The sequence below is a fragment of the Massilia rubra genome (assembly GCF_011682065.1).
In the GTDB taxonomy this organism is placed as follows: domain Bacteria; phylum Pseudomonadota; class Gammaproteobacteria; order Burkholderiales; family Burkholderiaceae_D; genus Telluria_A; species Telluria_A rubra.
Map to the genome: position 1 here is coordinate 339,198 of NZ_VUYU01000006.1, position 57,487 is coordinate 396,684.

At 65.1% G+C, this 57,487-nt stretch carries 53 protein-coding genes (2 of these 53 only partly in view); 33 read left to right on the top strand and 20 right to left on the bottom strand.

What is annotated here, in order from left to right:
* From F0185_RS11950 to F0185_RS11960, 3 genes are all read left to right on the top strand, one after another.
* Positions 1-387: the final stretch of a hypothetical protein gene (locus F0185_RS11950; RefSeq protein WP_167224611.1), read on the top strand. It extends 2,475 nt beyond the left edge of the window; the window shows 387 of its 2,862 coding nt (coding positions 2,476-2,862); its start codon lies off the left edge, out of view; the stop codon is at positions 385-387.
* 480 nt (positions 388-867) lie between these two features.
* Positions 868-1,158, top strand: a complete 291-nt coding sequence (locus F0185_RS11955) for a CopG family ribbon-helix-helix protein (protein WP_187362498.1) — start codon at positions 868-870, stop codon at positions 1,156-1,158.
* On the top strand, positions 1,146-1,436 hold the full coding sequence (locus F0185_RS11960; RefSeq protein ID WP_167224613.1) for a type II toxin-antitoxin system RelE/ParE family toxin: 291 nt from the start codon (positions 1,146-1,148) through the stop codon (positions 1,434-1,436). Before F0185_RS11955 ends, F0185_RS11960 begins: the two co-directional genes overlap by 13 nt.
* A gap of 108 nt (positions 1,437-1,544) precedes the next feature.
* On the opposite strand, the gene F0185_RS11965 is transcribed toward F0185_RS11960, so the two are convergent.
* Entirely contained in the window at positions 1,545-2,471 is a 927-nt protein-coding gene (locus F0185_RS11965; protein WP_166886081.1) for a LysR family transcriptional regulator, read from the bottom strand.
* Between the two features lie 266 nt (positions 2,472-2,737).
* Here F0185_RS11965 and F0185_RS11970 point away from each other — a divergent pair, with 266 nt between their 5' ends.
* From F0185_RS11970 to F0185_RS12015, 10 genes are all read left to right on the top strand, one after another.
* Positions 2,738-5,044: a TonB-dependent receptor gene (locus tag F0185_RS11970; protein ID WP_167224615.1), complete on the top strand. Its 2,307-nt coding sequence runs from the start codon at positions 2,738-2,740 to the stop codon at positions 5,042-5,044.
* Positions 5,045-5,058: 14 nt separating this feature from the next.
* The gene (locus F0185_RS11975) at positions 5,059-5,994 is read left to right on the top strand and encodes an alpha/beta fold hydrolase (RefSeq protein ID WP_368737880.1); all 936 of its coding nucleotides are present in this window, start codon (positions 5,059-5,061) and stop codon (positions 5,992-5,994) included.
* Between the two features lie 54 nt (positions 5,995-6,048).
* Positions 6,049-7,242: a substrate-binding domain-containing protein gene (locus tag F0185_RS11980; protein ID WP_167224619.1), complete on the top strand. Its 1,194-nt coding sequence runs from the start codon at positions 6,049-6,051 to the stop codon at positions 7,240-7,242.
* Positions 7,239-8,030 carry an ABC transporter ATP-binding protein gene (locus F0185_RS11985; RefSeq protein ID WP_167224622.1) on the top strand — a complete coding sequence of 264 codons (792 nt, stop codon included), beginning with the start codon at positions 7,239-7,241 and terminating at the stop codon, positions 8,028-8,030. Before F0185_RS11980 ends, F0185_RS11985 begins: the two co-directional genes overlap by 4 nt.
* Positions 8,023-8,748, top strand: a complete 726-nt coding sequence (locus F0185_RS11990; RefSeq protein ID WP_167224625.1) for an ABC transporter ATP-binding protein — start codon at positions 8,023-8,025, stop codon at positions 8,746-8,748. The genes F0185_RS11985 and F0185_RS11990 overlap by 8 nt, the downstream gene beginning before the upstream one ends.
* Before the next feature lie 41 nt (positions 8,749-8,789).
* Positions 8,790-9,827, top strand: coding sequence for a branched-chain amino acid ABC transporter permease (locus F0185_RS11995; RefSeq protein ID WP_370664007.1), 1,038 nt, complete (start codon positions 8,790-8,792; stop codon positions 9,825-9,827).
* A 9-nt stretch (positions 9,828-9,836) separates the two neighbouring features.
* Positions 9,837-10,919, top strand: a complete 1,083-nt coding sequence (locus tag F0185_RS12000; RefSeq protein WP_167224629.1) for a branched-chain amino acid ABC transporter permease — start codon at positions 9,837-9,839, stop codon at positions 10,917-10,919.
* A gap of 262 nt (positions 10,920-11,181) precedes the next feature.
* Positions 11,182-11,844, top strand: a complete 663-nt coding sequence (locus F0185_RS12005) for a choice-of-anchor J family PEP-CTERM protein (protein ID WP_167224631.1) — start codon at positions 11,182-11,184, stop codon at positions 11,842-11,844.
* A gap of 22 nt (positions 11,845-11,866) precedes the next feature.
* Positions 11,867-12,247 (top strand): post-PEP-CTERM-1 domain-containing protein, encoded by a 381-nt coding sequence (locus F0185_RS12010; protein ID WP_167224633.1) that lies wholly within the window; start codon positions 11,867-11,869, stop codon positions 12,245-12,247.
* Positions 12,237-13,670: a PA domain-containing protein gene (locus F0185_RS12015; protein ID WP_167224634.1), complete on the top strand. Its 1,434-nt coding sequence runs from the start codon at positions 12,237-12,239 to the stop codon at positions 13,668-13,670. The genes F0185_RS12010 and F0185_RS12015 overlap by 11 nt, the downstream gene beginning before the upstream one ends.
* A gap of 91 nt (positions 13,671-13,761) precedes the next feature.
* Here the strand turns inward: F0185_RS12015 and ppa are convergent, their stop codons facing one another.
* The 5 genes from ppa to hemC form a co-directional block, all read right to left on the bottom strand.
* The gene (gene ppa, locus F0185_RS12020; protein ID WP_166886100.1) at positions 13,762-14,307 is read right to left on the bottom strand and encodes an inorganic diphosphatase; all 546 of its coding nucleotides are present in this window, start codon (positions 14,305-14,307) and stop codon (positions 13,762-13,764) included.
* A gap of 240 nt (positions 14,308-14,547) precedes the next feature.
* Positions 14,548-15,744, bottom strand: coding sequence for a heme biosynthesis protein HemY (locus F0185_RS12025; protein WP_166886101.1), 1,197 nt, complete (start codon positions 15,742-15,744; stop codon positions 14,548-14,550).
* A 1-nt stretch (position 15,745) separates the two neighbouring features.
* The gene (locus F0185_RS12030; RefSeq protein ID WP_167224637.1) at positions 15,746-16,927 is read right to left on the bottom strand and encodes a uroporphyrinogen-III C-methyltransferase; all 1,182 of its coding nucleotides are present in this window, start codon (positions 16,925-16,927) and stop codon (positions 15,746-15,748) included.
* Entirely contained in the window at positions 16,924-17,694 is a 771-nt protein-coding gene (locus F0185_RS12035) for a uroporphyrinogen-III synthase (RefSeq protein ID WP_167224638.1), read from the bottom strand. Before F0185_RS12035 ends, F0185_RS12030 begins: the two co-directional genes overlap by 4 nt.
* Entirely contained in the window at positions 17,687-18,736 is a 1,050-nt protein-coding gene (gene hemC, locus F0185_RS12040) for a hydroxymethylbilane synthase (protein ID WP_370664003.1), read from the bottom strand. Before hemC ends, F0185_RS12035 begins: the two co-directional genes overlap by 8 nt.
* Positions 18,737-18,878: 142 nt before the next feature.
* Here hemC and ppc point away from each other — a divergent pair, with 142 nt between their 5' ends.
* Together ppc and F0185_RS12050 are read left to right on the top strand one after the other, a co-directional pair.
* The gene (gene ppc, locus F0185_RS12045) at positions 18,879-21,689 is read left to right on the top strand and encodes a phosphoenolpyruvate carboxylase (protein ID WP_167224640.1); all 2,811 of its coding nucleotides are present in this window, start codon (positions 18,879-18,881) and stop codon (positions 21,687-21,689) included.
* Between the two features lie 249 nt (positions 21,690-21,938).
* On the top strand, positions 21,939-23,306 hold the full coding sequence (locus F0185_RS12050) for a PAS domain-containing sensor histidine kinase (protein WP_167224642.1): 1,368 nt from the start codon (positions 21,939-21,941) through the stop codon (positions 23,304-23,306).
* 186 nt (positions 23,307-23,492) lie between these two features.
* Here F0185_RS12050 and F0185_RS12055 read toward each other — a convergent pair whose 3' ends face one another.
* Positions 23,493-23,939 carry a hypothetical protein gene (locus tag F0185_RS12055; RefSeq protein ID WP_167224644.1) on the bottom strand — a complete coding sequence of 149 codons (447 nt, stop codon included), beginning with the start codon at positions 23,937-23,939 and terminating at the stop codon, positions 23,493-23,495.
* A gap of 201 nt (positions 23,940-24,140) precedes the next feature.
* A complete protein-coding gene (gene rpoD / locus F0185_RS12060; RefSeq protein WP_166886112.1) occupies positions 24,141-26,708 on the bottom strand; it encodes an RNA polymerase sigma factor RpoD in 2,568 nt (855 codons plus the stop codon).
* Between the two features lie 542 nt (positions 26,709-27,250).
* Here rpoD and F0185_RS12065 point away from each other — a divergent pair.
* Entirely contained in the window at positions 27,251-27,739 is a 489-nt protein-coding gene (locus tag F0185_RS12065; protein WP_167224646.1) for a ProQ/FINO family protein, read from the top strand.
* Between the two features lie 11 nt (positions 27,740-27,750).
* Positions 27,751-28,359: a 3'-5' exonuclease gene (locus tag F0185_RS12070; RefSeq protein ID WP_167224648.1), complete on the top strand. Its 609-nt coding sequence runs from the start codon at positions 27,751-27,753 to the stop codon at positions 28,357-28,359.
* 48 nt (positions 28,360-28,407) lie between these two features.
* Here F0185_RS12070 and F0185_RS12075 read toward each other — a convergent pair whose 3' ends face one another.
* Together F0185_RS12075 and F0185_RS12080 are read right to left on the bottom strand one after the other, a co-directional pair.
* Entirely contained in the window at positions 28,408-30,465 is a 2,058-nt protein-coding gene (locus tag F0185_RS12075) for a PQQ-dependent sugar dehydrogenase (protein WP_223164497.1), read from the bottom strand.
* A 260-nt stretch (positions 30,466-30,725) separates the two neighbouring features.
* Positions 30,726-31,007 (bottom strand): RidA family protein, encoded by a 282-nt coding sequence (locus F0185_RS12080; RefSeq protein ID WP_167224731.1) that lies wholly within the window; start codon positions 31,005-31,007, stop codon positions 30,726-30,728.
* A 103-nt stretch (positions 31,008-31,110) separates the two neighbouring features.
* Between F0185_RS12080 and F0185_RS12085 the strand changes: the two genes are divergently transcribed.
* Positions 31,111-31,824, top strand: coding sequence for a c-type cytochrome (locus F0185_RS12085; RefSeq protein ID WP_167224652.1), 714 nt, complete (start codon positions 31,111-31,113; stop codon positions 31,822-31,824).
* 15 nt (positions 31,825-31,839) lie between these two features.
* Entirely contained in the window at positions 31,840-33,114 is a 1,275-nt protein-coding gene (locus F0185_RS12090; protein ID WP_167224654.1) for a c-type cytochrome, read from the top strand.
* A gap of 19 nt (positions 33,115-33,133) precedes the next feature.
* On the opposite strand, the gene F0185_RS12095 is transcribed toward F0185_RS12090, so the two are convergent.
* From F0185_RS12095 to F0185_RS12105, 3 genes are all read right to left on the bottom strand, one after another.
* Positions 33,134-34,276 carry a Kelch repeat-containing protein gene (locus F0185_RS12095; RefSeq protein ID WP_167224656.1) on the bottom strand — a complete coding sequence of 381 codons (1,143 nt, stop codon included), beginning with the start codon at positions 34,274-34,276 and terminating at the stop codon, positions 33,134-33,136.
* Positions 34,277-34,516: 240 nt separating this feature from the next.
* Positions 34,517-34,765, bottom strand: coding sequence for a hypothetical protein (locus F0185_RS12100; RefSeq protein WP_167224658.1), 249 nt, complete (start codon positions 34,763-34,765; stop codon positions 34,517-34,519).
* Positions 34,755-34,958, bottom strand: a complete 204-nt coding sequence (locus F0185_RS12105) for a YhfG family protein (protein WP_167224660.1) — start codon at positions 34,956-34,958, stop codon at positions 34,755-34,757. The genes F0185_RS12100 and F0185_RS12105 overlap by 11 nt, the downstream gene beginning before the upstream one ends.
* 71 nt (positions 34,959-35,029) lie before the next feature.
* Between F0185_RS12105 and F0185_RS12110 the strand changes: the two genes are divergently transcribed.
* Positions 35,030-35,404 (top strand): c-type cytochrome, encoded by a 375-nt coding sequence (locus F0185_RS12110; RefSeq protein WP_308623610.1) that lies wholly within the window; start codon positions 35,030-35,032, stop codon positions 35,402-35,404.
* 73 nt (positions 35,405-35,477) lie between these two features.
* Here the strand turns inward: F0185_RS12110 and F0185_RS12115 are convergent, their stop codons facing one another.
* The 6 genes from F0185_RS12115 to F0185_RS12135 all read right to left on the bottom strand — a co-directional run bounded on the left by F0185_RS12115 (position 35,478) and on the right by F0185_RS12135 (position 40,621).
* Positions 35,478-35,912 carry an Imm70 family immunity protein gene (locus tag F0185_RS12115; RefSeq protein WP_167224664.1) on the bottom strand — a complete coding sequence of 145 codons (435 nt, stop codon included), beginning with the start codon at positions 35,910-35,912 and terminating at the stop codon, positions 35,478-35,480.
* 134 nt (positions 35,913-36,046) lie between these two features.
* Positions 36,047-36,229, bottom strand: a complete 183-nt coding sequence (locus tag F0185_RS35440) for a YhfG family protein (protein ID WP_223164498.1) — start codon at positions 36,227-36,229, stop codon at positions 36,047-36,049.
* Between the two features lie 375 nt (positions 36,230-36,604).
* The gene (locus tag F0185_RS34290; RefSeq protein WP_187362500.1) at positions 36,605-36,895 is read right to left on the bottom strand and encodes a hypothetical protein; all 291 of its coding nucleotides are present in this window, start codon (positions 36,893-36,895) and stop codon (positions 36,605-36,607) included.
* A gap of 203 nt (positions 36,896-37,098) precedes the next feature.
* Complete coding sequence (locus F0185_RS12125) at positions 37,099-38,253, bottom strand: type IV pilus twitching motility protein PilT (RefSeq protein ID WP_167224666.1); 1,155 nt, start codon at positions 38,251-38,253, stop codon at positions 37,099-37,101.
* Positions 38,254-38,364: 111 nt separating this feature from the next.
* Positions 38,365-39,546 (bottom strand): MFS transporter, encoded by a 1,182-nt coding sequence (locus F0185_RS12130; protein WP_167224668.1) that lies wholly within the window; start codon positions 39,544-39,546, stop codon positions 38,365-38,367.
* Positions 39,539-40,621 (bottom strand): 3-deoxy-7-phosphoheptulonate synthase, encoded by a 1,083-nt coding sequence (locus tag F0185_RS12135; RefSeq protein WP_167224670.1) that lies wholly within the window; start codon positions 40,619-40,621, stop codon positions 39,539-39,541. The genes F0185_RS12130 and F0185_RS12135 overlap by 8 nt, the downstream gene beginning before the upstream one ends.
* Positions 40,622-40,914: 293 nt before the next feature.
* Here F0185_RS12135 and F0185_RS12140 point away from each other — a divergent pair, with 293 nt between their 5' ends.
* Genes F0185_RS12140 through F0185_RS12180 form a run of 10 tightly spaced genes read left to right on the top strand, consistent with a single transcriptional unit; the run spans position 40,915 to position 53,868 of the window.
* A complete protein-coding gene (locus F0185_RS12140; RefSeq protein ID WP_167224672.1) occupies positions 40,915-42,123 on the top strand; it encodes an isochorismate synthase in 1,209 nt (402 codons plus the stop codon).
* Positions 42,120-43,775 (top strand): (2,3-dihydroxybenzoyl)adenylate synthase, encoded by a 1,656-nt coding sequence (locus tag F0185_RS12145; protein ID WP_167224674.1) that lies wholly within the window; start codon positions 42,120-42,122, stop codon positions 43,773-43,775. Before F0185_RS12140 ends, F0185_RS12145 begins: the two co-directional genes overlap by 4 nt.
* Positions 43,772-44,647: an isochorismatase gene (locus F0185_RS34430; RefSeq protein ID WP_223164499.1), complete on the top strand. Its 876-nt coding sequence runs from the start codon at positions 43,772-43,774 to the stop codon at positions 44,645-44,647. The genes F0185_RS12145 and F0185_RS34430 overlap by 4 nt, the downstream gene beginning before the upstream one ends.
* The gene (locus tag F0185_RS12150) at positions 44,611-48,501 is read left to right on the top strand and encodes a non-ribosomal peptide synthetase (protein WP_223164500.1); all 3,891 of its coding nucleotides are present in this window, start codon (positions 44,611-44,613) and stop codon (positions 48,499-48,501) included. The genes F0185_RS34430 and F0185_RS12150 overlap by 37 nt, the downstream gene beginning before the upstream one ends.
* On the top strand, positions 48,498-49,331 hold the full coding sequence (locus F0185_RS12155; RefSeq protein WP_167224678.1) for a siderophore-interacting protein: 834 nt from the start codon (positions 48,498-48,500) through the stop codon (positions 49,329-49,331). The genes F0185_RS12150 and F0185_RS12155 overlap by 4 nt, the downstream gene beginning before the upstream one ends.
* Positions 49,328-50,248, top strand: a complete 921-nt coding sequence (locus F0185_RS12160; protein WP_167224680.1) for an ABC transporter substrate-binding protein — start codon at positions 49,328-49,330, stop codon at positions 50,246-50,248. The genes F0185_RS12155 and F0185_RS12160 overlap by 4 nt, the downstream gene beginning before the upstream one ends.
* On the top strand, positions 50,245-51,222 hold the full coding sequence (locus F0185_RS12165; protein ID WP_223164501.1) for a FecCD family ABC transporter permease: 978 nt from the start codon (positions 50,245-50,247) through the stop codon (positions 51,220-51,222). The genes F0185_RS12160 and F0185_RS12165 overlap by 4 nt, the downstream gene beginning before the upstream one ends.
* Positions 51,219-52,265: a FecCD family ABC transporter permease gene (locus tag F0185_RS12170; RefSeq protein ID WP_167224682.1), complete on the top strand. Its 1,047-nt coding sequence runs from the start codon at positions 51,219-51,221 to the stop codon at positions 52,263-52,265. The genes F0185_RS12165 and F0185_RS12170 overlap by 4 nt, the downstream gene beginning before the upstream one ends.
* Positions 52,266-52,276: 11 nt before the next feature.
* Positions 52,277-53,059 (top strand): ABC transporter ATP-binding protein, encoded by a 783-nt coding sequence (locus F0185_RS12175; protein ID WP_370664004.1) that lies wholly within the window; start codon positions 52,277-52,279, stop codon positions 53,057-53,059.
* A 26-nt stretch (positions 53,060-53,085) separates the two neighbouring features.
* Complete coding sequence (locus F0185_RS12180; RefSeq protein ID WP_167224686.1) at positions 53,086-53,868, top strand: 2,3-dihydro-2,3-dihydroxybenzoate dehydrogenase; 783 nt, start codon at positions 53,086-53,088, stop codon at positions 53,866-53,868.
* 39 nt (positions 53,869-53,907) lie between these two features.
* On the opposite strand, the gene F0185_RS12185 is transcribed toward F0185_RS12180, so the two are convergent.
* Positions 53,908-55,137: a chemotaxis protein CheB gene (locus F0185_RS12185; protein ID WP_223164502.1), complete on the bottom strand. Its 1,230-nt coding sequence runs from the start codon at positions 55,135-55,137 to the stop codon at positions 53,908-53,910.
* A gap of 326 nt (positions 55,138-55,463) precedes the next feature.
* Between F0185_RS12185 and F0185_RS12190 the strand changes: the two genes are divergently transcribed.
* From F0185_RS12190 to F0185_RS12200, 3 genes are all read left to right on the top strand, one after another.
* Positions 55,464-55,673, top strand: coding sequence for a hypothetical protein (locus F0185_RS12190; protein WP_167224688.1), 210 nt, complete (start codon positions 55,464-55,466; stop codon positions 55,671-55,673).
* A 712-nt stretch (positions 55,674-56,385) separates the two neighbouring features.
* The gene (locus tag F0185_RS12195; protein ID WP_167224690.1) at positions 56,386-56,748 is read left to right on the top strand and encodes a hypothetical protein; all 363 of its coding nucleotides are present in this window, start codon (positions 56,386-56,388) and stop codon (positions 56,746-56,748) included.
* Positions 56,749-57,398: 650 nt separating this feature from the next.
* On the top strand, positions 57,399-57,487 hold part of the coding region annotated (locus F0185_RS12200) for an IS5 family transposase (RefSeq protein WP_167224692.1) (this coding region is incomplete at its 3' end). The annotated region continues 560 nt past the right edge of the window; 89 of 649 annotated nt are visible.

The window sequence follows — 57,487 nt, forward strand, 5'->3', positions numbered from 1 at the left end:
TGGGCCGCCGCGCGCTTCGAGCAACAGGGCGACAGCGTGTTCACGGCCTTCCTCAACGCCGGCTTTGCGTCGGTGATCCTGCCGGTGCGCAGGGGGTATGAGGACGCGGCCGCGCTGTACCTGCAAACCGGGATCGTGGCCGATATCGCCGTGGTGCCGGCCGACCGCGTGCTGGCTGACCTGAACCGCGAAGTGCAGCTGCTCAACGCCACCACGCCGATGGAAGGGGCAGCGGAAGGCGCGGCGTGGACGTATCGGGTGCCGACCATGCTGACGGTGCTCGATGACGGCACCGACATCGCGTTTCCGAAGTTGTCGCAGCCGGCCGACCAGGCCCCGACCATCCTGGTGCCGCCGCTGCTGATTGACGATAGCCCGGAGGCCTGAGGCCAGCGGTGCGTTTTGGTAAGTGGTAAAAACCCGTCGTTTCTGCCAGTGGCAGGAACGGCGGGGATAAGGCATGTGGGTCTTGCCAAACTCTGGAACCAGGCTGTCGGGGCGGCAATGCCCGCCTTAAAATCAACTCGGAATTTCACTGATATAGTAAGTACCCGCCCATAAATAACTGTGATTTTTGTCTTCCATAGCCGGCGCGCTGCGGCGTTGCCCTCCGCTCGCAGTGCTCGCACTGCGAGCGGAGGGCGCCTTGCATCGCATCCGGCTATGTTCGCCAAAAACTCACACTTATTTCTGCGCGGGTACTTAGCGCAAATGAGCAAACTCCTGAATAAGACACGAGGCAAGGAAATTTCATGAGTATTCAGTCCAACCGAACGCGGCAAAAACCGCCCCGCGTCAATTGCGACCGAAATTTCAGCGTGGAGTATGATAAGGTAATACCTGTTGCTAACGCGAAGGAGCATCATCATGGCTGCCACTATTGCCCGGCCCATGTCGGTCAAACTCGATCCGGACACGCGCGCCCGCCTCGAACGCCTCGCAGAGTCACGGCGCAGAACCCCTCATTGGATGCTGCGCGAAGCCGTAGCCCAGTATGTGGTTCGTGAGGAGAAGCGTGACTCCTTTCGCCAGGACATGGTAACCGCGTGGGAAGAGTATCAGGCCACCGGTCTACATGTCACGGCCGACGAAGCCGACGCGTGGCTGAAGAGTCTTGAGGACGGCAACGAGATTGAGCCGCCTGAATGCCACATCTGATATGGTCGCCGCTCGCCTTACGCGACATGCAGCGGGTGTACAACTTCTTGGCCGCCAAGAATGTTGCCGCGGCAAGGCGCGCAGTCAAAGCGATAAGGCAAGCCGTCAAGGTGCTGGGGCATCAACCTCAGGTGGGCAGGCCTGCCCACGATACTATTGAGACATATCGTGAATGGGAAATCGACTTCGGCGATAGCGGATATGTCGTGCGCTACCGGATTGAGCCAGGATTGGTAATGATCCTCGCGGTACGACATCAAAAGGAAGCTGGGGACTGACAGGACAGACAGCGGATTTGCCCTGCGACTGCTTGCAGCGCGCGATAGACCTCCGCCAATCGACAGTACGCCGCCACGCTCGCACTCGCATGGGCTGATAGAACCGGCCTACCGCGCCGAACGCGCCGGCTCCTCCCGCCCATGCACAAACAAGGATGGCTGCCGGTCCGAATACTCCCGCAATAAATTCCACACCGCCCTGACCCGCTGCAAGCGGTACAAATCGGTCGGCGCGGCCAGCCAGAACGAGCGCTCGGCGAAAAACTGGTCGAGCACAGGCACCAGCCGGCCGTCGTCCGGCACCGCATACGGCGGCGCCATGATCAGCCCCATCCCCAGCGCCGCCGCCTCCACCTGCGCGGTCATCCCGGTGCAGCACAGCCTGCGCCTCGGCGTGAACCCCAATTCGTTGAGATAACTGAGTTCGCGGCTGGCCAGCCGGTCCTGCACGTAGTCGACAAAGTCGTGGCGCGCCAGGTCGGCGTGCTCGCGGATCGGCGGATGGCGCGCCAGATACTCGGGCGATGCGTACAAATAGAAACGGAACGACGCCAGCCGCGTGATCATGTAGCGCCCGGTGCTGGGCGGATCGAGCATCACGCCCAGGTCCGCCTCGCGGTTGGCCAGGTTGGCAAAGCGCGGCAGCACCAGCAGGTCGATGCTCAGGTCGGGGTGGGTCTGCAGCAGCCCGACCAGCAGCGGCGCCACCACCCGCACCCCGAACACTTCCGGCACGCCGAGCCGCACCACGCCGTGCGCCGCCACTTCGGTGCCGCCCAACTGCTCGGTGGCCGCCAGCGCCGCGCTCTCCATCGCTTCGGCATGCGGCAGCAGGGCCTGGCCCATTTCGGTCAGCTCGTAGCCCTCGCGGCTGCGGTCGAACAAGGTGGTGCCGAGCTGGATTTCGAGCCGGTCGATGCGGCGCGCCACGGTCGTGTGTTCAACCGCAAGCCGGCGCGACGCACCCGACAAGGTACCGGCGCGCGCCAGCTCCAGGAAGAATCGCAGGTCTGTCCATTCAGGCAAGGTATTCATGGAATCGATGTCGGATATTCACGACGAATATTGTGCACCAGTGCACACCGCACACGCAATCTTTTGATTTTTGTGTATTGATAAAACGCAAACTCGCGCCGGAACCTGCTCGTGAGAAAACGATAAGTTGCAAATACCACCACTGTGCATTTTTGCACAGTGCTTGGGCGTTTCGTTATCTTTCGCGCAAATTCGAATGGGGGCACACTGCAAGGCTTCGCTTCCGGCTTACCGCATTGTCCAAAAAAATCTCAGGAGACAACACCATGCGTTTGACCACCATTCGACACTTTCCCTTACATCGCATTGCCTGCGCCGTGCTGGCCCTGTGCGGCGGCGCGATCGCCCCGGCGCACGCGCAAACCGAGTCGGGCGCTCCCGCCGCCGAGACCATCCAGAACGCCGGCGTGGTCACCGTCAGCGCGCGGCGCCGCCCCGAAAACCTGCAGGACGTGCCGGTCTCGGTCACCGCGTTCGGCGGCGACCAGCTCTCCAAGCAGGGCACGCCCGACATCACCGCCCTCGCCCTGTCGATTCCGAACACCACCCTCAAGGCCTCGCGCGCCACCAATTCGACCCTGACCGCCTTTATCCGCGGCGTCGGCCAGCAAGACCCGCTGGCCGGCTTCGAAGCCGGCGTCGGCATCTACCTCGACGATATCTACCTGGCCCGCCCGCAAGCGGCCGTGACCGACATCTACGACGTCGAGCGCATCGAAGTACTGCGCGGCCCGCAAGGCACCTTGTATGGTCGCAACACCATCGGCGGCGCGGTCAAGTACGTTACGCGCAAACTCGGCTCCAGAACCGACATTCGCGGGCGCGTCACCCTGGGCGACTACAGCCAGCGCGAAGCGGTGCTCACGGCCAGCACGCCCTTGTCGGAGACGGTGCGCGTGGGCGGCTCGGTGGCTCGCTTCAAGCGCGACGGTTACGGGCGCAACCTGTTCACCGGCGCCCACAACTACGACAAGGACATGACCGCCGGCCGCCTGTCGGCGGAATTTACGCCCACGCCGGAGCTGTTCATCCGCTTGTCGGGCGACGCCACGCAGGACGATTCGAGCCCGCGCAACGGCCACCGCGTCACGGTCGGACGCACCAGCGGCGCGCCCATCCTGGAGAACGTGTACGACACGCGCGCCAACCTGGACCGCGCGCTCGGGCACGAGCAGGAGGTCAGCGCGCACGGCTGGTCGGCGCTGCTGGAGTACACCATCAACCCGCAACTGAGCGTCAAGTCGGTTACCGCCTCGCGCCGCGACAAGTCGTACGCGCCGATCGACTTCGACTCGCTGTCGATGGTCGACTTCGAAGTGCCCGCGCTGTACAAGAACAAGCAGTTCAGCCAGGAATTCCAGTTCACCTACACCGGCGACAAGGTCCAGGGCGTGGCCGGCGTGTACTACATCGACGCCAACGCCTTCAACGTCTTCGACACCGTCTTGGCCGGCGCCTTCCCCAGCTCCACCTACACGCTGGGCGATATCGATACCAAGGCCTGGGCCGTCTTCGCCGACGCCAACTATAAATACACCGATGCGCTCAGCTTCTCGCTGGGCGGGCGCTACACGGTCGACAAGCGCGACGCGAGCATCCTGCGCCAGATCTACCTGGGCCTGAACGGCTCGCCGGGAATGGGCAACGCCAACGCCGTGCTGTTCCGCAGCGACACCGACTTCACCCATGGCGAACTGAAACGCGAAGACAAGAAGTTCACCCCAAAAGTCGGCTTGGCCTACAAGGCTGCAGCCAACCAGAACATTTACGCCAGCTGGGCGCGCGGCTTCAAGGGCGGCGGCTTCGACCCGCGCATGAACGTGGTCGGCACCAAAATCAGCGACGCCACCGCGCGTGCCGGCTACCTGCCGGAAACGATCGACACCCTGGAGCTGGGCCTCAAATCCTCGTACAACAACAACCGCATCCTGACCAATATCGCCCTGTTCGACAGCAAATACAAGGATGTCCAGATTCCCGGCTCGGTGGAGGTCGACACCAACAACGACGGCCGCCCCGACAGCTTCGCCGGGGTGACCACCAACGCCGGCAAGGCCAAGATCCGCGGCGCCGAAATCGAGGCCAGCGCGAAATTGAGCGATTCCCTGAGCGTGACCGGGATGTACAGCCACATCAACGCCGAATACACCCAGTTCCTGACCTCGCAACTGGTCGGCGGCGTGCCGGCCCTGGTCAACGTGGCCGGCGAGCGCTACTTCCAGAACACGCCGAAGAACTCGGCCAACCTGCGCGCCACCTACGACATCGCCGTGCCGATGATGGGGCGCGGCGGCACCGCCAGCATCAGCGCCAGCGCCGCCTACAAGGACGAAACCAGCCAGTTCGAATACGCCTCGGTGCTCGACCAGCCGGCCTATACCCTGTACGACCTGAGCCTGACGTGGACCAGCAGCGACAACAAGATCCGCGCCGGCCTGCACGGCAAGAACCTGGGCGACAAGCGCTATCGCACCGGCGGCTACGTTTTCCCCAACCTCGGCAAGGAGGGCGTGCTGACGGCCTTTTACGGCGCCCCGCGCACCGTCTCGGCCACCCTCGAATACCGGTTCTGAACATGGGAGTCCAGGTGCATGAACACGATGGCGTCCACGCCGCCCACTTCCCCCCGGCCGCCAACGAAGCGCAGGCGGCCCGGCAATTCAACGACGTCAGCTACCTCAGCGACGACGGCCTGACCCTGTACGCGCGCGACTACCCCGGCCACGGCGGCCGCGCGCGCCTGCCCGTGATCTGCATCCACGGGCTCACGCGCAACTCGGGCGACTTCGACGAGCTGGCGCCGTGGATCGCCAGCCTGGGGCGGCGCGTGCTGGCGCTCGACGTGCGCGGGCGCGGCCAGTCCGCGCGCGACCCCGACCCGGCCCACTACAACCCGGTCGTCTACGCCGGCGACGTGATCAAGCTGGCGCACGACCTGGGCATCGAGCGCGCCGTGTTCGTCGGCACCTCGATGGGCGGCATCATCACCATGACCCTGGCGCTGCGGCGCCTGAAACTGATCGCCGCCGCCATCCTCAACGATGTCGGCCCGGTGATCTCGCAAAAAGGCTTGTCGCGCATCGCCACCTACGCCGGCAAGGGCGCCACCATGCTCAATTGGGAACAGGCGGCCGAGTACATGCGCGACATCAACCAGCCGGCCTTTCCATCGAACGACATGGGCGAATGGAACAAGTGGGCGCGCCGCGCCTTTTCCGAAAACGATGCCGGCCACCTGGTGCTGCGCTACGACCCGAACATCGCCCTGCCCCTGCAAAACGGCAAGCTCAAGCCGTCGTCGTGGACCTCGCGCCTGGCGTTCCGGCGCCTGGCGCGCAACCGCCCCACCTTGCTGGTGCGCGGCAGCCTGTCCGACCTGGTCGAGCCGGAACAGGCCAGCTACATGCAGCGCGCCGCGCCACGCATGCAATACGCCGAAGTGCCCGGAGTGGGCCACGCGCCGATGCTGACCGAAGCGCCGGCGCGGCAGGCGATCGAACGCTTCCTGGCGCAGGTCGACTGAACCGATTCAAGCCCACCCTATACCTATAAAACAGCCATCCCAAGAGGAGACACGATGTACAAACTGAACACCCTGGCAGCAGCCGTCCTGGCCACCCTCGCGAGCACCCTGGCAACGTCCGCGCTGGCCGCGGCCGACCTGAAAATCGCCCTCATCGCGGGCAAGACCGGGATCCTCGAATCGTACGCCAAGGAAACCGAAACCGGCTTCATGATGGGCCTCGAATACCTCACCGGCGGCAAGATGGAAATCAACGGCCGCAAGCTGAAGGTGATCGTCAAGGATGACCAGAGCAAACCCGACCTGGGACGCACCCTGCTGGCCGAAGCCTACGGCGACGACAAGGCCGACATTGCGGTCGGCACCACCTCGTCCGGCTCGGCCATCGCCATGCTGCCGGTGGCGCAGGAGTACAAGAAGATCCTGATCATCGAGCCGGCCGTGGCCGACGCCATCACCGGCGACAAATGGAATCGCTACATCTTCCGCACCGCGCGCAGTTCGATGCAGGATGCGCTGGCCGCCGCCAGCACGCTCAAGGCCGGCAGCGTGGCCTTCCTGGCCCAGGATTACGCCTTCGGCAAGGATGCGGTCAAGGCCGGCCGCGAAGCGCTGGCCGCCACCGGCAGCAAGGCCCAGGTGGTGCACGAGGAATACGCGCCGCAAGCCACCAGCGACTTCACGGCGCCGGCCCAGCGCATCTTCGACGCCCTGAAAAACAAGCCCGAGCCGCGCCTGCTGCAAATTGTCTGGGCCGGCCCGAATCCGATGAACAAGCTGGCCGACATGAAGCCCGAGCGCTACGGCATCATCCTCTCGCCGGGCGGGAACATCTTGCCGGTGATGAAAACCTGGAAGAACTTCGCCGGCACCCAGGGCACCATCTACTACTATCACGGCTTCCCCAAGAACAAGATGAACGACTGGTTCGTGGCCGAGCACAGCAAGCGCCACAAGGGCCCGCCCGACATGTTTACCGCCGGCGGCTTTGCGGCGGCCAGCGCGGTGGTCACGGCCTTGACCAAAGCCAACTCGGGCGACACCGAAAAACTGATCGCGGCCATGGAGGGCATGGACTTCGACACGCCCAAGGGCAAAATGACCTTCCGCAAGGAAGACCACCAGGCCTTGCAGTCGATGTACCACTTCAAGATCAAGAAAGACCAGAAGAACGAGTGGGACTTGCTGGAACTGGTGCGCGAAATCCCGGCCAGCGAGCTGCCGCTCCCGGTGAGGAACAAGCGATGACGCCGGCGGCCATGCCGTCGCTGTCGACGCGCGAACTGAGCATCCGCTTCGGCGGGCACGTGGCGGTCGACCGGGTCAGCGCCGATTTTTATCCCGGCACCCTGACCGTGATCGTCGGCCCCAATGGCGCCGGCAAGACCACCTACTTCAACCTGATGTCGGGCCAGTTGCCGGCCACCTCGGGCACGGTCCTGCTCGACGGCGCCGACATCACCCGCTTCGGCGCGGCCAGGCGCACGGCGCTCGGTATCGGGCGCGCCTTCCAGCTGACCAACCTGTTCCCGCACCTCACAGTCGCCGAAAACGTGCGCCTGGCGGTGCAAAGCCGCTCCGGCGCCGGCCTGGGCGTGCGCTCGATGCTGACGCGCTGGTCCAGCCACCAGGACCTGATCGTGCGCGCCGACTATTACCTCGAACGCGTTTCCATGGCCGCCCGGCGCGACACGCGCGTGGCCGCCCTGTCGCACGGCGACAAGCGCAAGCTGGAAGTGGCGATCCTGCTGGCGCTGGAGCCGGGCGTGATGATGTTCGACGAGCCGACCGCCGGCATGAGCGTGGACGAAGTGCCGGTCGTGCTCGACCTGATCCACCAGGTCAAGGCCGAACGCAACAAGACCATTTTGCTGGTCGAACACAAGATGGACGTGGTGCGGTCGCTGGCCGACCGCATCATCGTCCTGCACAATGGCGCCCTGGTGGCCGACGGCAATCCGGCCGAGGTGATGGCCTCGGCCATCGTCCAGGAAGCCTATCTGGGGACGCCCGAGGGGACGCCCGAGCATGCATGATCCGATCCTGCAACTGAGCGCCGTCCACACCCACATCGGCGAGTACCACATCCTGCAAGGGGTCGACCTGACGGTGCCGCGCGGCGGCCTGTCGGTGCTGCTGGGCCGCAACGGGGCCGGCAAGACCACCACCCTGCGCACCATCATGGGGCTATGGAAAGCGTCCGCCGGCACGGTGCGCTTCGAGGGGCGCGACATCGCGGCCCTGGCCACGCCCGACATCGCCCAGCTCGGCATTGCCTACGTGCCTGAATCGATGGCCGTGTTTTCCGACCTGACCGTGCGCGAAAACCTGTACCTGGCCGCGCGCAACGGGCCGCTCCAGGAAGCGCGCGTGGAATGGATCTTCGGCTTCTTTCCCGCCTTGCGCAAATTCTGGCACTACCCGGCCGGCAATTTGTCTGGCGGGCAAAAACAAATGGTGGCGATCGCGCGCGCCATGGTCGAACCGCGCAAGCTGCTGCTGATCGACGAACCGACCAAGGGCTTGGCCCCGGCCATCATCCAGAGCCTGATCGCCGCCTTCGCCGAACTGAAGCAGACCGACACCACCATCTTGCTGGTCGAGCAAAACTTCAGCGTCGTCAAGCACCTCGGCGACACGGTCTCGGTGATGGACGACGGCAAGGTGGTCCACGCCGGCGCCATGCGCGCCCTGGTCGAGGACGACAAGCTGCAGCAACGCCTGCTCGGGCTGTCACTGAGCGCACATCAATAATGAACCCGGAGACCACCCACGTGACCACCCAATCGCCTCCCGTGAGCGCGGCCACGGCGCTGCCGGCCGCGCCGCCCGCACCGAACGACACGCCCTTGCCGGCAGCCCGGCGCGACCTGGCGCCGCTGCTGCTGGTGCCGGCGCTGATCCTGTTCACCCTGCCGCTGGTGGGCAGCTTTCCCACCTGGGTCACCCTGACCATCGCCGGCCTGGCGATGGGCATGATGATCTTCATCATGGCCAGCGGCCTGACGCTCGTGTTCGGGCTGATGGACGTGCTCAACTTCGGCCATGGCGCCTTTGTCTCGGTCGGCGCCTACGCCGCCACCATGGTCCTCATTCCCATGCGCGGCTGGCTCGAGGTCGATTCGCTGGCGCTCAACCTGGGCGTGCTCGGGCTGGCGATCGCGCTCGCCATGCTCGCCACCGCGCTGCTCGGCTGGGCCTTCGAGCGCATCATCATCGCGCCCGTGTATGGCCAGCATCTCAAGCAGATCCTGATCACCATGGGCGGCATGATCGTGGCCGAGCAACTGATCAGCGTGATCTGGGGCGCCGAGCAGATTCCCCTGCCGCTGCCGGCCAGCCTGCGCGGCGCGGTGCTGCTGGGCGACGCGGCGGTCGAAAAATACCGGCTGGTGGCGGTCGTGATCGGCCTGGTGGTGTTCGTCGCCATGTTCCTCGTGCTCAACCGCACCAAGATCGGCCTCTTGATCCGCGCCGGCGTCGAAAACCGCGAGATGGTCGAAGCCATGGGCTACCGCATCCGCCGCCTGTTCGTGGCCGTGTTCGCCGCCGGCTCGGCGCTGGCCGGCCTGGGCGGCGTGCTCTGGGGCCTGTACAAGGAAACCCTGAACGCGGCCATGGGCGGCGAAATGATGGTGATGATCTTTATCGTCGTCATCATCGGCGGGCTCGGCTCGGTCGGCGGCTGCTTCATCGGCGCGCTCCTGATGGCGCTGGTGGCCAACTATGCCGGCTTCCTGCTGCCCAAATTCGCGCTGGTGTCGAACATCGCCCTGATGATCGCCATCCTGCTGTGGCGCCCGGCCGGCCTGTATTCCAACCTGCGCCGCTGAGGACACGCCATGCTCAATCAATTGCTATCGGGCGACTTGCCGCGCAGCCGGGCCTTGTCCGCCACCCTGCTGCTGATCCTGCTGGGACTGGCGCTGGCCCCCTTCATCACCAGCGGCGCGCGGCCCCTCAACACCGCCGCCACCATCTGCGTCTACATCGTGCTGGTGGCCTCCTACGACTTGCTGCTCGGTTACACCGGGATCGTATCCTTCGCCCACACCATGTTCTTCGGCATCGGCGCCTACGGCGTCGGGCTGGGACTGTCGCACGGCGAGCCGGGCTGGGGCGCGCTGCTGGGCGGGGTCGCGCTGGCCCTCTTGCTGACCCTGGCGCTGGCCCTGGTGGTGGGCCTGTTCGCGCTGCGCGTGCGCGCCATTTTCTACGCCATGATCACGCTCGCGGTGGCGGCCTCGTTTGCCGTGCTGGCCTCGCAACTGTCCGACCTGACCGGCGGCGAAGACGGCAAGACCTTCAGCGTGCCGGAATGGCTCACGCCGGGCTTTCGCCTGTTCGAGGCCGAGCTGTTCGGGCGCGCCATCGACGGCAAGCTGATCACGTACTACATCGTGTTCGGCGGCTGCCTGCTGCTGTTCCTGTTCCTGCTGCGCGTGGTCAATTCGCCGTTCGGACGGGTGCTGCAAGCGATCCGCGAGAACGAGTTCCGCGCCGAGGCGCTCGGCTACCGCACGGTGCTGTACCGGATCTGGGCGAATGTGCTGGCGGCCCTGGTGGCGGCCCTGGCCGGCGCGCTGATGGCACTGTGGCTGCGCTACGTCGGCCCGAAAACCATGCTCGGCTTCGAAGTCATGACCGACATCCTGCTGATCGTCGTCATCGGCGGCATGGGCACCATGTACGGCGCGGTGGTGGGCGCCACCCTGTTCATCCTGGCCCAGAACTACCTCAAGTCGCTGATGGCGCAAGGCTCGGCCGCGCTCGAAGGCGTGCCGCTGCTGGCCCAGGCCCTGCATCCGGACCGCTGGATGCTGTGGCTGGGCGTGCTGTTCGTGCTGTCGATCTACTTTTTCCCGATCGGCATCGTCGGTAAACTGCGCTTGCGAAAGATTGCCGCGCGAACCGCCGCCAACTGATCGTCCCGCTCTCTCCTTGGCGTCCCTGGGCTGGCAGGGACGCTTTTTTTCATCCCTCTTTTTCGTCCTTCTAACGCGCGCCATCAAGCTTCGTCGCGTTTGTTCATTGAAGTTCCCCGGATCACCCCGAAAACCCCGTCTGTTCATTAAGCGCACATCAATGCTGGCGCCACCTCCACTCCTATGATGAGTCAACCGTGGCCTCGCGCCTGCCAGCGCGAGTGGAAGTGCCATCCTTCTGGCAACTGCTGAAAGAACGACCATGAAACTCCATCAACACCTGATTGCCACGGCGGCCATCGCCATGGCCGCCGTGCTGCCCGCCGTGTCGCACGCCGCCGATCCGATCGTCGTCCTCAACGAAAACTTCAACGACATCGGCGCCCTCAGCAACTGGCAACTGATCAACAACAGCGTGCCGCCGGGCCTGTCCTGGTCGCAGGGCAACGCGGGCGTCTTCCCCGCCCCGTCCGGCCCGGCGTCGTCGTATGCCGCCGCCAATTTCCTGAGCGCGCAAAACGGCATGGGCAGCATCGACAACTGGCTGATCACGCCGGTCGTGACCCTGCTCGGCCCCAGCGAGCTCTCGTTTTTCACGCGCTCGGCCAGCGCCTCCGGCTTCGGCGACACGCTCGAAGTACGCTTTGCCCCCGGCAGCGGCAGCGGCACCGCCGGTTTCGACACCGTGCTCGGCGTGCTGGGCGGCATCTCGGACTACCCCACTGCCTGGCAGCAAGTCATTTCCAGCGTCGACTACAACGGCCAGGGCCGATTCGCATTTCGTTACATCGGAGACGCCTCGGCGGCGAACTATATTGGCATCGACGCTGTCTTAGTCACTACGGTGCCTGAACCGGGCGCCTACCTGATGCTGCTGGCCGGCTTGGGCAGTCTGGTATTGCTTCGCCGCAGGCAGCTAATGTGACCTCACCCAGGAGAATCCCGATATGTTGAGTAAAACCCTGATCAGCTGCTGCGCGCTGGCCGTCATCTCGACGGCTGCCGTGGCGGCAGAGCAATCCGCCGGCATGGCCGTGGTGCGCGACAAGCAAACCGGACAACTGCGTCCGGCCACCGCCGCCGAGCTGCGCGCCATGCGCGGCAACCTGCCGCAGCCGCAGGTCGCGCTCCCGCAGCCGCAGGTCAGCGTGCGCGCCGACGGCACCCGCAGCGCGCCGCTCGGCCAGCGCGGCGTGGTGTATTCAGTGGCCGCGCGCACGCCGGACGGCAAGCTGGTCCAGCGCTGCGTGGAAGGCGAAAACGACGCCGCGCATGCCGCCCATCACGATGCCGCCACGCCGGCCGGGGAGCGCCAGAATGAGCAATAAGCGCCCCTCCCTGCGGCAGGCCGCCGCCATCCTCGCCCTCGCCTGCTGCACCCTGGGCGGCGCGCATGCCGCAAGCACCATCACCATCGTCAACGGCAACGCGCCCAACGTCGGCTTCAACGATCCCACCCCGCTTGAGCCGGTCGGCGGCAACAGCGGGCGCACGCTCGGCGCGCAACGCCTGATCGCCTTCCAGCACGCGGCCGACATCTGGGGGCGCACGCTCAACAGCCCGGTGCCGATCAGGGTGGCCGCCTCGTTCGAGCCGCTCGAATGCAACGCCGATGGCGCGGTGCTCGGCTCGGCCGGCGCGACCGAAGTGTTTTCCGACTTCCCCAAGGCGCCCATGGCCAACACCTGGTATCCGGGTGCGCTGGCGAGCAAGCTGGCGGGCCACGACCTGGCCTCGCCGGGCCAGGCGCACATTCGCGCGCGCTTCAATTCCCGCCTCGGGCTGTTCCCCGACTGCCTGCCCGGTTCCGGCTTTTACCTCGGGCTGGACCGCAAGGCGGGCGAGCAGATCGACCTGGTCGCGGTCTTGCTGCACGAAATGGGGCATGGACTGGGATTCCAGAACTTCACCGACGAGGGCACCGGCGAGTTTTTCCTCGGCACGCCATCGGTCTGGGATCACTTCCTGGTCGACATCCGCAACAACAAAACCTGGGTCAACATGAAGGATGAAGAACGGCGCCTGTCGGCCATCGGCGGCGCCACCCTGTCCTGGAACGGCGAGCGCGTCTACAAGGCAGCCGCGCGCGTCCTCGCGTCCAAACCCCAACTGCTCATCAGCGGCATGGCGGCGGGCACGGCCAGCGGCGAGCACCCGATGGGCGACGCCTCCTTTGGCCCGCAACTGGGGCAAAACGCCGTGATGGGCGAGCTGATGCCGGTGATCGACCAGGGCAACGGCAGCGGCCTGGCCTGCACCCCGCTCAGCGCCGCCAACGCGATGGCCGTCAGGGGCAATATCGCCTTGGTCGACCGGGGCGCCTGTCCCTTCGTGACCAAGGCGCGCATCTTGCAGAACGCGGGGGCGCGCGGCATGGTGGTGATGGAAAACACCAGCGATCCGGTCAGCCCGCTCGGCGGCAGCGACCCGGCCGTGCGCATTCCGGCTGTACGCATCGACAAGGCCACCGGCGAGCGGCTCAAGTCGGCCATGCACCGGCGTTCGCGCACCTCGTCCGGCGTGATCGCCAGCCTGGGCGTCGATCCCGACAAACTGTCGGGCACCGACTGGGTGCGGCGCGTGCGCATGTACAGTCCCGAAGAATACTCGCCGGGCTCGTCGGTGTCGCACTACTCGGTCGATACCAAGCCGAACCAGCTGATGGAACCGGCCATCAACGCCGACCTGCTGCACGATGTGGTTCCGCCGCATGACCTGACCTATCCCTTGTTACAAGATATCGGTTGGTAACACGGCGCTGTAAACGCACAACGCGCTCCCTGGGGAGCGCGTTGTCTATTGCCTGATACCGCCGCTGTCACTGGCAACGGCGGTGGCGGGCTTACGCCTTGTCGGCTTTGTCTTTATCGTACGCGGCGATGCCGTTCATGATTTCCGCCTTGGCATCGTCAGGACCGCCCCAGCCTTCGATCTTGACCCACTTGCCTGGCTCCAGGTCTTTGTAGTGCTCGAAGAAGTGCTGGATCTGCTGCAGGCGCAGCTCATTCATGTCTTCCGGTTTCTGCCAGTGCTTGTAGATCGGCAGGATCTTATCGACCGGAACGGCCAGCACTTTGGCGTCGCCGCCGGCTTCGTCGGTCATTTTCAGCACGCCGATGGCGCGGCAACGCACCACGACGCCAGGAATGAGCGGGAATGGGGTGATGACCAGCACGTCGCACGGGTCGCCATCATCGGCGATGGTGTTCGGAACGTAGCCGTAGTTGCACGGGTAGTGCATGGCGGTGCCCATGAAGCGGTCGACGAAAATCGCGCCCGATTCCTTGTCCACTTCGTACTTGATCGGATCGGCATTCATCGGGATTTCGATGATCACGTTGAAATCGTTCGGCACGTCGCGGCCGGAGGAGACTTTATTCAAACTCATGGGATATCCTTAGATTGCGGAGGGGGTCAGTGGCCGACATTATAACGAAATTTCACGTGGGCTTGTGCATTGCAGCAAGTGGGGGCACACATCGAACGAAGCATCCAGCAGCTTCAAAACCGTCGCCCCCGTGCAGACGGGGGCCCAAGTTTGCTCCGTAGTCGATCACTGAGCGGCGAACTTAGGCCCCCGCCTGCACGGGGGCGACGGTTTTCAGGTTAGCGGTATTGACTAAACTGCCTACAAAATACTCGCCAGCGCACACTGCCTGAAATGCGCATTCGCCTCTTCGCGCTGCCCCAGCGCTTCGTGCATCTGCGCCAGCTTCAGGTGCGCCTCGCGCACCATGCGCGGCTCGGTCGCGTCCGACAAGGCCTGTTCCAGGTAACGCTGCGCCTTGCCCCACAGTTTCTGTTTCAGGCACAGCGAACCGAGCGTCAGCGCCAGCTCGGCGTCGGTCGGACGCTGTTTCATCCACGTTTCGCAATGCTCGATCTGGGCCAGCAAGGCGGGCGAACCGGCCTGCGCCGCGGACTCGCGGTATGCCCGCACCACGCGGTCGTCCCAGTCGGCGCGCAGCGCTTCTTCGGCGCTGGCGCGCGCTTCGTCGTGCAAGCCGCGCGCATTCAAGGCCGCCGCCGCCCGCGCCGCCACGTAGGGCTTGACCCGGTCGGCCGTCGGCACGCTCGCCCACACGCGCAGGATCGATTCGGCATCGTGCGAACTGTCGGACAGCAAGGCGTCGTACGCCAGTTCGCGCAGCCGCGCCGACAAGGCCGGATGCAGCGCCTTGTGCTTGTCGAGCGAACGCACCAGGCGCAGCACTTCCGGCCAGTTTTTCGCTTGCTGGTGCGCCTTCATCGACCATTGCAGCGCGTGGATGTGGCGCGTGCCGCTGGCGTTGAGTTCGGCCACGGCGTCGAGCGCCGCCTGCGGCTGGTGGTCGTCCACCAGCAGTTCGGTCATGGTCATCAGGCGCGCGGTTTTCAGCGCATTGTCGTGCGCCACCCCGGCCAGCCAGTTGTCGCGCCGCGCGCCCTGGCGCATGCGGTGCGCCGCGCGGGCGCCGATCAGGGCGGCGATGCCGGCGTTTTCGGGCAGTTCGGCGGCGCGCATGGCGGCTTTTTCGGCATGCCCGAAACGCCCTTCGAACAGGGCCTTGAGCGCGTCGCGCAAGCCCTTGTTGCCATCGCGTTCGCGTTTGCTCTTGCGATAGGCGGCCACGCGGGCCGGCATGCCGAAGGTGGCGCGGGCCGCGCGCAGCAGCGCGTACACGACCAAAAACAGCAGCGCCACGACCACCACGAAGAAATTGAGCGACATGTCGATCCGGTGCGGCGGGTAGAAAAACACCACGTTGCCCGGATTAAAGCGTGCCGTCACGGCAATGCCGATGGCCGCTGCCATCAGCGCGACTAACCAGAGAAGAAGGCGCATGTTATGGCTTCGCCTTGTAGTTGCGCACCGCGTTCAGGCTGTCGGACAGGGACGGCATCTCGATCGCCAGATTGCTGGCCTGGACCTGGCGCAGCAGCGCTTGCGCGGTCTGGGTGGTGCCGGCGCGCGTGTCGAAATACTTGGCCAGCGCATCCTGCGCCGCCACCAGGTCGTTGCGGAAAGCCACTTCATTGCGCGCCAGCAGCGCCATGCGCGCATTGAGCAGGCGCAGCTTGACGTTTTCGCGCACAAAGTAGGTTTCCGACGGCGAGAGCATCAGCGCTGCGGGCGTGTCGACGCGGCGCACGCGGATCAGCTGGCGCATTTCATCCCACATTTCGCCAGTCCAGCTCTGCCACACGTCCTGGACCTTGTCGAGCATCGATTCCTTGACCACGACCGGGGCCGCAACGCCGGCCACGCCCGCTTTGACTGCCAGCGGCGCGGCGGCTACCTTGTCGGCCCGCACCGGCTTGGCCGGCAGCGCCGGTTTTTCGTCGGCCAGCATCGGCAGCGTATTGACTTGCGTAATCACGTTGTCGAGGCGCAGCGCCACGCCGGTCAGGTCCAGCGCCGGCAAGGCCTTGAGCTTGTCGATGTCGCCGGCGATCGCGCGCCGGATGGTGATGAATTGCGGCTTGTCCGAGCGCGACAGCGAACGGTCGGCGTTTTGCAGCGCGATCAGCGCGCCCTGCACATTGCCGGCCAGTTGCAACTGCTGGCTGGCGGTCGAGAGCACCTGTTCGATTTCGGCCAGCGCCCATTCGTCGCGGTTCTTCGACAAATCCTGGTACAGCTGTTCCAGCGCCAGTTGCTGGCTCTGGGCTTCGACCTGGCGGTTTTCGAGCAGGCTCACCTTGGCCTGCAAGTCCTTGGTCTGGTCCTGCACGGTACGCGCCAGCACGCTCGTTTCGGTATTGACGACATCGCCCTTTTGCAGGCGGTTGGCCATTTCCATGCGCAGCTTGAGCAGATTGCTGCGGGTCGACCAGGCGTGCGCGGCCAGCAGCAGCGCCAGCAGGATCACCACCACCGTCATCGGACGCTGCAAGATGTCGCTCATGCTCTCGCCACCGGAGGCGCGGGCGCGCGCAGGCGGCGCACTGTACTGGTCCGCGGGAGCTGGCTGGGGTGCAGCGCCGGGCGCTGCGTTGTGTTCAGGTAATGTAGGCAATTCGTTCATGCTCGTGATTGTAACGCGGCAAGCAAACGTTCGTCGCCTGATCCGCACAGCGTCAAGCTGGTCAGGCCCAGCCCGCTTGCCGTCTCGGCAATACGGGCGTGCGGCACGATCAGGTGCTGTTGTTGCATTTTTTCCACAAGGGCCGGGTCGCCCAGCTGCGCCACCAGCGCCACCAGCCCGCGCAAGGCTTCGGAACTGGTGATGATCCAGTCGTTGTCGCCCTGCAAAATCGTGCGCAACTGCTGCGCCAGCGCCTCCGTCAGGGGCGGCACGGTGCGCCGGTAGGCCGGCACGGTGGCGACGATCACGCCGGCCGCGCGCAGCCCGTCGGCCATCAGCTCGCGTCCGCTTTCGCCACGCACGATCAGCACTTTCTGGCCGGCCAGGGCCGCCAGGTCGAGCGTCTCGAGCAGGTTTTCGGAGTCGCTGCGGGTCGGGTCGCGCGGGCTGACGATGGTGGCCGTGTTGTTGTTGATGCCATGCCGCTCCAGCGCCGCGCGGCTGCCCTCGCCCAGCACCGCCAGCGTCACCCAGGTCGGCCACACGGTAATGTGGGCGAACGCCGCATCGATCGCGTTGGGCGACACAAAGGCCACCATGGCGCAGTCGTGCATGCCGGCCAGCGCCGCCTTGAGCGGGCCCTGGTCCTCGAGCGCCGAAATGTCGAGCAGCGGCAGCAGCACCGCCTCGCGCCCGAGCGCCCTCACCTGCTCGGCCAGCGCGCCGGCTTGCGCCAGCGGACGGGTGATGATGACGGGATCAGGCATCGGCCGCAGGCGCGGTGGAGATGGCGGGCGTGGCGGCGGCGCCGGCGGCGGCGTCCGCCATGGCGGCATCGGCCTTGCACTCGGCCAGGATGGCGCGCGCGTCCTGGGTGTCGAGCAAGTCCGACACTTGCTGGCCGAGCAACTCCGGATCGTCGGCCGGGCCGCGCAGTTCGGCGTGCGCGCTGCGCTTGCCGTCCGGCGTGGCCACCATGGCGCGCAGGTGCATCACGTCGCCGTCGATGGTGGCGAAGGCCGCCAGCGGAATCTGGCAACTGCCGCCGAACACCTTCGACACCTTGCGCTCGGCCGCCACCCGCTGCGCCGTCGGCACGTGGTTCAGGGGCGCGAGCACTGCGCGCAGGTCGATGCCATTGGTGCGCCCGGAGACGATTTCAATCGCCATCGCGCCCTGCCCGGCCGCCGGCAGCGAGTGCGCCGGGTCCATCAGCGAGCGGATGCGCTGCGGCAGCCCCAGGCGCTTGAGCCCGGCGGCGGCCAGGATGATGGCGGCATAATCGCCGCGATCGAGCTTGCCCAGGCGCGTATCGAGGTTGCCGCGCAGCGGTTTGATCACCAGGTGCGGGTAGCGCGCCGCGATCAGCGACTGCCGGCGCAGGCTGCTGGTGCCCACCACCGCACCCGGCGGCAGCTCGTCCAGGCTGGCGAAGTCGTTCGACACAAAGGCGTCGCGCGGGTCTTCCCGTTCCAGCACGGCCGCCAGTTCAAACCCTTCCGGCAAGTCCATCGGCACGTCCTTGAGCGAATGCACGGCCAGGTCGGCGCGTCCTTCGGCCATGGCCACCTCGAGTTCCTTGACGAACAGACCCTTGCCGCCGACCTTTGATAAAGTACGGTCAAGGATCTGATCGCCGCGGGTCGTCATTCCGAGAATCTCGATGCTGCACTGCGGATATAATAAAGATAATTGCGCGCGAACATGCTCGGCCTGCCACATGGCGAGCCGGCTTTCGCGCGAAGCGATAATGAGCTTGGAGGGCTGCTGCGGACGCGAAGGCGTACCAGTCAATTCAGTTGCTTTCAAAACGGATTCTTTCACTGTCGTAAAACCTCAAACCGGTTATGGCAGTCATCGGCACATGCATAAGATCACAAATTTTATCATGCGTCCCCTTTGCAGAACCTGGCCAGAAGCCTTTGCACCAACTTTAACTCTGTGGTCCAACATGGTAAATTCATCCGCTGCACAAGAAAACCCTCCCCTCCTCGACAAGGACGCTCCGCTGAAAGAAGATATTCGCCTGCTCGGCCGCCTGCTCGGTGACGTGCTGCGCGACCAGGAAGGCGAAGCGGTCTTCGATGTCGTCGAGACCATCCGCCAGACCGCCGTGCGCTTCCGGCGCGAAGACGACGCCCAGGCCGGCCAGGACCTGACCGCCCTGCTGCACAAGCTCACGCGCGAGCAAACCATTTCGGTGGTGCGCGCGTTTTCGTATTTTTCGCACCTGGCCAACATCGCCGAGGACCAGCACCACATCCGCCGCCGCCGCGCCCACCTGCTGGCCGGCTCGGCGCCGCAACAGGGCAGCGTGAGCTTCGCGCTGTCCAAGCTGAAAGCCGCCGGCGTGGCCAGCGACACGGTGCGCACCTTTTTCAGCGACGCCCTGATTGCCCCGGTCCTGACGGCCCACCCGACCGAAGTGCAGCGCAAGAGCATTCTCGACGCCGAGCATGACATCGCGCGCCTGCTGGCCGAACGCGACCTGCCGCTCACGCCGCGCGAAAGGGTGGCCAACATGGCGCTGCTGCACGCGCGCATCGCCACGCTCTGGCAAACGCGCATGCTGCGCTACTCCAAGCTGACCGTGGCCGATGAAATCGACAACGCCCTGTCCTACTACCGCATCACCTTCCTGCGCGAGCTGCCCGGCCTGTACGACGACATCGAGGAAGAAATCGCCGCCCACTATCCGGACGGCGCCCAGGCGCTGACCGATAACTCCTACGTCCAGATGGGCAGCTGGATCGGCGGCGACCGCGATGGCAACCCGAACGTCAACGCCGGCACCATGCAGCACGCGCTGGTGCGCCAGGCCACCACCATCCTCGACTTCTATCTCGACGAAGTGCACGCGCTCGGCGCCGAGCTGTCGATTTCGACCCTGATGGTCGGCGCCAGCCCCGCCCTGCAAGCGCTGGCCGACGCCTCGCCCGACCAGTCGCCGCACCGCAGCGACGAACCATACCGGCGCGCCCTGATCGGCATCTACGCGCGCCTGGCGGCCACCGCCCGTGCGCTGGGCGCGACCAATATCATGCGCCGCGAAGTCGGGCACGCCGCGCCCTACCTCGACGCCGCCGGCTTCTGCGCCGACCTGGACGTGCTGGCCGATTCGCTGCGCGCCAATCACGGCCAACTGCTGGTCAAGCCGCGCCTGGCCACGGTGCAGCGCGCCGCCGCCATCTTCGGCTTCCACCTGGCCTCGCTCGACATGCGCCAGACCTCGGACGTGCACGAACGCGTGCTGGCCGAACTGTTCGCCGGGGCCGGCGTCGAAGCCGACTACACCAAACTGAGCGAAGAACAAAAGGTGCAGCTGCTGCTGGCCGAACTGGCGCAACCGCGCCTGCTGTATTCGCCGTACGCGGAACTGAGCGAGGAAACCGCGTCCGAACTGGCGATCCTGCGCGCGGCGAAAGATATCCGCCAGCGCTACGGCAAGCGCGCGATCCGCAACTACATCATTTCGCACACCGAGACCGTGTCCGACCTGCTCGAAGTGCTGCTGCTGCAAAAAGAAACGGGCCTGCTGCGCGCGCGCGACAAACAGCTCGACGCCATGGTCATTCCGCTGTTCGAAACCATTCCCGACCTGCAGCGCGCGGCCGGCATCATGAACGAGTGGATGGCGCTGCCGCTGGTCAAGGAACTGATCGCGCACCAAGGCCAGCTCCAGGAAGTCATGCTCGGCTACTCGGACTCGAACAAGGATGGCGGCTTCCTCACGTCCAACTGGGAGCTGTACAAGGCCGAGATCCACCTGGTCAAGGTGTTCCTTGATGCCGGCGTCAAGCTGCGCCTGTTCCATGGCCGGGGCGGCACGGTCGGCCGTGGCGGCGGACCATCGTATGAAGCGATCCTGGCGCAGCCGCCGGGCACCGTCAATGGCCAGATCCGCCTGACCGAACAGGGCGAAATCATCGCCTCCAAGTTCTCGAACGCCGAAATCGGCCGCCGCAACCTGGAACTGCTGGTCGCCGCCACCCTGGAGGCAAGCCTGATGCCGCATGCGGCCGAAGGCGCCAAGGCGCAGCAACTGGGCCGCTTCGAAGCCATCATGGCCGACCTCTCCGGGCGCGCCTACAAGGCTTACCGCAACCTGGTCTACGAAACGCCGGGGTTTACCGACTACTTTTTCTCGGCCACGCCGATCGCCGAAATCGCCGAACTCAATCTCGGTTCGCGTCCGGCCTCGCGCAAGTCGACCAAGCGCATCGAAGACTTGCGCGCCATTCCGTGGGGCTTCTCGTGGGGCCAGTGCCGCCTGCTGCTGCCGGGCTGGTACGGCTTCGGCTCGGCCATCACGCAATGGGTCGAGGAAGGCGAGCGCGACGAAAAAATCGCGACCCTGCAAGCCATGTTCAAGGAATGGCCGTTTTTTGCCACCCTGCTCTCGAACATGGACATGGTGCTGGCCAAGACCGACCTGGCGATCGCCTCGCGCTACGCCGGGCTGGTGGCCGACGTCGAACTGCGCGAGCGCATCTTCAAGCGCATCGCGGCCGAACACGGCACCACCTTGCGCTGCCTGGAGATGATCACCGGCGCGCATGAACGCCTGGCCGGCAATCCGCTGCTGGCGCGCTCGATCCAGAACCGCTTCGCCTACCTCGATCCGCTGAACCACTTGCAGGTCGAGCTGATCCACCGCCACCGCGCGCTGTCGGGCGAACCGGGCAAGGTCGACGAGCGGGTCCATCGCGGCATCCACCTGTCGATCAACGGCGTGGCCGCCGGCCTGCGCAACACGGGTTAAGGCCCCGCGCGGCGGCGGGCGCCGCCCGCGTGTCCCCTCGGCCATCCGCCGCCAGCCTGGCGCCGGATGGCCGTTTTTTGTCCACGCCCACCCTGCGCCGCGCCGCACGGCGTGGATTGAATCAATTCTCCAACACTACATGCACGCGGCATACGGGCGATTCGTTGTCCTGTACAAATTGCACCGGCCTCAACAAGTTGGCATAGAATGAACTGACCAACAACCTGTCTGAAACACGAGGGGGTGCGCATGAAAACGTGGAGCGTGGAGTCGCTTTGCCTGACCGTCGCCGCCATCGTGCTGGTGCTGGCGTCGCTGGTGGGCTTGATCGCCGTGAGCGACGCCCACGCGCTGCCGCGCTGGCTGTTCTCCCTCGTCATTGCGCTGTCCGGCGCCGCGCTGGTGGCCAGCCTGCGCATCCGCGCGCTGGCCATCGCGCGCAACCATGCCCAGAGCCGCTACCGGCACTTCATCGACACCGCCCACGAAGGCGTCTGGACGCTCGACGGCGCGGCCCGCACCACCTTCGCCAACGCCCGCGTGGCCCAGATGTTCGGCGCCACGCCCGGCACCCTGCTGGGGCGTCCGATGCACGAGTTTCTGGGCGAAAATCCACCCCGCGACCTCACCGAGATGACCAGCGCCGACACCGCCCATGTCGGCTGCACCCACGACCTGTCGTACCGCCGGGTGGACGGCAGCATCGGCTGGGCCATCGTGAGCGGGCGGCCGATGCTGGGCGACGATGGCATGGCCGCCGGCACCTTGCTGATGCTGACCGATATCACCGGGCGCAAGGCGGCCGAGCTGGAACTGGCGGCGGTGCAGATCGGCCTGGAAGTGCGCATCCGCATGCGCACGGCCGAGCTCGAGCGCAGCAACGCCCGGCTGCGCATCGAAGTGGCCGAGCGCCAGATGGCCGAGAATGCGCTGGCCGAATCGTTCCGCGAGCTGCGCCAGTTGAGCTCCCATCTGGAAACGATCAAGGAAGACGAGCGCAAGCGCATCGCCAAGGGCATCCATGACGAGCTGGGGCAGAACCTGATGGCGCTCAAGATCGACGTGGAAATGCTGCACGCGCGCGCCAGCCTGCGTCATCCGCTGCTCAAGCGCAAGGTAGGCGACGTGCTCGACACCATCGACCTGACCATCCGCTCGGTGCGCGCGATCATGAACGATCTGCATCCGAGCACCCTGGAACTAGGCTTGCCGGCGGCCGCCGAGTGGCTGGTGCAACAGTTCGGAAAGCGCAGCGGCATCGCCACCTCGCTCACCGTGGTCGAGGGTGACGGACCGCTGCCGGACAGCCACCACACCGACGTCGTTTTCCGCATCATCCAGGAGTGCCTGCTCAACATCTTGCGGCACGCCAAGGCCACCCGGGTCGAGATCGGGCTCGATATCGGCATCGAATACCTGACCATCACCATCGTCGACAACGGCGTGGGCATGGGGCCGGGCGACGCCGCCAAGGTGGCCTCGTTCGGCTTGCGCGGGATCCGCGAACGGGTCGATGTGTTCGGCGGGCAGATGGTGATCGACAGCCGGCCGGGCGGCGGGACCACCCTGGCGATGATGATTCCGCTCGAGAGCGAGGCGGCGGCGCTGGAGGATTAGCGCGGATACAACAATACACAAAATGTAACAGACAAGCGTGTGGACGTATGTACAATGGACCCCGGTAAAGCAGGTGCGACAAGGTCGGCCTGGTTTATTGACTACCCCCTGTTTGCGCGTCCGGGCCTTCCGGATGCGCATTTTTTTCGGGTGATCAGATGGGTGTCTTGTTTTTCTCCGATTCCATTATCTCGGCGTTCTTTTCATACTGTCGCTCAGCCATTTTTCCCTGGTCAGATTGCAATTCTTCAGGATCGCCTCCGATGGCGTATTTGCAATGAAGTAGTCTTCGCGCTCTTTTCCCTTCAGCTTCGCGGGGGCGTAGACAAAGGTATCGGTCGCGTCGCAGGTCGACGCCAGGTTGTTGCTCGCCGCTTTACGGTGGGCGTGCTCCGCGCTCATACACGCCACATCGCTCATGAAGCCGACCGGATCGAATTTCTTCTTGCACTCGGCCAGTTTCGCGTGCCTTGCCGTGGTGTCGCCGAGATAGCGTGCCACCAGCGCCGGATCGGGCGTGGCCATGCTCGCTGCAAAGGCGGCCGCAGGCGCCGCCATCAGGGCGACAGCGAGCAGCAAGGTGCGGCCGGAAAAACGGCGTGGAGATGTGATTTGCATTTTTCCCTCAATCAATCATGAAATAATAGCCTTCAAGCATAGCATTTTTAACAATGCGCTGGGAAACATTTATTGCCATTAAGTCCACACCGGCACGCCGGGCGTCCGTGAAAACCGATGCCGCCGTGGCGCGGACGTAAAAAAACCGTGCGCACCCGAGGGTGGACACGGTTTTTTCGCCATCGCGCCAGCCAGGGCCGGCGCGACCAACGCTACTTAATGGTTGTGCAGGAAGCTCTTGAGCTTGTCCGAACGCGACGGCTGGCGCAGCTTGCTCATCGCTTTCGCTTCGATCTGGCGAATCCGCTCGCGCGTGACGTCGAATTGCTTGCCCACTTCTTCCAGCGTGTGGTCGTTCGACATCTCGACACCGTAGCGCATACGCAACACTTTGGCTTCGCGCGGGGTCAGCGAATCGAGCACTTCCTTGATCACATTGCGCATCGACGCGTGCAATGCGGCGTCCAGCGGCGCCAGGGTGGCGTTGTCTTCGATGAAGTCGCCCAGTTGGGAATCGCCATCCTCGCCCATCGGGGTTTCCATCGAAATCGGCTCTTTGGCGATCTTCATGATCTCGCGAACCTTGTTCTCCGGCATTTCCATCTTCAGGGCCAGGGTCGCCAGGTCCGGCTCGCTGCCGGTTTCCTGCATGATCTGGCGCGAAATACGGTTCATCTTGTTGATCGTTTCGATCATGTGCACCGGCACCCGGATGGTGCGCGCCATGTCCGCGATCGAACGCGTGATCGCCTGGCGGATCCACCACGTCGCATACGTGGAGAACTTGTAGCCGCGACGATACTCAAACTTGTCGACCGCCTTCAACAGGCCGATATTGCCTTCCTGGATCAGATCGAGGAATTGCAGACCACGGTTGATGTATTTCTTCGCAATCGAAATCACCAGGCGCAAGTTGGCAACAGTCATCTCGCGCTTGGCGTGACGCGCGCGCTTTTCGCCGGCCGCCATCTGCTTGTTGATCTTGCGCAGGTCGGCCAGCGGCAAGGCCACGCGGGCTTGCAGGTCGATCATGCGCTGTTGCAGTTCCTTGATCGCAGGCACGTTACGGCTCAATACCACGCTGTACGGATAGGCGCAGTCGACTTCGCGGTCGACCCAGGCCAGGTCGGTCTCGTTGCCCGGGAATACCTTGATGAAGTGGGCGCGCGGCATGCCGCAGCGGTCCACGCAGATCGCCAGCACGGCTTTTTCGATATGGCGCACTTCATCCATCTGGCCGCGCAGGGTGTCGCACAGCTTTTCGACGACCTTGGCGGTGAAACGGATGCCGAGCAGCTCGTTCGAAATGACTTCCTGCGCCTTGACGTAGTTCTTGGTGCCGTAGCCATCCTTCTCGAAGGCCTTGGCCATCTTGTCGAATTCGGTTTCGATGATCTTGAACTTGTCGAGTGCGTTCCTGCGCAGCTGGACCAGCTGTTCGGCCGAGAAACCAGCCGCGCCGCCATTGGCGTCGCCGTCTTCTTCCTCGACTTCTTCTTCCTCTTCTTCGTCATCTTCCGACGGGGCGGCGTGCACCACCGGCGCGGCCGGGGCCGAGCTCTCGTTGTGATCGACAAAACCGTCCACCACTTCGTCGACCTTGAGGTCGTCGTTGGCGATCTTGTGCGACAGCGCGATGATTTCGGCGATCGTGGTCGGGCAGGCCGAAATGGCCTGGACCATGTCTTTCAGGCCGCCCTCGATGCGCTTGGCGATTTCGATCTCGCCTTCGCGCGTGAGCAGCGCGACCGCGCCCATTTCGCGCATGTACATGCGGACCGGATCGGTGGTGCGGCCGAAGTCGGAATCGACCGTCGACAGCGCCGTGGCCGCGGCCGCTTCGACTTCGTCGTCGCTGGTGGCGGTGGCGACCGTATCGGTCAGCAGCATCATTTCAGCGTCCGGCGCGCGCTCGTAGACCGCGATGCCCATGTCGTTGAAGGTGGCGATGATGCCTTCGACCGCTTCCGGATCGATGATGTTTTCCGGCAGTTGATCGTTGATCTCGGCGTAGGTCAGGTAGCCGCGCTCCTTGCCCATGTTGATCAGGTTCTTGATCTGCTGGCGGCGCCGTTCCATATCCGCTTCCGAGGCTTTCGGATCGGCGGCCAGCATGCCGTTCACGCCGCCCTTGGCCTTGCGTTCCTTGGCTTTCGAGACCGCTTTCAGTTCGGCGCGCTCGACCGCATTGAGCGCGGCGACTTCATCGTTTTCGGGCGTGAATTCGCTCGGTTTGCGGCCACGGCGGCCCGGTACCTTGACCGATGGCAGCAGGTAGCCGGAGGTATCGATCGCGGCCAGCGCGGCCGCGTCCGTGGTCTGGCTGACCGCCTGGCCGGCGGTCTGGATCATGGTCGGCTCCGGGTCCATTTTCTTGACCGCGGTACGCGCCTTGGGCGCCACCTTCATGCCCGGCACCAGGTCGGCGTCGACCCCGGCGACCAGGTCGGGACGCACGGCCAGCTTGGAGCGCTTGCGCACCACCACCGGCACGGCGGCGCCGTCGGCGGCCGGCGCGGACGCCAGCATGGTCTCGGCAACGACCGATTCCTGGAGCGCGTGCTCGATGGTCTCGGCAGGCGCACCCACCTCGACCAGTTCGACCGGATCGGCCGCGGCCATCACCGCGGCCAGGCGCGAACCCTTCTTGACCACCGTGACCTTGGCCGCCGCTTCCGTTTCGAGGAAGTAGGAGGTTGCGGTTTTCGGTACGGCCAGTTGGGCACTGCTCTTGCGCGGCGCTTTGGTGGCGGTCAGGGTTAAGGTCTTCGCGGTGTTCTTCATTAAAACTCCAGTCAATAATCCACCCGAGCTCGGCGTACCGCGCTCGATGGAACGTGTATCAGGATGGCCCTAGCTAAGGGCGATGTAGCCGAATTGCAAGCACGACCGGATGCATCGATGGCCCTGGTGGGCGTACCCCGTGCGGGGGTGCTGTGGTGCGTATGCTATGATCAAAATGGCGCTGTGCATGGCGGAACGAAAAAAAGCCCGTGGCAAAACGGGCTTGAATCTATTTTCAGATGAACAATAGAAGAGACAATCACCATTATGCACCATGGCGAGATATCGCGATAATTGATATATCGAATACCAGATATAAGCCAAAGATATAATCTTGACTGATAACCGCCGGTGCCGGGACGCCTTCTACCTGCTGACTGAACCTTCTGCGCTTCGTCAACCCGCGCGCAGGGCAAGAGGAGCATGATACACGATTTCGCGCCCTTCCGCGCATGCGCGCAATGCCCAACAGCGAATAAAATCCACGCACGCGCCTATGGCCGCATGCTATCCTTCCGGTTCCAGCTCTTACAATGAAGTCAATGAATACAACTAGTCTTGCCGCCGAGTCCGCGGACGTTCCCGTCACCGCACCCGCTCCAGCCCCTGCTCCTGCTTCAGCTCCAGCCCCCGCGCAAAGCGCGCGCTCCCTGCTCAAGCAATTGCAACAACAGTTCCCCGCCTTTCGCGACTGCCTGCCGCTGGCGATCGGCATCGACAAGCAACTGCTGGCGCGTGTTCCCGGCCTGGACCGCAAGACCATGCGCGCCGCGCTGGGCATCCATACCGGGTCCCTGCGCTACCTGCGCGCGATGGAAAAAGCCACGGTCCGCTACGACCTCGACGGCGTAGCCGGCGCGGAAGTGACCGACATCCACCGCACCCACGCCAAAGAAACCTTGCAGCAACGCTTCAAGAAAGAAGCCGAGCGCAAGAAGGCCGAACGCGACGCCGCCCAAGCGGACGAAGCGAACCGCCTGCGCCAGGAAAAGCTGCTCCAGCTCGCCTCCAAGTTCTCGCGCAACGGTTGATCCCGGCCTCGATGACGACCGATCCGGACGCGTTGTTGCCGCCTTACGACGGCATCACGATGGCCAGCGTACGCATGGTCCGCTCCGAACAGGATGCGGCCGGCGCGCTGGCGGCGCTCTCCTCGACCGACGTGCTCGGCTTCGACACCGAATCGAAGCCGACCTTCCTCAAGGGAGAACTGTCGACCGGCCCGCACCTGGTGCAGCTAGCAACTGACGAGGTCGCCTACCTGTTCCAGATCGGCGCCGGGCCGGCGGCCGAGGTCGCCGTCAGCGTGCTCAAGGCCGTGCTCGAATCGAAGTCCATCCTGAAGGTGGGTTTCGGTTTGAAGGATGACATTTTGCGCCTGCAAGGCAAACTCGGCATCGACGCCCACAACGTGCTCGACCTGTCGACCGCGCTGCGCAAGGGCGAACGCAATACCCTTGGCGCGAAAACGGCGGTGGCGCGCTTTTTCGGCCAGAAGCTGCAAAAATCCAAGAAGATCACCACCACCAACTGGTCGCTGGCGCGTTTGAGCGACAAGCAGATCCTGTACGCGGCCGACGACGCGCATGTGGCCTTGCGCGTGTACCGTCGCTGGCGGGCGGACCAGGCGGTGGCCAAGGCCGCGCTGTAAGTCTTCATGCCAGCAAGCGGGCTGCCCCTCAGGGCAGCCCGCTTCGGTTTACGGCTTCAAAATCACTTTCCAGATCTTCGTGTTCGTATTGTTCGGCACGCTATCCTTGTCGCCGGCGGCGTCGCTGTTGGCCATCCACACATTGCCGTCAATCGTCGGTTCCACCGTGCGCAGCCGGTCGTAGGTGCCGACAAAAAACTGCCGGGCATTGATCAGCTTGTCTCCGCTGATGTCGCTGCGATACAAACGCTTCCCTGCCAGGCAGGCAACGTACAGCGCATTGCGGACGATGGCGATGCCGCTGCACGATCCTTCCGAATTACGATACGTCGTTTTCGGCGCGACATACCCCGCCGTTGCACAGCCAGTCCCGGCGCGCGAGGTGACGCCTTCGCAATTCGGCCAGCCGTAGTTGCCGCCTTTGACAATCAGGTTGGTTTCGTCCTGCGAATCGCCAAACTCCTGCTCCCACAAACGCCCGCTGGCGTCGAAGGCCAGTCCCTGTGGATTGCGGTGACCGTAACTCCAGACATAGTTTCCGAACGGATTATCGGCCGGCGGCGTGCCGTTGGGATTGAGCCGCAGGACTTTACCGGCCAGATTGCCGGTGTCTTGCGCATACGCGCCGTTTTGCGCGTCGCCCGTGGTGGCATACAGTTTGCCGTCCGGGCCGAAGCGCAAGCGCCCGCCGTTATGGTATTTGTTACGACCGATGCCCTTGAGCAGAACCTCGAGCGACGCGATGTCGAGCGTGCCGTTCAGATAACGCAGGCGCACGATGCGGTTGTCCGTCGCGCTCGTGTGATACACATATAGCCAGGAATCCTGGTCCGGGAAGCCGGGCGGTATTGCCAGGCCGAGCAGCCCGCCTTCGCCATCGGTGCCTTGCACGTTGGGAATCACGCCCACGGTCTTCTTCACGCCGGTAACCGGGTTCAGCAAGATGATGTCGCGCGCGTCGCGGCGGCTGTATAGCACCGTTCCGTCCGGCAGCGCAGCCAGGCCCCATGGAATATCGGTGTCGGTCGCCACTTGTGCCGCCGAACAGATGACGTCGGCGCAGGCACTGCCGGACGTCAGCGACAAGGTCGTGCCGCGTGGCGACACATTGCCCTGTGCATCGCGCGCTGCAAGCGTATATTGGTACGTCGTGCTGGCAGCGAGCCCGGCATCGGTGTAGCCGAGCGAACTGGTGCTGCCGGCAAGGCGGTTGTTGCGGTAGATGTCGTAGGCGGTCACGGCGACGTTGTCGGTGGCGGCAGCCCAGTTCAAGGTGGCGGTGGTGCCGGCAACCGTTCCCCGCAAATCGGTGGGGACGGATGGCGGCTGGGTGTCCACCGTGCATTGCGGCACCTTGACCGGAAGCGAGGTACTGGCCTGCGACACGTTGCCCGCCGCATCACGCGCGTTGACGTACACGCCCCAGCTCGCTCCCGGCGTCAGCACCAGCTGGGCCGTGAGCGTGCTGGCGTTGACCGTGCCGAGCGCTTGCCCGTCGCGATAGATATCGTAATAGGCGACCCCGACGTTATCGGTGGATGCCTTCCAGGTGAGCGTGGCGGAGCGGCACGCCAGGGCGGCGATGGCCAGGCCGTTCGGCGGCGTCGGCGCCTGCGTGTCGGCCGGCGGAGGCGTTGTTGCACCGACTGACCATTGTTGGTGGGAACTGCCTTCGCAGCGCCACATATCGATCCCGGTCCCATTGGCGGTGGCGCCGCCCTTCACGGTCAGGCACAGCCCCGACTGCGCGTTGACGATGGTTTTATCCAGCCTGAGCGTCCATTTCTGATTGGCGCCGCCGTTGCATGTCGTCGATTGCACGATGGCCTGCGGCTGGGTGCTTGCACCGCGCACGTCCAGGCAGCGGGCGCCGTCGAAGGTTTTCAATTCACCGGCGGCGGAAAATTCCCACTTCTGATTGGCGGCGCCGTGACAGTCGAAGATGACGACCGGTGTGCGGGGTTGCTGGCTACCCTGGTCGACGTCGAGGCACCGTTGTGAAGCGCTGCTGATGAGCGTTGCGGGCGTTGCCGACCATGCCGGCAGGGCCGTCAATCCGCCAAGGGCGACAATCGCATACATCACCGCACAACGGCTTGCGGTCACGCGGGGAGCTTGTGGATAGGAATATATCGCGTCGTTCGGGGAAGCTCGCATCAGATTCGTCCTCATGAATGCGGTGGGAAGGGTACGCCCTGGCAAAGTTGGCGCAGCGGGAAACGATCCGTCGACACGCATCTCCAGGACTGCAAGCGAGGGTCGCCGGCGAACGTGCATACATGAACTTTTTATAACTATACAGCCCGAATGGCGGACTGGACAGCTCGATTCACGCAGCCCGGCACATCAACAGGCGCCAGGCTCCCCTATTCCCGATCCCTGCCTCCTATCCATTCATCGCATACCCTTGCCAGCGCTTCAATTTCAATCAAGGTTGCCGGCGACGCCAGCGAGGCAACGCCGATCCCGGTCAGCGCCGGCCGCGATACGCCGAAGTATTTACTCATCATCGGCGCCAGGATTTCCATATGGTCGCCCAGTTCGCCGCGCACGTACACGCGCAGTTGCGGCACATTGGCGGCCGAGGAACCCGCCGCATCGAGCACCGTCAACAGGTTTTGCAAGGCGCTCTCGGCCTGCTCTGCGATATGTCTTCCGGCTGATCCGCTTTTTCGCCGCGCGCTGCACCTGTCGTGCCCTACCCCGACGCGCTATGATGCTGTCACCGGTCACCTTATCAGAGAATCATCCATGCGAAACACCCTCACCCGCGCACTCGTGCTTGGCGCGCTTGCGCTCGGCGCGCTCGCCGCGGCCCCGCTGCATGCGGCCGAGCGTCCCGCCGTGCTGCCGGACACCATGGCCCAGCGCCTGCTGGCCTGCGCCTCCTGCCATGCGAAAAAGGACGTCAACGACGCATACTTTCCGCGTATTTCCGGCAAGCCAGCCGGCTATCTGTACAACCAGCTGCTCAATTTCCGCGAAGGCCGCCGCCAGTATCCGCTGATGACCTACATGGTCGATCACCTGCCCGACGCTTACCTGCACGAGATCGCCGGACATTTCGCCGCCGAACACTTGCCGCCACCGCCGCCGCAAGCGACCCAGGCCACGCCCGCCGTGCTCGCGCGCGGCCGCCAACTGGCCCTGCAAGGCGATGCCGCCATCAAGGTGCCGGCCTGCATCGCCTGCCACGGCGACAAGCTGACCGGCGTGAGCCCGGCGATTCCCGGCCTGGCCGGCTTGCCGCGCGACTATATCAACGCCCAGTTCGGCGCCTGGCGCACCAAGACCCGCCGCGCCCACGAGCCCGACTGCATGGCCGTCATCACCGAACGCCTCAGCCTGGAAGACGTGAACGCCGTCTCGTCCTGGCTCGGCACCCAGCAGGTCGCGCCCGAGGCCCGCCCCGCCGCCGCCATCGCGCGCCCGCTGCCCATCAAGTGCGGCAGCGCCCCGGACTAAGCCAGGAATCGATTCATGAAAAAGAAATTACTCATCAGCCTCGCGGCGCTCACCGCCGTGCTTGGCGTGGCCATCGCCGTGGCCTGGCCGCGCAACGACTTCATCGCGTCCAAATCGCCGGCCGACTTCGCGCCGACCGCCCAGAATATCGCCCGCGGCGCCTACCTGGCCAAGGCTGGCGACTGCATGGCTTGCCACACCGTGCGCGGCGGGGCCGAATACGCCGGCGGGCGCGCGCTCGAGACGCCCTTCGGCAGCCTGGTCGCGCCGAATATCACCTCCGACCGCGAGACCGGCATCGGCGCCTGGAGCGCCGACGACTTCTGGAACGCTCTCCACAACGGCAAGTCGCGTGACGGCCGCCTGCTATATCCGGCCTTCCCGTACACCAACTACACTAAGGTCAGCCGCGCCGATGCGGATGCCCTGTACGCCTTCATGCAGAGTGTTCCCGCGCAAAAAGCGCCGAGCCAGCCGCATCGCCTGTCGTTCCCGTACAACCAGCAGATCATGCTGGCCGGCTGGCGCCTGCTGTACTTCAAGCCGGGCGAATACGTGCCGGTCGGCACCCAGAACGCCGAATGGAACCGCGGCGCCTACCTGGTCGAAGGCCTGGGCCACTGCGCCGCCTGCCACAGCACGCGCAACAGCTTCGGCGCCAGCGAAGAAGGCTTGTCGGGCGGACTGATTCCGATGATCGGCTGGTACGCGCCCTCGCTCACCTCCGATGCCGAGGCCGGCCTGGGCAGTTGGGAAGTGCCGCACATTGTCGACCTGCTCAAGACCGGCATCTCGCCGCGCGCCACCGTGTTCGGACCGATGGCCGAAGTGGTGCAGCGCAGCCTGCAGCACCTGGAGACCGACGACGTGACGGCGATGGCGGTGTACCTGAAGTCGCTGCCGGCCACGCCGGCGCCGGCGCTGGAGGCGTCAAACGATCCGCGCGTGATCACGGTGCTGGCGCAGGGCAAGAAACTATATGAAGCGAACTGCATCGAGTGCCACGGCGCCGACGGCAAAGGCTTGCCGCCGCACTATCCGCCGCTGGACGGCAACCGCGCGCTGACCATGAAGGAAGCGGTCAACCCGATCCGCATCGTGCTCAACGGTGGCTTTGCGCCGGGCACGGCCGGCAATCCACGGCCGTACGGCATGCCGCCGTACAGCCACCTGATGGACGATTATGAAGTCGCCGCCGTGGTGAGCTACCTGCGCAATAGCTGGAGCAACAAGGCGCCGCCGGTGACGGCCTCGGAGGTCAACAAGTACCGGGGCGTACCGCTCGATTGACGCCCATTCAGGCCGACCTCTACGGCCGTCCCGCATCGAAGCGCGCCGACAACACGTCGCGGTAATACACCCCGGCCGCATCGTTGCCGCCGATGACGAACAGGCGCCCGTCCACCTCCACCGCCCCCAGGCCGGCGCGCCCGTTGGGCAACTTGCCGGTGGGCGCGATACGCCAGCGGCCCAGTGCGTCCGGCAAGCTTTCGTTGCGCTGGACATAGTTATAGTTGATCCAGTTGGCGTAGGCCCCGGTGCCCGGCTGGCCGCCCACGGTCAGCAGCATCGGCGCCTGCGGCCCTTGCGGCGACGGCACGAACACCGAGGCGTGGCCGTACAAACCCGAGGTCAGGCGCGCGGGCGACGTTTGCCATGGCGCCAGGGTGCCGTCCGGACGCGGCGCCGTGACCTGCACGTCGTCGTACACATCATGCAAGTCCAGGTCGCCCCAGCCGCCGATCGTCACGATGTGCTTGCGCACCGCCAGCGCCTGCGGCGAACTGCGCCCGCCTTTGATGTGGAAGTTGGCGCTCTGCCAGGGACCGAGCGCGCAGTCGTTGCCAATTTTGGCGACCTCGACATTGTCCAGGTGCACCGTATCCGGTCCGGTCTGGGTCACCCCCGCCACCGCGTACAAAAACGTGCCCTGCTCGCCCGACATGGCCAGCAGGCTGTGGTTCGAACGCGGCGTTTTCAGGCGCGACGGGCTGGTGCTCCACGCCGACAGGCGGCCGTTGGCCTGGATGCGCGCGAACTGGACATCGTCGTAGTAATTGAGCGAGGTCGGCGTCGACGAGCTGCCGCCACCGAGGAACAGGCAGTTGCCGGCCTGCGCCAGCGCCGTCCCCGCGCGCGGCGTGGCAAAGGCGGGTTCGACGCTCCACGCGCCGAGGCGGCCGTTGGCCCCGACCCGCGACAGCAGCACACTGTTGTAGTAGGTCACCACCCCGGTCGACGCGGTGAACTGGTAGCCGCCGGCGACGTAGACATTCTTTCCGGCACTCGTGACCGCGTGATAGGTGCGCGCTTCCGGCAGCGATGGTTCCGGCTCGAACGGGCAAAAGGCGGGCGCGTCGGGCGGCATCCACGACTGGCGGCAGTCGCTGTGCTGGGCAAACGCGGCGGGGAAGATCAAAGCGGCGAGGAGGGGCGCGTACAGCGGTTTCATGGTCAGCTCCGGTTCGATTCCATGCCGGGATGCGCGCGAAGGCCTGGCGGGACGCCTGCTCCGCCGGCATGCATGCAGAAGCGAGCTGCGCATTAATTGGGAAGTCGATCCTTATGCTAGACCGCAGGGCATGCCGAAGTTTGCGCCAGATCAAACAAGGGCTTGAGAACCGTTGTGCGGGCGTTGGCGCGCATTGCTCAGATGGGAGTAAGCGTACGATTGAGCAGATCGATCAGCAAATCAAGCCGGCAATTGTATGCGGCGATCCCTGTTGTACAAATCCTGGAACAGATGGAAGTGAATTGCGCGCAGCGCCGCAAGGGAAAAATCGTCGAAGTCCGGGGTGAATTGTCCGATGCGGGCGTGACTCAGCTTGACTTCAGCGACTTCCAACGCATGCTCATCGGTGATGCCCAGCTTATTGATCAGTACGTTCGAATGTGGATAGCAATAGCAACCATCCCCGCCCGTGCCGTACTTACCGGCCATGTTGCTTCTTGACGGTCGCCGCGCCTGGTTCAACGACCGGGTGGCCGGCGTTTACCGGGGACGACACGAGGCTTTCGAATCGAAGGCTGGCGCCTACCGGGGGCGGCACCAGCCCTTCGAGCCGCAGGCTGGCGCGGTAATTTTCGAAACGTAATTTAAAGAAAATTTGTCGCTTTTTTTCATTCGTCACCATAGCCGAATCCCCCACGCTACAGGTGCACTGCTTACAAAAGAGTGTACCTGAAGGTCTTCTGTGCCACTTTGTTGACGCGCGCTAATAGCTGCTCCGTCACGGCCGGCCAGGTGCTGGCGCAGGGGAAGAAGCTGAACGAGGCGAACTACATCGCGTGCCACAGCGCCGACGGCAAAGGCTGGCCGCCGCACTATCCGCCGCTGGACGGCAACCGTACGCTGACCATGAAAGAAACCGTCAATCCGATCCGCATCGTGCTCAACGGTGGCTTTGCGCCGGGCACGGCCGGCAATCCACGGCCGAAAGGCATGCCGCCGTACAGCCACCTGATGGATGATTATGAAGTCGCCGCCGTGGTGAGCTACCTGCGCAATAGCTGGGGCAACAAGGCGCCACCGGTGACGGCCTCGGAGGTCAACAAGTATCGGGGCGTGCCGCTCGACTGAGGCATGCTGCAGGGTGGGCGCTGGCCCGCCCTGTTACCGTGACTGGCCGGGTTGGCCGCGCTCAAACGGGCACCTAAAATCGCGGAGCATCCTCGCATGAAATGATATCGAGCGTGCCGCCGAACTCCCTGAGTGATTCCAGATTCCCGATGACCTCGTCAACCAGATTCAAACCATTACTCGTGACATAGTAGTTCGCCATTGATGTCACATGGGGGCCGGCCACGCTACCCCACGGGGGTCTTTTGGCAAGGTCTTCTATATCCCACACCACATTGGCAGCGCTCAAGGACGCTAGCCCTGCCTTAATCTTTTGCATTTCCAGATACGCGGCATCTGCATTTTTGGCGGACACGCTGCCTTGGTAAAGGTCATGCATGATGAACGGAAAATTGGAGCCCCAGCGCCCGTTTTCGAGATGCACAGCTACGGTGGACAGCAGCGAGTGTAAGACACCGCCAGGGCCAATCTGCGTAATCACGCTGCCCTGTTTGAATGCAATCGCCATCGTTCCCTTAAAAAATTAACGCAAGCTTGACTTCAGCAACTTCCAACGCATGTTCATCGGTCATATCCAGCTTATTGATCGGTAGTTTGAACGTGGATAGCAATATCTATCGAGCATCCTCGCCCGTGCCGCACTTACCGCGCCGCGCCTGGCGCCACGACCGGCTGGCCGGCGCTTACCGGGGACGACACGAGGCTTTCGAACCGAAGGCTGGCGCCTACCGGGGGCGGCACGAGCCCTTCGAGCCGCAGGCTGGGGCGGTAATTTTCGAAACGTAATCTGAAGAAAATTTGTCGCTTTTTTTCATTCGTCAACATAGCCGACTCCCCCACGCTACACCTGCACTGTTTACAAAAATTGTACCTGACGGTGGTCGTCCTTACCACTTTGTTGAGGCACGCTAATAGCTGCTCCGTCACGGCCGGCCGGCGTCGAAACGTGCCTCCAGCACATCGAGGCAATACGCGCCGGACGCATCGTTGCCTTCGATAACAAACGGCCCTCCGTCCACATCCACCGCGCAATGCCAATCTTCAAGATGCCCTATCGTCGATGTTGACTAAATGGGGCGTTCTCCAGCTCTAAATTTTCATTCGTACTGCGTTCCCTTGCTTTTTATGCCTTCATGCTCCGCCTGATTTTCGCTATCGGTTTGACTTGACGCCACCTCGACGAAGCGAATATTTCCCCTGTCAACAGAGCGTTCTGATTCCGGAATTGTAAACATCCCACAGGGCATCTCTACCTACTTCATTGTCACCCATATCAAACGCTCGAAACGCCTCTTGCAACTTAATATCGATAAATTCCGTTTTCTCCAGGTCTTGTTTCAAATCTGGACGAATTGTCGACCACAGCGCCTTGATTTCAAAAATATTGCCTTCGTAAGTAACATATCCCCACTCCGGATATGAATCGGGCGCATACGTTGCGGCGCCACTAAGCTCTGCGGCGAAATCCAACAATTTTTCAGAAAGTGACATGACATTCCGCTCCTGCATTTAACGGCGTAAGAAAAGTCCGAAGTGATCTTCGAGGAACAGCGTTCATTGTCGTCGGGCGAACAATCACAAAGTCAACGGGTATAAGCGCAATCCATCTCGCGATCGTCAAGTCTGCCCACTTTGCCGGACCAGCGGCAAAATCTCTTGGCCGGCCCGCAAGGTGGCCAGCCCGAAAATCTGGCTTACGCCGCGTCCAGCATCCCGCTATAACACGCGTCCGCAAACCCGATCCGGTCGGTGGTCGCATTGCGCGCATCCTCGACGCTGATCTTCTTCTCGCGCAGCAGGTTCACCAGCGCCGTGTTCATCGAATGGCAGCCCGCGTTGAACTTGCCGGTGCCGCCATCCATCAGCGAGCGCACTTCGCCCACCCGGCCCGATTCGATCAAGCGCACCACTTCCGGATTCGAACTGAGACATTCGGTGGCCAGGTAATAGCGCTCCCCGCCCACCGACGGCAGCAAGGCCTGGCACAGCACGCCGCGCAAGGCGCTCGCCAGGGCCTGCGCCTGCGCGTCCGAATTGCCCAGCAGGCGCAGCATCTTCTGCAAACCCAGCTCGGTCGAACGCGCGTGCAGGGTGGCCAGCACCAGCGGTCCCGATTCGGCCAGCGCCAGCGCTTCCTGGGCGGTCTGGGCGTCGCGGATCTCGCCGATCACAATCACGTCCGGCCGCTCGCGCAACGCGTCCAGCGCGCCGAGGTAGTAGCTCTCCACGTCGCCATCAAAACCCACTTCGCGCTGGGTGATGATGCACTTGCGCTGAGGGATCAGGGTTTCGACCGGGTCTTCGATGGTGATGATGTGGCCCGAGCGCGTCTTGTTGATCTGGTCGATCATCGAGGCGATCGTAGTCGACTTGCCCTGGCAGGTGTCGCCGATGATCAGTACCAGGCCGCTGGTGAGCAGCGCAAAATCCTGCTCGGCGGCGCGCAGGCCCAGTTGATTGAGCGGCAGCGGTTCGCGCGGAAAGCGCCGCACCACGCAGCCGAGCCGCTTCTTGCCCTGGAAAGTAAAACAGTTGGCGCGGATGCGCGCCGTATGCAGGTCGATCGAACGGTCGAACGCGCGCACGGCGATGCGATCGGACCAATCGGGTTCGATCACTTCGAAGAACTCTTCCAGCTCCTCCTTGGTAATCGGCGAATCGGTCACCGCCACCAGCCCTTTCGGCTGGCGCAGCATCAGCGGACTATTCTGGTGAATGATGATGTCGCTGAAAATGAGCTTCGAATTGAGCAGGTGAAGAATCTGTTCGACCAGGGTGCCGAACACCGGATGGTCTTCATTCTCGACATAGGACAAGGTACGAATTTGCGAGGACTGGTGGTTTTCCATCTGGCTCTTGGCGTGATCAATAGTGCCGATAATTATAAGACCAGTCCCCGCAAAAAATTGCAATCCTGAAAGATAATTTTTCAAAATTGTCACATTGCAGCCCTTCCAGTGTCACTCCAGAGCAACAGCGCGGCGCGCACCGGCCAGGCGCGCCAGGCCGGCAGCGACTCCCACCGCGATCACGGCCGCCAACGCCGCCACCGGCGCCATGCCGGTCAGCCTGCCGTCGGCCGCTTCGCCCAGCTGCCAGCTGGTCACCAGCGCGGCCGCGCCGATGGCCACATCCTGCACCAGGCTTTGCAGCGACATGAAGCCGGCCCGCTCGTGCGGCGACGGCACCTGGCTGACGGTGGCCGCCATGGTCACGTTGCGCCCCGCGTTGCCGGCCATGAACAGCACGAAGAACAGGATCGGCAGCGTGGCGCCCGCGCCGAAAAACGGCGCCAGGCCGGCGCAGAAGGCGGTCGACGCCAGTGCTGCGGCCAGCACCGGCCCGGCGCGGTCGGCCAGGCGGCCGAGCAGCTGCACCGTGATCAGCGCCACCACGCCGCCGGCGAAATACAGCATGCCGAGCTGCGCGCGCGGAAAGCCCAGGTTCAGCAAAAAGTAGGCCGAAAAATGCGGGATCACCAAAAAGGCCGAAAACGCGCTGGCCCCTTGCAGCAGCATCGCCAGGCGCACCGTGGGCCGCGCCAGCAGGATGCGCGCCGAGACCTTTTCGCGCGCGTTCAGGTGCCCCTCCAATGCCGGCAGCAGGACCGCCATCGCCGCCAGCACCAGCGCCGCCAGCGCCGCCACCATATAGAACGGCGCCTGCCAGCCACCCATGCGCGCCAGCTCGAGGCCGAGCGGCACGCCGGCAATCGCCGCCAGCGAAAAGCCCAGCATCACCTTGGCCATCGCCTTGCCGCGCTGCTCGGGCGCCGTCATGTCGATCACGATCGCCATGCCGATTGCCACCGCCGGCCCGCCAAAGGCGCCCGTCAGCGCGCGCGCCACCATCAGCGCCGGCAAGCCGTGGCAAAAGGTCGTCGCCAGGGTCGCCAGCGCCAGCAAGCCAAAGGTGAGCAGCAGCGCCGGTTTACGGTCGAAGCGGTCCAGCAGCCGGAAGGTGATCAAGCCGGAGAGCGCCGACGCCAGCGTGTAGGCCGCCGCCAGCCAGCCCAGGCGATCGACCGCAAAGCCATGCTCGCGCGCCAGGTCGGGCCCGAGCGGCAACACCATCATGAAGTCGACCAGGTACACGAACTGCAGCGCCGCGACCAGCAGGATTGCGCGCGACTGCCTAGACATCGGCGCCTCCGCGACGGGCTGCCACGTCCGCGCGCAGGGCCGCGCGCGCGGCGCGCAGCATGGCCACCGTCTCGTCCCAGTCCACGCACGGATCGGTCACCGAGCAGCCATAGCGCAGGGCCGACAGTTCGGCGGGAATGGCCTGGTTGCCGGCCTCGATGAAACTCTCGATCATCACCCCGGCCACGCTGCGGTTGCCCGCCAGGCGCTGGCGCACCACGTCGGCCATCACGCCGGCCTGCAAGGTGTGGTTCTTGTTCGAGTTATCGTGCGCGCAATCGATCACGATGTTGGGCGGCTGGCCGCCCTTGTCCAGCGCCTGTTCGGCCAGCGCCACGCTGGCCGCATCGTAGTTCGGCCGCCCTCCTCCGCCGCGCAGTACCAGGTGACCGTACGGGTTGCCCGGCGTGCGGATCACCGCCGCGCGGCCATCGGCGTCGATGCCCAAAAAAGCATGCGGGTGCGAGCTCGATGCGATCGCGTTGACCGCCGTATCGACCTTGCCGTCGGTGCCGTTCTTGAAGCCCACCGGCATGCCCAGGCCCGACGCCATCTCGCGGTGCGTCTGCGACTCGGTGGTGCGCGCGCCGATCGCGGCCCAGCTGATCAACTCACCGACGTAATGCGGCGAGACCGGGTCGAGCGTCTCGGTCGCCGCCGGCAAACCCAGCTCGGCCACCTCGATCAGGAAGCGCCGCGCCAGCGCCAGGCCTTCATCGATGCGGAACGAGCCATCCATGCGCGGATCGTTGATCAGCCCTTTCCAGCCGACCCGCGTGCGCGGCTTTTCGAAGTACACGCGCATGACCACGAACAGCGTGTCGGCCACTTCCTCGGCCAGCGCCTTGAGCCGGCGCGCGTAATCGCGTCCCGCATGCAGGTCGTGGATCGAACAGGGGCCGACCACCACCATCAGGCGCGGATCGCGGCGGTCGAGAATATCGCGCACGCTCTGGCGCGCGGCGCCGATGAGCAGCGCGCCGGTATCGGACAGCGGCAGTTGCGCGCGCAATTCGGCGGGCGACGGCAACGGGCCGGGCGTGTCGTGCGACAGCGGGGACAGGTCGCGCTTCATGCGCGCTCGCCGCAGGCAGGGGCGTGGGCGGCATGGGCCGCCGCGGCGGGCAAAAGCGCGCCCGGCTGGCGAACGGCGAAGTGAAATGCGGGCATGGTAGGTCTTCTCAAGTGGGATAAATAATTGCCATCGTTGACAGGTGTGAAACTTAAGCATACCATACTCGCTAAATGCGAATCAATCTCATTTGCATTAATATTTAGGTTGTAAATGATTATCATTCCGATCTATAGTTCGGTCCCGCCTATCCGGCGAAACGCTCCGACTGCCCTCCTAACGCAAGGAACTTCAACATGAATGACAGACTGCACGGCCACTACCTGAGCCGCACCAGCGCGGCCGACCTGTGCGCGCACTACGAAGCTGGCGCCACCCTGTTTTCGTCGCCCGGCCACACACTGCTGGCCAGCGGCAAGCGCAGCATCCTGGCGCCGCAGTCCGGGGCCGCGCTGGCCGATGCCGCCGGCGCCCTGCTGCGCGCCGCGCGCCGCGACGGCGAAGCGCTGCCGGTGCTGATCGGCGCCGTGCCGTTCCTGGCCGACGCGCCGGCCCACCTGTTCATTCCCGAACATGTGATGATGGCGACCGGCCCGGCCAACCTGCCGGCGGCCACCCCGCAAGCGCCGGCGGCGCGCGCGCGCTTCCCGCGCACCATCGCCGCCGTGCCCGACCAGGGCCAATACCGCGGCGCCGTGGCCCGCGCGGTCGAACGCATCCGCGCCGGCCAGCTGGAAAAGGTGGTCCTGTCGCGCTCACTGACCCTGGAAACCGAGATCGATGTCGCCGCCCTGCTGGCGCGCCTGGGCGCCCGCAACGCGCACGGCTACACCTTTGCCATCGACCTGACGCCGGACGATGACGGGCGCCGCACGCTGATCGGCGCCAGTCCCGAGCTGCTGCTCTCGCGTACCGGCACCCGCGTGCGCTGCCATCCGCTGGCCGGGTCGATCCCGCGCAGCGCCGACCCGCTTGAAGACCAGCGCCGCGCCCAGGGCCTGCTGGCATCGCAGAAAGACCTGCACGAACATGCGCTGGTGGCCGACATGGTGGCCGACTCGCTGCGTCCTTACTGCCACTCGGTGACCGTGCCGGCCGTGCCCTCGCTGATCGCCACGCCCACCATGTGGCACCTGGGCAGCGAAGTAACAGCGGAACTGAACGAGCCCGGCATGACCTCGCTCGCGCTGGCCATGGCGCTGCATCCCACCCCCGCCGTCTGCGGCCACCCGGCCGCGGACGCGCGCAGCTTCATCAACGAAGCCGAAGGATTCGAGCGCGGCTTCTTCGCCGGCCTGGTGGGCTGGATGGACGCCAACGGCGACGGCGAATGGGCCGTGACGCTGCGCTGCGCCGACGTGCGCGCCCACAGCGCCACCCTGTACGCGGGCGCCGGCATCGTGGCCGGTTCCGACCCCGAACTCGAATATCTCGAAACGTCCGGCAAGCTGCGCACCATGCTGCGCGCGATGGGCCTCGAAGCGGTACTGGAGGAAGCGGTATGAGTAGTGACTATCTGCCCGGTTTCATCCCCGGTGTCACCCCATACCCCGACGACTTTGCAGCGCGCTATCGCGAAGCCGGCTACTGGACTGGTGAAACCTTCGGTTCCCTGCTGCGCGAGCGCGCAGCCCGACATCCCGACAGCACCGCGCTGGTGTGCGGCGCGCGCCGCTGGAGCTACGCCGAACTTGATGCACGCGCCGACCGCTTCGCCGCCGGCTTGACCGGCCTGGGCATCGCCGCGCGCGACCGCGTGGTCGTGCAGCTGCCCAACGTGGCTGAATTTTTCGTCGCCTGTTTCGCCCTGTTCCGCATCGGCGCGCTGCCCGTATTTGCCCTGCCCGCGCACCGCCGCCACGAAATCGGCCACCTGTGCGCCTTTACCGACGCCGCCGCCTACATCGTCGCCGACAGCGACGCCGGCTTCGACTACCGCACCCTGGCGCGCGAAGTGCGCGCCGAAGTACCAAACCTGGCGCGCGTGATCGTGCTGGGCGAACCCGCCGAATTCATCGCCTTCGACTCGCTCTACGCCGACCCCGCGCCGATGGCCGGCCCGCAACCGGGCGACGTGGCCTTTTTGCAGCTCTCCGGCGGCACCACCGGCCTGCCCAAGCTGATCCCGCGCACCCACGACGACTATCTATATAGCGTGCGCGCCAGCGCCGACATCTGCGAACTCGATCGCACCAGCGTGTATTTATGCGCCCTGCCAGTGGCGCACAATTTTCCAATGAGTTCGCCCGGTTCCTTCGGCGTATTCCATGCCGGCGGCTGTGTGGTGCTGGCGCGCCGGCCCTCGCCTGACGAAGCCTTCCCGCTGATCGAAGCCGAAGGCGTGACCATCACCGCGCTGGTGCCGCCGCTGGCCATGATCTGGCTCGACGCCGCCGGCGCCACGCGCTACAAACTCGATAGCCTCGAACTGCTGCAGGTGGGCGGCGCGCGCCTGTCCGCCGAAGCCGCCTGCCGGGTCAAGCCGGTGCTCGGCTGCGCCCTGCAACAGGTATTCGGCATGGCCGAAGGCCTGGTCAACTACACCCGCCCGGACGACACGCCGGAACTGACGGCCAACACCCAGGGCCGCCCGATCTCGCCCGCCGATGAAGTGCGCATCGTCGATGACGAAGACCGCGACCTGCCCGATGGCCAGATCGGCCACCTGCTCACGCGCGGCCCGTACACCATTCGCGGCTACTACCGCGCCGAAGAACACAACCAGCGCGCCTTCACCAGCGACGGTTTTTACCGCACCGGCGACCTGGTGATGCGCCTGCCCTCCGGCCACCTGGTGGTCGAAGGCCGCGCCAAGGACCAGATCAACCGGGGCGGCGACAAGGTCGCGGCCGAAGAAGTCGAGAACCACCTGCTGGCCCACCCCGCCGTGCACGACGCCGCGCTGGTGTCGATGCCCGACGCCTACCTGGGCGAGCGCAGTTGCGCCTTCATCGTCACGCGCGGCGCGCCGGTGCGGGCCATCGAGCTCACGCGCTTCCTGCGCGAGCGCGGCGTGGCGCAGTACAAAATCCCCGACCGCATCGAATTCGTCGAACGCTTCCCTACCACCGGCGTCGGCAAAGTCAATAAACGCCAGCTGCGCGAACAGATCGCCCAGTTGATCGGCACTCAATCACAAGATCGGCAAGCACCATGACCATCCCGAAAATCGCCTCCTACCCCATGCCCACGGCCATGCCGGACAACCGCGTCAGCTGGATGCCCGAACCGAAACGCGCCGTGCTGCTGATCCACGACATGCAGGAGTACTTCCTCGACTTCTACGACAACGCCGCCGCGCCGATTCCCGAACTGATCGCGCACATCAGGCAACTGCGCGACGCTGCCGACGCCGCCGGCGTACCGGTCGTCTACACCGCGCAGCCGGCCGAACAATCGGCCCAGGATCGCGGCCTGCTCACCGACTGGTGGGGGCCGGGCCTGACCGCGCACCCCGAACGCGCACCGGTGGTGGCAAGCCTGGCGCCGCGCGCGCAAGACGTGGTGCTGACCAAATGGCGCTACAGCGCCTTCTTCCGCAGCGACCTGCTGGCGCGCATGCGCGAACAGGGCCGCGACCAATTGATCGTGTGCGGCGTGTACGCCCACATCGGCTGCCTGATGACGGCCGCCGACGCCTTCATGAGCGACATCCAGCCCTTCCTGGTGGGCGATGCGCTGGCCGACTTCTCAGCCGAACAACACCAGATGGGCCTTCACTACGTGTCGCAGCGTTGCGGCGTGGTCGCCAGCACGGCGACCGTGACGGGCGCGCTCAAGCCTGCGGCCACCTGGCACGCCACGCGCACCGCCCTGCAAGCCGAAGTGGCGGACCTGTTGGCCGTTCCGGCGTCCGACCTGCTCCCCGACGACAACCTGCTGTACGCCGGCCTCGACTCGATCAGGTTAATGAGCCTGATCGAACGCTGGCGCCGCGCCGGCATCGAAACGAGCTTCGTCGAACTGGCCGAGCGCCCGACCCTGGCCGACTGGTGGGAACTGCTCGACGCGCGCCGGGTGAACCGGTGAGCGGCGCGCGCCTGGCGCTGACCAGTGCCCAATACGGCATCTGGCTCGGGCAGCAGTTGGACGCCGCCAGCCCGGCCTACTGGACGGCCGAAGCGGTCGAACTGAGCGGCCCGCTGGACGCCGCCCTGTTCGAAGCCGCGCTGCGCCAGGCCGTGCGCGAATGCGACGCCCTGCACATGCGCTTTGCCAGCGACGGCGACACGCTCTGGCAAACGCCCGAGCCGCTTGACGACTGGCCGTTCGCACGCCACGTCATGAGCGACGCCGAAGCGCGCCTGTGGATGCAGGACGACCTGAAACAGCGGGCCGACCTGGCGCGCGGCCCGCTGTTCGCCAGCGCGCTGCTGCAAACCGGCCCGGATAAAACGCTGTGGTACCTGCGCGCCCACCACATCGCCCTCGACGGCTTTGCCTACGCCATGCTGGCGCAACGCGTGGCGGCCCTGTATTCGGCCCGCTGCGCCAATACCGACGCAGCGCCCGCGCGCGCCGGCAAGCTCGATCCGGTGGTGGCGGAAGATGCCGCCTACCTCGCCTCGCCCGCCTACACGCGCGACCGCGACTTCTGGATGGCGCGCATGATGGACGCCGGCGCGCCGGCCATGCTGGCGCCGCCGGCCAGCGTGGCGCGCGGCGTGCGCCGTGTACGCGGCGGCATCGCCACCAGCACCATCGAACGCTGTCAGTCGGTGGCCGCCGCCGCCGGCGTGGACTGGGCCGCCGTGCTGGTCGCCGCCACCGGCGCCTGGCTGCGCCGCCACGCTTCGGCGGGCGAGCTGACCCTGGGCCTGCCCGTCATGGGCCGGCTTGGCTCGGTGGCGCTGACGATTCCCTGCATGGCGATGAATATCGTGCCCCTGCGCCTGGCGCCGACGGCGTCGCAATCGCTGGCCGAGCTGGCGCGCGCGGTGGCCGCCGAGATGAAGGCCATCCGTCCGCACCAGCGCTACCGCTACGAACACCTGAAGCACGACCTGGGCATGAGCGGCGGCGCGCGCCGCCTGTTCGGCGCGGTGATCAACCTGATGCCGTTCGACCGCCCGCCCGTATTCGGACCATTGCAGGCGCTCTCGCACCCGGTGTCCGCCGGACCGGTGGAAGACCTGTCGATCACCATCGCGCCGGGCGCGAACAGCCGTATCGACATCGAAGCCAATCCGGATGCCTACGACGACGCTACCTTGCGGGCCCTGCACGCATCGCTGCTGCAAGCGCTGGCCGATCTTCTTGAACAACCCGACGCGCTCCTGTCCGACGTCCTCGGACTAGCGCCGCACGCAACACCGGCCCTGGCGTCCGGCGGCCCCTTGCCGGCCGCTCCCGTATCGGTCCTCGCTTGCCTGCTGCGGCATGACGCGCAAAAAACCGCGCTCGTTCACGGCGACACCGAACTCAGTTATTGCGACCTGCTGACAGCGGTCCGCAACATGGCCGGCCGCCTGCGCGACGCCGGGGTGACCGAAAACAGCCGCGTGGTCCTGCTGCTGCCACGCAGCCCCGATGCGATCGTCGCCATGCTGGCCATTATGTGGGCCGGCGGCGGCTACGTGCCGCTCGACCCGGACGGTCCCGCCCTGCGCGTGGCGGCCGTGCTGGAAGACGTCAAACCCACGCTGGTCGTCAGCCTGCGCAAATACGCGCCGCTCCTGCCCACCGCGCTGCCGCTGCTGTGCGTCGACGAAGCCGCACCCAGCGAACCGATGCCAGCCCCGCTGTCGGTTGCCGACAGCGCCCTCGCCTACATCATCTACACCTCCGGTTCCAGCGGCCGGCCGAACGGCGTGATGATCGAGCGCGCCGCGCTGGCCTACTTCGGCGCCGGCGCCGGCGCGCGCTACCAGATGAGCGCGGCCGACCGCGTGCTGCAATTCGCACCGCTGCATTTCGACGCCAGCGTCGAAGAGATTTTCCTCACGTTCGGCGCCGGCGCCACCCTGATTTTGCGCGACGACGCCATGCTCGAATCGCTGGAACGCTTCGTCGACGCCTGCGCGCGCCTGCGCATCAGCGTGCTCGATCTGCCGACCGCGTTCTGGCACGAACTCGCCTTCCACGTCGGCCAGGTTGACGCAAAGCTGCCCGACTGCCTGCGCCTCGTCATCATCGGCGGCGAAGCCGCGTTGGCCGAAAGGGTGGCGCGCTGGCGCACGGCAGCGCCGCCGCATCTGGTGCTGCTCAATACCTACGGCCCGACCGAAGCGACCGTCATCTGCACCACCGCCCAACTGGCCGGCCCCGACGCCATCGTTTGGAACGGCGACGCCGTGCCGATCGGCCGTCCGCTGCCCGGTGTCGATATCGCTGTCTGCACGGAACACCCGGTCGGTATCGGCGAAGAAGGAGAACTGTGCCTGATCGGCGGCGCTCTCGCGCGCGGCTACTTCGACCGCGACGCATTGACCGCGCAGCGTTTTGTCACCCTGCCGGACGGGCGCCGCGCCTACCGCACCGGCGACCGCGTGATCCTGGGCGACGACGGAGAACTGCGCTACCTGGGCCGGCTGGACGACGAAGTCAAGATCAGCGGACACCGCATCGACCCGACCGAGATCGAAGCGGCCCTGCTGCAATACCCCGGCGTGCGCGAAGCAGCGGTGGTGTGCCAGTCGCAAAGCGACGGCGCCAAGCACTTGCGCGCCTTTGTCGCCACCGCCGGCAAGCTCAATGCGCCGGCCCTGCGCGCCTTTTTGGCCGAGCGCCTGCCGGCGGCGGCGGTACCCGCCAATTACGCCAGCCTGGCGCGGCTGCCGCGCAACGCCAACGGCAAGATCGATCGCTCCGCGCTGCGCGCCAGGGAGCTCGATGCCGCGCCAACGGCCATCGGCGCCACGCCGCTCGAACAGTCGGTCATGTCCGTCTGGCGCGAGGTACTGGGCGTGGATGCCTTGACGCCGCTGGACGACTTCTTTGCCCTCGGCGGCAAATCGCTGCAAGCGATCCAGGTCGCCAACCGCCTCGGCGCGGCGCTAAAGCGCGAAGTGGCGGTATCGGCCCTGTTCCGCCACCGCACCGTGGCCACGCTGGCGCACTCGCTCGGCACCGTCGGCCATGCTCCGCCGGCGGCCGCCGCCGGCGGCGAGTTCGCCCCGCTGCTGACCATCCAGCGCGGCAGCGGCCCCGCCCTGTTCTGCGTGCACCCGGCCGAAGGCCTGTCGTGGTGCTACCTGGGACTGGCCGCCTACCTGCCGCATACGCCGATCTACGGTTTGCAGGCGCGCGGCATGAGCGGCGCGGCGCCGACCGGCATCGACATGCAGGTCGACGACTACCTTGACCTGGTCAGGAGCGCGCAGCCGCACGGCCCGTACCGCCTGATCGGCTGGTCCTCGGGCGGCGGCCTTGCCCACGCGCTGGCGGCGCGCCTGCAAGCCGCTGGCGAAACGGTCTCGCTGCTGGCGATGATGGACTCCTACCCGAGCGATATCTGGGAAGGCAAGCCGGAAGCCGAAGAGCGCGACGCCCTGATCGCGATGCTCGACGTGATCGGCGCACCCTCGGTCGACGCCGACGGCCAGCCGCTCGGGCGCGAGGCGCTGCTGGCGCAGTTCCGCCAGCCGGGCAGCTCGCTCGCCACGGCGGACGACGCCCACCTCGAACGCATCACCACCACCGCGCTGCTGTCGATGCGCCTGTACCGCCAGTTGCGCCATCCGCGCTATGAGGGCGACGTGCTGTTCTTCCACGCCAGCCGGCGCGGGCCAGAGGCCCCCGACTGGAAAGGCTGGACCCCATACGTGAACGGCCAGCTCGAACGGATCGACGTCGATTGCACCCATTCGTCCATGAGCCAGCCGGCGCCCCTCGGGCACATCGGCCGCGTGCTGGCCCAACGCATTGACCCGAAAGGTAAATGATGACCACTCCCAAACGCACGCCCCCAAGGATGCTGTACGTGCGCCGCACCTTGCAACTGACTCCGCTGATGCGACGCATTACGCTGGCCGGCGACGCGCTGGCCGGCTTCCCGCCGGACAGCGACGGCGCCCACATCAAGCTGCTGCTGGCGCGCGAAGGCCAGCGCGAACCGGTGCTGCCCACGCTCGGCCCCGACGGCCCGGTGTGGCCGCCGGCCGACATTCGCCCGATCGCCCGCACCTACACCGTGGCGCGCTACGACGCCGAAGCCGGCGAGCTCGATGTAGACCTGGTGCTACACGGCGACGACGGCCCCGCCTCGCGCTGGGCCGTGCACGCGCAGCCGGGCGACGCCGTCGGCGTGGCCGGTCCCGGTGGCCCGCCGCGCTTCGTGCCAGGCGCCGACTACCACCTGATGATCGGCGACCCGAGCGCGCTGGCCGCAATCGCCGCCGCCCTGCGCGGCGTGCCCCGCAAGGCGCGCGGCACGGTGCTGATCGAAGTGCCCGACCACTCCGAAGTCCAGGCGCTGCCCTACCCGGCCGCGTTCACGGTGCACTGGCTGTCGCGCCGTGGCGCGCGCGCTGGCGCGAGCACCTTGCTGCTCGACGCGGTCAAGGCGCTGGCCTGGCCGCCGGGACGCGTGTCGGTCACCTTGGCTGGCGAAAGCAACCAGCTGCTGGCCGTGCGCGACTTTTTGCTGCACGAGCGCGGCGTGGCCCGCACCGACATGTACGCGGTCCCGTACTGGAAAGACGAACACACCGAAGAGGCGTACCACGCCGAACGCCACCGCATCATGGATGAACTGGAAGAAGCCGCATCATGAACACATTCTCGCCCCTGCGCCGCTGTGCATTGTTAGCACTCATGGCCCTGTGCGCCGCGCCGGCGCTAGCCCAGCGCAACATCGTCGATGCCGCCAACCGCACCGTCACTGTGCCCGAACGCCCGCAACGCGTGGTCGCCCTGTCCGAACTCGATCTGGACGCCGTGCTGGCCCTGAAAATCAAGCCCGCCGGCGCCACCAAGGGACGCGGCCAGACCGCCATGCCGCGCTACCTCGGCCCCGCAGCAAGCACGATTCCCAGCGCCGGCAATTTTGCCGCGCCCGTGCTCGACCTGGTGGTCGGCATGCAACCCGACTTGATCCTTGCCGGCGGCATGAGCGACCCCGAGCTGCTGACCCAACTCGCCAAGATCGCCCCCACCGTCGTCACCTACCAGCCCGGCGAGAACTGGCAGGCCACGTTTCGCCGCATCGGCACGGTGATGGGCAAGTCGCCCGAGGCCGACGCCTTTCTGGCCGATTACCTGGCCAAAGCCGGCGCGCTGCGCCAGCGCCTGGGCGAGCGCGCCAACGCCACGGTGAGCGTGGTGCGCTGGAATCCGCAAGGCCCGTCGTACATGCTGCGCGATTCGTTTGCCAGCCTGGTGCTGGCCGACCTCAAGATGCGCCGCCCCGCCGCGCAGATGCAGCCCGGCGCCGCGCACTCGCGTCCACTGAGCCTGGAAGCGCTGGCGGCCATCGACGCCGACTGGATCTTTGTCGGCACCCTGGGCACCAGCGGGCCGGCCAACGACGCCCTGGCGGCGGCGCGCCAGTCGCCGCCATTCCGCCAGCTCGGCGCAGCGCAGCGTAACCAGGTGCGCGCGGTCGACGGCTCGCTCTGGACCAGTCCCGGCGGCCCGCTGGCCGCCCTGGCGATCCTGGCGGACGTCGACAAAGCCCTGGCCGCGCCTTGAGTCCAGCCGGCCGCATCGCGCTCCTCGCGCCCATCCTGCCGGCATTGCTGCTGGCATCGATGCTGACCGGCGCCGGCGACGCCGGCATGGCCGACCTGCGCGCCGTGCTGGCCGGCGGCGACAACTCGCCGCTGCAGATGATCGTGCGCGACGTGCGCGCCCCACGCACGCTGGCCGCGCTGCTGGTCGGCGCGGCCCTCGGCGTGGCCGGCATGCTGATGCAAACCGTTACCCGCAACCGCCTGGCCGAACCTGGCCTGCTCGGCGTGAATGCCGGCGCGGCGCTGGGCGTGGTGGCCGGCATTACCTGGGCCGGCGCCGAATCCGGGCTGGCCTACCTGCTGTGGGCAGGCGCCGGCGCCCTGCTCGGCAACGCCTGCGTGCTTGGCGTGGCCAACGCCGGCCGCGGCGCCAGCAGCCCGCTGCGCCTCGTGCTGGCCGGCGTGGCGCTGGGCGCGACCTTTCACGGCCTCAGTTCGGCCATGCTGCTCAGCCAACCGTCCGGCTACGACCAGTACCGCTTCTGGGTTCTCGGTTCGCTCGCCGGTTCGAACGGCGGCATGCTCCTGCTGGCCGCGCCCTTCATCATTTTCGGATTGCTGGCCGCGCTGTTCCTGGCGCGCCCGCTGTCGGCCATGCTGCTCGGCGACGACATCGCCCGCTCGCTCGGGCACTCGCCGCGCATGTTGCGCGCCGCCGTCGCCGTCACCGCCACGCTGCTGACCGGCAGCGCGGTCGCCCTGACCGGGCCGATCGCCTTTCTGGGCTTGCTGGCGCCCTTCCTGGCGCGCGCGCTGGCGCAGGGACTGGCGGCGCAACTGGCCGCATCGGCCTGGGTCGGCGCGATTGTACTGCTGTTCGCCGACCTGGGGGCGCGCCTGGTGGCGCAGCCGTTCGAAACGCCGATCAGCGTGCTCACCGCCCTGCTCGGCGCACCGCTGCTGGTGTGGCTGGCGCGCGGGAGCGCTAGATGATGGCGCCCGAACCAGGCCTCGTCATGCTGCGTGGTGGCGCGCTGTCGGTGCTGGTGGCCAGGCGCTCGCTGTACGCCACATTCGCCTTGCTGCTGGCGCTTGCGCTGGCGGTCGCGGTGGCCTTGTCGGCCGGCCCGGCGTGGCTCATGCCATCGCAGCTACTCGCCGTCTTCGAAGGCGATGCACCCGGTGGCACCCGCCTGATGGTGCTGGAATTTCGCCTGCCGCGCGTGCTCACCGGGGTGCTGGCCGGCGCCTCGCTCGGTCTTGCCGGGAGCCTGATCCAGACACTCACGCGCAACCGCCTCGCCTCGCCCGACATGCTCGGCGTGGCCGATGGCGCCATGCTGGGCGTCTTCATGGCCCTCATCGCCGGCACCACCGGCATGCTCGGGCCGTGGTGGGTGGGACCGCTCGGCGCCTTGGGCGCGGTGGCCCTGCTGCTGTTGGCCAGCGGCCCGCTCGACAGCCGCGGGCACCGCCTGCTGGTGGTCGGCATCGCGATTGCCAGCCTGCTGCGCGCTGGCGCCGAACTGGTGTTGTCGCAGCAGGAGCTGATGCACGCCAGCGCCCTGTACGCGTGGAGCATCGGAAGCCTGAGCGGGCGCACCTGGGGTTCGGCGCTGCCGCTGGCCGTCGCCCTGCTCGCGCTGCTGCCGCCGGCGCTGCTGGCCAGCCGCCGCCTGGCGCTGCTGCGTTTTGATCCGGACATCGCAACCAGCCTTGGCCTGCCGGTGCGCGCCACCCAGTGGCAGGTGCTGCTGTGCGCGGTGCTGCTGGCCGGGATGGCGGTCGGCGTGTGTGGGCCAATCGCCTTCGTGGCGCTGGCCGCACCGTTCATCGGCGAGAGGCTGGTCGGCTATGGGCGCGGGGCGCTGCTGGCGTCGGCCTTGTCCGGCGCTTTGCTGGTGGCGGCCGCCGACACGCTTGGCCGCGTGGTCCTGGGCGACGCCGAACTGCCGGTCGGCGTGATCTGCAACCTGCTCGGCGGTCCATTTTTGCTGTACCTGCTCCTTCACGAGCGCAATGGAGAAACGCAGTAATGGATAAACAAGTGACAGAATTACTTGTGCGCGACCTGCATGCCGGCCATCCGGGACGCGCGGTGCTGCACGGGATCGACCTGGCGATCGAGCCGGGCAAGGTCACGGCCATCGTCGGCCCGAACGGCTGCGGCAAATCGACCCTGCTGCGCTGCATGGCGCGCCTGCATCGGCCGCAGCAAGGCAGCATCACGCTCGGCGCGCACGACCTGTGGCAGATGCGCCAGCAACAAGCAGCGCGCAGCCTGGCGATGCTGCCGCAATCGCCGCAGGCGCCCGAGGGCATTACCGTCAGCGGGCTGGTTCGCTTTGGCCGCCATCCGCACCAGGGCTTGTTCCGCCAGTGGTCGCGCGATGATGAACTGGCGGTGAACGCGGCCATGTCGGCCACCGATGTCATCTCGCTGGCGCAGCGCCGGCTCGATCAGTTATCCGGCGGGCAGCGCCAGCGCTGCTGGCTGGCCATGACCCTGGCGCAGGAGACGCCGATTTTGCTGCTGGACGAACCCACCAGCATGCTCGATCTGGGGCATCAGGTCGATGTGCTGGACCGCGTGCGCGCGCTGGCCTCGAATGGCCGCGCGGTGGTCATCGTGCTGCACGACCTGGCCGCGGCGGCGCGCTATGCCGACACCCTGGTGGCCATGCGCGATGGCCGCATTGTCGCCGCCGGTGCGCCGCGCGACGTGGTCACCCCCGGACTGGTGCGCCAGTTGTATGAACTGGAGGTGGACGTGCTGTTCGCGCCCGGCGACGGTGCGCCGGTGGTGGTGCCGGTCCGGCGTTTTCACTAGTTTTCACTAATCGAACAAGGAACAAGATGGGCAATCAATTCGAAGGCAAGGTCGCACTGGTCAGCGGTGCGGCGCAGGGTATCGGCGCGGCCGTGGCGCGCAAACTGGCCGCCGGTGGCGCGGCGGTGGCGGTCATCGATGTCAAGGCCGGTGCGGTGGAAGACATGGCGGCCACCTTGCGCGCCAGCGGCGCCCTGGCCATCGGCATGGCGGTCGATGTGACCGACAGCGCGGCCGTGAACGCGGCGGTGGCGCGCGTGCGGCGCGAGCTGGGCGAGGTCGATGTGCTGGTCAATGTGGCCGGCATCCTGCGCATGGGGTCCATCCTGGACTACAGCGATGACGACTGGGAGCGCACGTTTGCGGTCAACGCCGGCGGCGTGTTCCGCCTGTGCCGCGCGGTGGCGGCCGGCATGGTGGAGCGCAAGCGCGGCGCCATCGTGACGGTGGCCTCGAATGCGTCGACGGTGCCGCGCATGCAGATGGGGGCGTATGCGGCATCAAAAGCGGCGTCCACGCAGTTCACGCGCTGCCTGGGACTGGAGCTTGCGCCGTACGGGATTCGCTGCAATGTGGTCTCGCCGGGATCGACCGATACCGAGATGCAGCGCCAGTTATGGAATGGGGCCGATGGCTCGCAAGGCGTCATCAAAGGCTCGCTGGAGACGTTCCGGCTGGGGATTCCGCTGAAACGGATCGCAACGCCCGAGGATATTGCGGACGCGGTGCTGTACCTGGCGTCGGACGCTGCGCGCCACATCACCATGCACGATCTGAGGATCGATGGCGGGGCGACGCTGGGAGGTTAAAGTGCAGCGACGCTCGGGTGTTACCCAACGATTGGGCGTCTACGGAAGAGGATCGGTGTTGGCCGTGTTGGAGTGCAACATCGCTTTGATCCGCCGGATATGGATGTCCGATTGCTCCACACGCTCGGCATAGGATGGGCTGGCGGTGCCTTCCGCCCCCATTTTGACGAGCAGATTCTTGTTTTCTTCAAACATGCGCAGGGCGACCCACAGGGTTTCCTCCATCTTCGCCGTCTGCTCCGCCAGCAGCGTTGCCACCGTATACGCGTGACCGGTATGGCAACGGAAGCGCAGATGCTCTCCCACCTTCATTTGCCACAACACGCCACCGCAGCCGGGACAGTTGAACGGCACCTGGGTGCCAAGGAAATCGACCGATTCCAGGTCGCTCAAAACGCGCTGGGCGATCTTGGCCTCGACCGCGACATCGGCGGGGACAGCGATTCGAGCTCCCCGCTCGCTCAGCGCGAGCCGGGTCAGCAAGCTCCCCATCTCCGCCAGCGGCACGCAGTGATCGACCTTGACATGATTGAGCACATTTTGCGGCATGTCCGGATAGGCGGCGTCGGCCGGGTCCTGGACGACGCAGATTCCGCCGCAGCGCCGGATCACCTCCATGCCGGACGTGCCATCGTCGAGATAGCCGGTGAGGATGACACCGATGACCCGATTCCCGAATTCGACGGCGGCGGAACGGAACAAGGGATCGATCGCGGGCCGCGCCCGGTTTTCGCGCGCGCCTTTGGTTGCCAGGGTTTTGCCTTGCGAGATCATCAGATGGTGATCCGGCTGCGCCAGATAAACATAGCCGCTCTTGATGACGCCATGCTGTACCGCTTGTTTGCAGGGCAAATTCCCCTTGTCGGCGAGCAGGCGCAACATCGCTTCGTTCGAGCTTGTCGCCGCCATGTGTTGGACGATCAGGATCGCGGCGGGGAAATCCGCCGGCAGTTGCGCAACGAGGAGGCACAGCGCGCTTTGTCCGCCGGCGGAAGTACCGATGACGATGATCGGGAAGTCGCTCCGACCCGTCGCAGAAACTGGGTTCACCGTCTTTTTGGTGGATGGTGCCGTCATGAAATTCCTATGGATCGCCAATGCGGGGGTGCCGTCAGGAATGATGCCATACATGACGCGGCGGCGGCGCGCACGAGCGCGGTGATGCCTGCGCATGCGGGCAGATCGTGGAGCGCTGGCAGTGACCGCAATACTCCACCTGAGATTTTGAACATTGATATATATCAAACCCTTCTCATTTCCAGCCTTCATGATTCTCCTGCCACAATTGGTCGCGATCAACAGGAGAAATGAATGCAGGGCATGGTTACGCGAGAACGGCTTCAGCGCGAAGGATTCCAGCCGGAAGCACAACCCCACAACGGAACAGACAACCCGGCCCGCAATCCACGCCGAAAGAGGTGTGGTGGTATGTGCCAGAAATGGAGGGATCGTGTGCCTGGAAACGGCGCTACGGCGTACCGTAACCCTGACGACGCAATTGAAAATGCCGGCGAAGGCGGCGGCAACCGCACAATCTCTCTTGGGTATCTACTCCGACGCAAAATTCGCGCCATTCATCCTCTTGCCATGATCCCATGAAGACCCTTACCTGCGAATTTTGGCGTGATGTGGCTGTGATCTGTGTCGTGGTGCTGGTCGAATGTAGCGCCTTTTGGCTCTGGCTGCATACCTACTACCGCCACCGGATGCCGGAGGTCCTTCAAGACTGGGCGCCAGTGTTTATATTTGTCGTCACCACTTGGTTCTTCATCGCGCATCGCCTCAAAAACCCTCCGCAGGAATAGGTCAGGGAATCGGCTCGATGTGGCGAGTGAACTCCGCGTAAGTCAGGCCACCTTGTCCTCGCTGTTTGCACGCTGCGGCTTCCTTCATGCGCAACTCCGGGCGGTCTCCTGTCGGGAAATGGCGGAAGCGACACATTCCAGTGACAAAAGCCTCTTCGGGTTGAATGTTGTAACTTATCGTGCGAATGCGCCAGCGCACCTGATCGAGCAACTTTATTGATTGGTGGCATGATGTGGCTCGTCAGGTCTTTATGTTCACCTCGGGCCGAAAGCTCCACTTTGGTCTTGATCAAATTGTCCTTATCTGGCATGTTAACGTTTTTGAAACGTCCATATAGCGGCCACTTTACATCGGCGGGCGGTCAGTATGGTTCGAACGGTAGCTCAGAACTTGGCGCTTCAGCTGGCGGCAAATCGGGTTGCGTAGATTCGATGATGCTTTTACCCGCGCGGTTTACCTCCTGTGGTGATGGTCGCCGTTTTGGCAGTGGGACGCGCAGTGCACGAACTTGGGTCGGCTCATTATTCTTTGCTGCTTAGGTGATGTGGTTTCGGTACGCGCTGGGTTCGTTTGAAATGAACGGCTATTTGTCCAACAATGCAGTCAACTGGACTTCTTCAAGCTGCGCGTTCGGCAGCTAGTTATCTGTCACGTATCGTTCGAGTACCCTCCGCGAAGTCGTATTTCAAACTTTTCTTGAAAGGTTTAACTATGAACGTTTTCACAAAAATCAGTCTCTTGACCGCAATAGTCACATTAGCCTGCGGTTGCCAAAGTATGACGCAACCGCAGACTTGTCCTCCCGGATCATCCGCTCTGAATGGAATAGGTGAAGACAAATCGGATGGAAATGCCTCGGCGAAGATTGAGACGCCGGACGGTGGCTTCAAGCTTGATGTTGTCGATGAAAAAGTCATTCCCATCAAGGCTACTGCGGAGGTTAAAGCTTCTATTTCTCGGTCTATGAAAACGGCCTGTCTAAATGAGGCGATTGTCAAATCAATAGCCGCCAGTCCTGAGCGCTGGGTATTCAAGCTTAAATCGGATGGCTCCTATGAACTATCGGCCAAGTAGTTCTTGTGCAATGGGCGTCACGATAGTGACCTTATTTTCAGCATGCGCCACTGAGCCACCGTGTGGAAAATTTAGTGTTCCCTTGCATGGTTCCGTTGTTACCTCAAACTCCGGTGTTATCGGGGTTCGTGTTAACAGCGGAGGACTTGAGCATCAGCAGCCCGTAATAGCAGTTGACGGGAATGCGGTTCTTGCGAACTCCAGGATGGAGACGCTATGTGTCTCAGAATCATTTGCAAAAGTTATTGCGCTGCATCCTGATCAATTCGTAATTAAGACAAATGAAAACGGCCAAGTGAGCATTGATCTAAAGGATTCGCCTGGGCTGCCAAAGCTTCCTAAGTTGCCAAGTTTAAATGAGCTCTAACTCATCATTCCATCGGGCTGCCTTAGGCAGTCCCGGAATGCAAACGTTAAGCGTATATGCAACTGCTCTGATACTTGGACACGCGTGACGGTACCCCCCACACTGTGTGACGGTAGGTGATCACTGTTGTTTCCAATAGCCGGAGGCCGGCACGCAAGCCGGCCCAATTAGCGAGAACGACGTCAGCGACTGGAATGCCTGAAAAATTCATGAATGCGGGGGCACCTCGAAAAACCGGCGCAGCCGTGGCATCATAGCGGCTCCACGTTGCTGACCTAATTTCATGATCAAGACGAGTCTGTTTGCCGACCAAGAGCGCGAAGCCAAGCTGAACAAGCTTGGTGATGCGCTCAAGGTGATGGAGCAGCATGT

Excerpts from the sequence above, each read along its gene's own strand:
- F0185_RS11955 (WP_187362498.1), top strand. The coding sequence starts at position 868 with ATGGCTGCCACTATTGCCCGGCCCATGTCGGTCAAACTCGATCCGGAC.
- F0185_RS11960 (WP_167224613.1), top strand. The coding sequence starts at position 1,146 with ATGCCACATCTGATATGGTCGCCGCTCGCCTTACGCGACATGCAGCGG.
- F0185_RS11965 (WP_166886081.1), bottom strand. The coding sequence starts at position 2,471 with ATGAATACCTTGCCTGAATGGACAGACCTGCGATTCTTCCTGGAGCTG.
- F0185_RS11970 (WP_167224615.1), top strand. The coding sequence starts at position 2,738 with ATGCGTTTGACCACCATTCGACACTTTCCCTTACATCGCATTGCCTGC.
- F0185_RS11980 (WP_167224619.1), top strand. The coding sequence starts at position 6,049 with ATGTACAAACTGAACACCCTGGCAGCAGCCGTCCTGGCCACCCTCGCG.
- F0185_RS11985 (WP_167224622.1), top strand. The coding sequence starts at position 7,239 with ATGACGCCGGCGGCCATGCCGTCGCTGTCGACGCGCGAACTGAGCATC.
- F0185_RS11990 (WP_167224625.1), top strand. The coding sequence starts at position 8,023 with ATGCATGATCCGATCCTGCAACTGAGCGCCGTCCACACCCACATCGGC.
- F0185_RS12000 (WP_167224629.1), top strand. The coding sequence starts at position 9,837 with ATGCTCAATCAATTGCTATCGGGCGACTTGCCGCGCAGCCGGGCCTTG.
- F0185_RS12005 (WP_167224631.1), top strand. The coding sequence starts at position 11,182 with ATGAAACTCCATCAACACCTGATTGCCACGGCGGCCATCGCCATGGCC.
- F0185_RS12010 (WP_167224633.1), top strand. The coding sequence starts at position 11,867 with ATGTTGAGTAAAACCCTGATCAGCTGCTGCGCGCTGGCCGTCATCTCG.
- F0185_RS12015 (WP_167224634.1), top strand. The coding sequence starts at position 12,237 with ATGAGCAATAAGCGCCCCTCCCTGCGGCAGGCCGCCGCCATCCTCGCC.
- ppa (WP_166886100.1), bottom strand. The coding sequence starts at position 14,307 with ATGAGTTTGAATAAAGTCTCCTCCGGCCGCGACGTGCCGAACGATTTC.
- F0185_RS12025 (WP_166886101.1), bottom strand. The coding sequence starts at position 15,744 with ATGCGCCTTCTTCTCTGGTTAGTCGCGCTGATGGCAGCGGCCATCGGC.
- F0185_RS12030 (WP_167224637.1), bottom strand. The coding sequence starts at position 16,927 with ATGAACGAATTGCCTACATTACCTGAACACAACGCAGCGCCCGGCGCT.
- F0185_RS12035 (WP_167224638.1), bottom strand. The coding sequence starts at position 17,694 with ATGCCTGATCCCGTCATCATCACCCGTCCGCTGGCGCAAGCCGGCGCG.
- ppc (WP_167224640.1), top strand. The coding sequence starts at position 18,879 with ATGGTAAATTCATCCGCTGCACAAGAAAACCCTCCCCTCCTCGACAAG.
- F0185_RS12050 (WP_167224642.1), top strand. The coding sequence starts at position 21,939 with ATGAAAACGTGGAGCGTGGAGTCGCTTTGCCTGACCGTCGCCGCCATC.
- rpoD (WP_166886112.1), bottom strand. The coding sequence starts at position 26,708 with ATGAAGAACACCGCGAAGACCTTAACCCTGACCGCCACCAAAGCGCCG.
- F0185_RS12065 (WP_167224646.1), top strand. The coding sequence starts at position 27,251 with ATGAATACAACTAGTCTTGCCGCCGAGTCCGCGGACGTTCCCGTCACC.
- F0185_RS12070 (WP_167224648.1), top strand. The coding sequence starts at position 27,751 with ATGACGACCGATCCGGACGCGTTGTTGCCGCCTTACGACGGCATCACG.
- F0185_RS12085 (WP_167224652.1), top strand. The coding sequence starts at position 31,111 with ATGCGAAACACCCTCACCCGCGCACTCGTGCTTGGCGCGCTTGCGCTC.
- F0185_RS12090 (WP_167224654.1), top strand. The coding sequence starts at position 31,840 with ATGAAAAAGAAATTACTCATCAGCCTCGCGGCGCTCACCGCCGTGCTT.
- F0185_RS12095 (WP_167224656.1), bottom strand. The coding sequence starts at position 34,276 with ATGAAACCGCTGTACGCGCCCCTCCTCGCCGCTTTGATCTTCCCCGCC.
- F0185_RS12100 (WP_167224658.1), bottom strand. The coding sequence starts at position 34,765 with ATGGCCGGTAAGTACGGCACGGGCGGGGATGGTTGCTATTGCTATCCA.
- F0185_RS12105 (WP_167224660.1), bottom strand. The coding sequence starts at position 34,958 with ATGGTGACGAATGAAAAAAAGCGACAAATTTTCTTTAAATTACGTTTC.
- F0185_RS12115 (WP_167224664.1), bottom strand. The coding sequence starts at position 35,912 with ATGGCGATTGCATTCAAACAGGGCAGCGTGATTACGCAGATTGGCCCT.
- F0185_RS35440 (WP_223164498.1), bottom strand. The coding sequence starts at position 36,229 with ATGTTGACGAATGAAAAAAAGCGACAAATTTTCTTCAGATTACGTTTC.
- F0185_RS34290 (WP_187362500.1), bottom strand. The coding sequence starts at position 36,895 with ATGTCACTTTCTGAAAAATTGTTGGATTTCGCCGCAGAGCTTAGTGGC.
- F0185_RS12125 (WP_167224666.1), bottom strand. The coding sequence starts at position 38,253 with ATGGAAAACCACCAGTCCTCGCAAATTCGTACCTTGTCCTATGTCGAG.
- F0185_RS12130 (WP_167224668.1), bottom strand. The coding sequence starts at position 39,546 with ATGTCTAGGCAGTCGCGCGCAATCCTGCTGGTCGCGGCGCTGCAGTTC.
- F0185_RS12135 (WP_167224670.1), bottom strand. The coding sequence starts at position 40,621 with ATGAAGCGCGACCTGTCCCCGCTGTCGCACGACACGCCCGGCCCGTTG.
- F0185_RS12140 (WP_167224672.1), top strand. The coding sequence starts at position 40,915 with ATGAATGACAGACTGCACGGCCACTACCTGAGCCGCACCAGCGCGGCC.
- F0185_RS12145 (WP_167224674.1), top strand. The coding sequence starts at position 42,120 with ATGAGTAGTGACTATCTGCCCGGTTTCATCCCCGGTGTCACCCCATAC.
- F0185_RS34430 (WP_223164499.1), top strand. The coding sequence starts at position 43,772 with ATGACCATCCCGAAAATCGCCTCCTACCCCATGCCCACGGCCATGCCG.
- F0185_RS12155 (WP_167224678.1), top strand. The coding sequence starts at position 48,498 with ATGATGACCACTCCCAAACGCACGCCCCCAAGGATGCTGTACGTGCGC.
- F0185_RS12160 (WP_167224680.1), top strand. The coding sequence starts at position 49,328 with ATGAACACATTCTCGCCCCTGCGCCGCTGTGCATTGTTAGCACTCATG.
- F0185_RS12170 (WP_167224682.1), top strand. The coding sequence starts at position 51,219 with ATGATGGCGCCCGAACCAGGCCTCGTCATGCTGCGTGGTGGCGCGCTG.
- F0185_RS12180 (WP_167224686.1), top strand. The coding sequence starts at position 53,086 with ATGGGCAATCAATTCGAAGGCAAGGTCGCACTGGTCAGCGGTGCGGCG.
- F0185_RS12185 (WP_223164502.1), bottom strand. The coding sequence starts at position 55,137 with ATGAAGGCTGGAAATGAGAAGGGTTTGATATATATCAATGTTCAAAAT.
- F0185_RS12190 (WP_167224688.1), top strand. The coding sequence starts at position 55,464 with ATGAAGACCCTTACCTGCGAATTTTGGCGTGATGTGGCTGTGATCTGT.
- F0185_RS12195 (WP_167224690.1), top strand. The coding sequence starts at position 56,386 with ATGAACGTTTTCACAAAAATCAGTCTCTTGACCGCAATAGTCACATTA.